The 43,047-nt window shown below is 52.0% G+C and carries 57 protein-coding genes and 2 pseudogenes; 11 read left to right on the plus strand and 48 right to left on the minus strand.

Translation table 11 applies throughout. From position 1 onward, the window contains the following. The 29 genes and pseudogenes from ACOTX5_RS21225 to ACOTX5_RS21365 form a co-directional block, all read right to left on the minus strand. Positions 1–368 (minus strand): annotated as a pseudogene (locus ACOTX5_RS21225) (phage tail protein); the annotation flags it as partial. A gap of 59 nt (positions 369–427) precedes the next feature. Next, positions 428–1,393, minus strand: coding sequence for a DUF6453 family protein (locus ACOTX5_RS21230; RefSeq protein ID WP_045911861.1), 966 nt, complete (start codon positions 1,391–1,393; stop codon positions 428–430). Between the two features lies 1 nt (position 1,394). Next, entirely contained in the window at positions 1,395–4,976 is a 3,582-nt protein-coding gene (locus ACOTX5_RS21235) for a host specificity protein J (RefSeq protein ID WP_058686851.1), read from the minus strand. 52 nt (positions 4,977–5,028) lie between these two features. Then, positions 5,029–5,658 (minus strand): tail assembly protein, encoded by a 630-nt coding sequence (locus ACOTX5_RS21240; protein WP_015570918.1) that lies wholly within the window; start codon positions 5,656–5,658, stop codon positions 5,029–5,031. Positions 5,659–5,691: 33 nt separating this feature from the next. Next, positions 5,692–6,402 carry a C40 family peptidase gene (locus ACOTX5_RS21245; RefSeq protein WP_045911863.1) on the minus strand — a complete coding sequence of 237 codons (711 nt, stop codon included), beginning with the start codon at positions 6,400–6,402 and terminating at the stop codon, positions 5,692–5,694. A 1-nt stretch (position 6,403) separates the two neighbouring features. Further along, on the minus strand, positions 6,404–7,159 hold the full coding sequence (locus ACOTX5_RS21250) for a phage minor tail protein L (RefSeq protein ID WP_032654526.1): 756 nt from the start codon (positions 7,157–7,159) through the stop codon (positions 6,404–6,406). After that, positions 7,156–7,503 carry a phage tail protein gene (locus ACOTX5_RS21255; protein ID WP_015570921.1) on the minus strand — a complete coding sequence of 116 codons (348 nt, stop codon included), beginning with the start codon at positions 7,501–7,503 and terminating at the stop codon, positions 7,156–7,158. Before ACOTX5_RS21255 ends, ACOTX5_RS21250 begins: the two co-directional genes overlap by 4 nt. A gap of 56 nt (positions 7,504–7,559) precedes the next feature. Continuing rightward, the gene (locus tag ACOTX5_RS21260) at positions 7,560–7,913 is read right to left on the minus strand and encodes a hypothetical protein (RefSeq protein WP_020690998.1); all 354 of its coding nucleotides are present in this window, start codon (positions 7,911–7,913) and stop codon (positions 7,560–7,562) included. A 74-nt stretch (positions 7,914–7,987) separates the two neighbouring features. Continuing rightward, a complete protein-coding gene (locus ACOTX5_RS21265; RefSeq protein ID WP_063438836.1) occupies positions 7,988–10,900 on the minus strand; it encodes a phage tail tape measure protein in 2,913 nt (970 codons plus the stop codon). After that, on the minus strand, positions 10,897–11,316 hold the full coding sequence (locus ACOTX5_RS21270; RefSeq protein ID WP_306438767.1) for a DUF1799 domain-containing protein: 420 nt from the start codon (positions 11,314–11,316) through the stop codon (positions 10,897–10,899). The genes ACOTX5_RS21265 and ACOTX5_RS21270 overlap by 4 nt, the downstream gene beginning before the upstream one ends. Further along, positions 11,208–11,519, minus strand: a complete 312-nt coding sequence (locus ACOTX5_RS21275) for a phage tail assembly chaperone (RefSeq protein WP_022651271.1) — start codon at positions 11,517–11,519, stop codon at positions 11,208–11,210. The genes ACOTX5_RS21270 and ACOTX5_RS21275 overlap by 109 nt, the downstream gene beginning before the upstream one ends. Before the next feature lie 61 nt (positions 11,520–11,580). Beyond that, positions 11,581–12,252 (minus strand): phage tail protein, encoded by a 672-nt coding sequence (locus tag ACOTX5_RS21280; protein ID WP_063945258.1) that lies wholly within the window; start codon positions 12,250–12,252, stop codon positions 11,581–11,583. Positions 12,253–12,309: 57 nt separating this feature from the next. After that, complete coding sequence (locus ACOTX5_RS21285) at positions 12,310–12,720, minus strand: DUF4128 domain-containing protein (protein WP_045911867.1); 411 nt, start codon at positions 12,718–12,720, stop codon at positions 12,310–12,312. After that, positions 12,717–13,301 carry a hypothetical protein gene (locus tag ACOTX5_RS21290; protein WP_045911868.1) on the minus strand — a complete coding sequence of 195 codons (585 nt, stop codon included), beginning with the start codon at positions 13,299–13,301 and terminating at the stop codon, positions 12,717–12,719. The genes ACOTX5_RS21285 and ACOTX5_RS21290 overlap by 4 nt, the downstream gene beginning before the upstream one ends. A gap of 1 nt (position 13,302) precedes the next feature. Further along, positions 13,303–13,653 (minus strand): hypothetical protein, encoded by a 351-nt coding sequence (locus ACOTX5_RS21295; RefSeq protein WP_045343118.1) that lies wholly within the window; start codon positions 13,651–13,653, stop codon positions 13,303–13,305. A 1-nt stretch (position 13,654) separates the two neighbouring features. Next, positions 13,655–14,137, minus strand: a complete 483-nt coding sequence (locus ACOTX5_RS21300) for a DnaT-like ssDNA-binding protein (protein WP_045343117.1) — start codon at positions 14,135–14,137, stop codon at positions 13,655–13,657. A gap of 36 nt (positions 14,138–14,173) precedes the next feature. Then, on the minus strand, positions 14,174–14,503 hold the full coding sequence (locus ACOTX5_RS21305; protein ID WP_158002220.1) for an Ig-like domain-containing protein: 330 nt from the start codon (positions 14,501–14,503) through the stop codon (positions 14,174–14,176). Next, the gene (locus ACOTX5_RS21310; protein WP_045911869.1) at positions 14,455–15,408 is read right to left on the minus strand and encodes a major capsid protein; all 954 of its coding nucleotides are present in this window, start codon (positions 15,406–15,408) and stop codon (positions 14,455–14,457) included. The genes ACOTX5_RS21305 and ACOTX5_RS21310 overlap by 49 nt, the downstream gene beginning before the upstream one ends. Before the next feature lie 12 nt (positions 15,409–15,420). Beyond that, positions 15,421–16,191, minus strand: a complete 771-nt coding sequence (locus ACOTX5_RS21315; RefSeq protein WP_045911870.1) for a hypothetical protein — start codon at positions 16,189–16,191, stop codon at positions 15,421–15,423. Positions 16,192–16,277: 86 nt separating this feature from the next. Continuing rightward, a complete protein-coding gene (locus ACOTX5_RS21320; protein ID WP_045331452.1) occupies positions 16,278–17,369 on the minus strand; it encodes a phage Mu F like family protein in 1,092 nt (363 codons plus the stop codon). Between the two features lies 1 nt (position 17,370). Next, complete coding sequence (locus tag ACOTX5_RS21325) at positions 17,371–18,759, minus strand: DUF4055 domain-containing protein (protein WP_045911871.1); 1,389 nt, start codon at positions 18,757–18,759, stop codon at positions 17,371–17,373. A gap of 1 nt (position 18,760) precedes the next feature. Next, entirely contained in the window at positions 18,761–20,068 is a 1,308-nt protein-coding gene (locus ACOTX5_RS21330) for a terminase large subunit domain-containing protein (protein ID WP_126489759.1), read from the minus strand. Continuing rightward, positions 20,046–21,035, minus strand: coding sequence for a terminase small subunit (locus ACOTX5_RS21335; protein ID WP_023314672.1), 990 nt, complete (start codon positions 21,033–21,035; stop codon positions 20,046–20,048). Before ACOTX5_RS21335 ends, ACOTX5_RS21330 begins: the two co-directional genes overlap by 23 nt. 219 nt (positions 21,036–21,254) lie before the next feature. After that, the gene (locus ACOTX5_RS21340; protein WP_003859853.1) at positions 21,255–21,485 is read right to left on the minus strand and encodes a hypothetical protein; all 231 of its coding nucleotides are present in this window, start codon (positions 21,483–21,485) and stop codon (positions 21,255–21,257) included. Positions 21,486–22,580: 1,095 nt separating this feature from the next. Then, positions 22,581–22,850 carry a hypothetical protein gene (locus ACOTX5_RS21345; protein ID WP_023314673.1) on the minus strand — a complete coding sequence of 90 codons (270 nt, stop codon included), beginning with the start codon at positions 22,848–22,850 and terminating at the stop codon, positions 22,581–22,583. Positions 22,851–22,857: 7 nt separating this feature from the next. Beyond that, positions 22,858–23,487, minus strand: coding sequence for a glycoside hydrolase family 19 protein (locus tag ACOTX5_RS21350; RefSeq protein ID WP_023304238.1), 630 nt, complete (start codon positions 23,485–23,487; stop codon positions 22,858–22,860). Continuing rightward, positions 23,487–23,768, minus strand: a complete 282-nt coding sequence (locus ACOTX5_RS21355) for a phage holin family protein (protein WP_022651286.1) — start codon at positions 23,766–23,768, stop codon at positions 23,487–23,489. The genes ACOTX5_RS21350 and ACOTX5_RS21355 overlap by 1 nt, the downstream gene beginning before the upstream one ends. Beyond that, positions 23,755–24,141 (minus strand): phage holin family protein, encoded by a 387-nt coding sequence (locus ACOTX5_RS21360; RefSeq protein WP_006811578.1) that lies wholly within the window; start codon positions 24,139–24,141, stop codon positions 23,755–23,757. Before ACOTX5_RS21360 ends, ACOTX5_RS21355 begins: the two co-directional genes overlap by 14 nt. Before the next feature lie 178 nt (positions 24,142–24,319). Further along, entirely contained in the window at positions 24,320–25,291 is a 972-nt protein-coding gene (locus tag ACOTX5_RS21365; protein WP_006811579.1) for a P63C domain-containing protein, read from the minus strand. Between the two features lie 506 nt (positions 25,292–25,797). Between ACOTX5_RS21365 and ACOTX5_RS21370 the strand changes: the two genes are divergently transcribed. Further along, positions 25,798–26,169 carry a hypothetical protein gene (locus ACOTX5_RS21370; RefSeq protein WP_006811580.1) on the plus strand — a complete coding sequence of 124 codons (372 nt, stop codon included), beginning with the start codon at positions 25,798–25,800 and terminating at the stop codon, positions 26,167–26,169. Between the two features lie 143 nt (positions 26,170–26,312). On the opposite strand, the gene ACOTX5_RS21375 is transcribed toward ACOTX5_RS21370, so the two are convergent. The 8 genes from ACOTX5_RS21375 to ACOTX5_RS21410 form a co-directional block, all read right to left on the minus strand. Then, positions 26,313–27,125 (minus strand): antitermination protein, encoded by an 813-nt coding sequence (locus ACOTX5_RS21375; protein WP_006811581.1) that lies wholly within the window; start codon positions 27,123–27,125, stop codon positions 26,313–26,315. Further along, entirely contained in the window at positions 27,122–27,259 is a 138-nt protein-coding gene (locus ACOTX5_RS21380; protein WP_006811582.1) for a YlcG family protein, read from the minus strand. The genes ACOTX5_RS21375 and ACOTX5_RS21380 overlap by 4 nt, the downstream gene beginning before the upstream one ends. Beyond that, positions 27,256–27,612 carry a RusA family crossover junction endodeoxyribonuclease gene (locus tag ACOTX5_RS21385; protein ID WP_006811583.1) on the minus strand — a complete coding sequence of 119 codons (357 nt, stop codon included), beginning with the start codon at positions 27,610–27,612 and terminating at the stop codon, positions 27,256–27,258. The genes ACOTX5_RS21380 and ACOTX5_RS21385 overlap by 4 nt, the downstream gene beginning before the upstream one ends. Continuing rightward, on the minus strand, positions 27,609–27,890 hold the full coding sequence (locus ACOTX5_RS21390; RefSeq protein ID WP_022651648.1) for a DUF1364 family protein: 282 nt from the start codon (positions 27,888–27,890) through the stop codon (positions 27,609–27,611). The genes ACOTX5_RS21385 and ACOTX5_RS21390 overlap by 4 nt, the downstream gene beginning before the upstream one ends. A 2-nt stretch (positions 27,891–27,892) precedes the next feature. After that, complete coding sequence (locus tag ACOTX5_RS21395) at positions 27,893–28,099, minus strand: hypothetical protein (RefSeq protein WP_023314674.1); 207 nt, start codon at positions 28,097–28,099, stop codon at positions 27,893–27,895. Further along, positions 28,099–28,698: a DUF1367 family protein gene (locus ACOTX5_RS21400; RefSeq protein WP_023314675.1), complete on the minus strand. Its 600-nt coding sequence runs from the start codon at positions 28,696–28,698 to the stop codon at positions 28,099–28,101. Before ACOTX5_RS21400 ends, ACOTX5_RS21395 begins: the two co-directional genes overlap by 1 nt. A gap of 404 nt (positions 28,699–29,102) precedes the next feature. Continuing rightward, a complete protein-coding gene (locus tag ACOTX5_RS21405; RefSeq protein WP_006811588.1) occupies positions 29,103–29,336 on the minus strand; it encodes a DinI family protein in 234 nt (77 codons plus the stop codon). A gap of 156 nt (positions 29,337–29,492) precedes the next feature. Beyond that, entirely contained in the window at positions 29,493–29,897 is a 405-nt protein-coding gene (locus ACOTX5_RS21410; protein WP_006811589.1) for a hypothetical protein, read from the minus strand. 449 nt (positions 29,898–30,346) lie between these two features. Here ACOTX5_RS21410 and ACOTX5_RS21415 point away from each other — a divergent pair, with 449 nt between their 5' ends. Beyond that, on the plus strand, positions 30,347–30,727 hold the full coding sequence (locus tag ACOTX5_RS21415; protein WP_006811590.1) for a hypothetical protein: 381 nt from the start codon (positions 30,347–30,349) through the stop codon (positions 30,725–30,727). Between the two features lie 132 nt (positions 30,728–30,859). Here ACOTX5_RS21415 and ACOTX5_RS21420 read toward each other — a convergent pair whose 3' ends face one another. The 10 genes from ACOTX5_RS21420 to ACOTX5_RS21465 form a co-directional block, all read right to left on the minus strand. Further along, on the minus strand, positions 30,860–30,985 hold the full coding sequence (locus ACOTX5_RS21420; protein ID WP_006811591.1) for a hypothetical protein: 126 nt from the start codon (positions 30,983–30,985) through the stop codon (positions 30,860–30,862). Between the two features lie 319 nt (positions 30,986–31,304). Further along, positions 31,305–31,724 carry a hypothetical protein gene (locus ACOTX5_RS21425; protein ID WP_023304246.1) on the minus strand — a complete coding sequence of 140 codons (420 nt, stop codon included), beginning with the start codon at positions 31,722–31,724 and terminating at the stop codon, positions 31,305–31,307. Beyond that, positions 31,721–31,981 carry a DUF977 family protein gene (locus tag ACOTX5_RS21430; protein ID WP_006811594.1) on the minus strand — a complete coding sequence of 87 codons (261 nt, stop codon included), beginning with the start codon at positions 31,979–31,981 and terminating at the stop codon, positions 31,721–31,723. The genes ACOTX5_RS21425 and ACOTX5_RS21430 overlap by 4 nt, the downstream gene beginning before the upstream one ends. Before the next feature lie 3 nt (positions 31,982–31,984). Then, the gene (locus tag ACOTX5_RS21435) at positions 31,985–32,671 is read right to left on the minus strand and encodes a DUF1627 domain-containing protein (RefSeq protein ID WP_006811595.1); all 687 of its coding nucleotides are present in this window, start codon (positions 32,669–32,671) and stop codon (positions 31,985–31,987) included. Positions 32,672–32,687: 16 nt separating this feature from the next. Further along, positions 32,688–33,440 (minus strand): ATP-binding protein, encoded by a 753-nt coding sequence (locus tag ACOTX5_RS21440; protein ID WP_006811596.1) that lies wholly within the window; start codon positions 33,438–33,440, stop codon positions 32,688–32,690. A 2-nt stretch (positions 33,441–33,442) separates the two neighbouring features. Then, positions 33,443–34,351 (minus strand): hypothetical protein, encoded by a 909-nt coding sequence (locus tag ACOTX5_RS21445; RefSeq protein ID WP_080469333.1) that lies wholly within the window; start codon positions 34,349–34,351, stop codon positions 33,443–33,445. Between the two features lie 16 nt (positions 34,352–34,367). Then, the gene (locus ACOTX5_RS21450) at positions 34,368–34,562 is read right to left on the minus strand and encodes a ClpX C4-type zinc finger protein (RefSeq protein WP_071850054.1); all 195 of its coding nucleotides are present in this window, start codon (positions 34,560–34,562) and stop codon (positions 34,368–34,370) included. Between the two features lie 72 nt (positions 34,563–34,634). Then, positions 34,635–34,883 (minus strand): hypothetical protein, encoded by a 249-nt coding sequence (locus ACOTX5_RS21455; RefSeq protein WP_006811598.1) that lies wholly within the window; start codon positions 34,881–34,883, stop codon positions 34,635–34,637. Between the two features lie 15 nt (positions 34,884–34,898). After that, positions 34,899–35,441, minus strand: a complete 543-nt coding sequence (locus tag ACOTX5_RS21460) for a toxin YdaT domain-containing protein (protein WP_006811599.1) — start codon at positions 35,439–35,441, stop codon at positions 34,899–34,901. Between the two features lie 2 nt (positions 35,442–35,443). Then, positions 35,444–35,674, minus strand: coding sequence for a helix-turn-helix domain-containing protein (locus tag ACOTX5_RS21465; RefSeq protein ID WP_006811600.1), 231 nt, complete (start codon positions 35,672–35,674; stop codon positions 35,444–35,446). Positions 35,675–35,785: 111 nt separating this feature from the next. On the opposite strand from ACOTX5_RS21465, the gene ACOTX5_RS21470 reads away from it, so the two are divergent. From ACOTX5_RS21470 to xis, 9 genes are all read left to right on the plus strand, one after another. Continuing rightward, the gene (locus ACOTX5_RS21470; RefSeq protein ID WP_006811601.1) at positions 35,786–36,187 is read left to right on the plus strand and encodes a helix-turn-helix domain-containing protein; all 402 of its coding nucleotides are present in this window, start codon (positions 35,786–35,788) and stop codon (positions 36,185–36,187) included. Between the two features lie 196 nt (positions 36,188–36,383). After that, positions 36,384–36,590, plus strand: coding sequence for a phage encoded cell division inhibitor protein (locus ACOTX5_RS21475; RefSeq protein ID WP_032674134.1), 207 nt, complete (start codon positions 36,384–36,386; stop codon positions 36,588–36,590). Between the two features lie 11 nt (positions 36,591–36,601). Further along, a complete protein-coding gene (locus ACOTX5_RS21480; RefSeq protein ID WP_006811603.1) occupies positions 36,602–36,763 on the plus strand; it encodes a YdaE family protein in 162 nt (53 codons plus the stop codon). 139 nt (positions 36,764–36,902) lie between these two features. Beyond that, positions 36,903–37,106 carry a RecE family exodeoxyribonuclease gene (locus tag ACOTX5_RS21485; RefSeq protein ID WP_234101259.1) on the plus strand — a complete coding sequence of 68 codons (204 nt, stop codon included), beginning with the start codon at positions 36,903–36,905 and terminating at the stop codon, positions 37,104–37,106. A 9-nt stretch (positions 37,107–37,115) separates the two neighbouring features. Beyond that, on the plus strand, positions 37,116–40,322 hold the full coding sequence (locus ACOTX5_RS21490; RefSeq protein ID WP_234101261.1) for a PD-(D/E)XK nuclease-like domain-containing protein: 3,207 nt from the start codon (positions 37,116–37,118) through the stop codon (positions 40,320–40,322). Between the two features lie 9 nt (positions 40,323–40,331). Continuing rightward, entirely contained in the window at positions 40,332–41,417 is a 1,086-nt protein-coding gene (locus ACOTX5_RS21495; protein WP_022651666.1) for a RecT family recombinase, read from the plus strand. 34 nt (positions 41,418–41,451) lie between these two features. Next, a complete protein-coding gene (locus ACOTX5_RS21500) occupies positions 41,452–42,063 on the plus strand; it encodes a hypothetical protein (protein ID WP_032635810.1) in 612 nt (203 codons plus the stop codon). Then, positions 42,050–42,292 carry a DUF4060 family protein gene (locus ACOTX5_RS21505; RefSeq protein WP_017692869.1) on the plus strand — a complete coding sequence of 81 codons (243 nt, stop codon included), beginning with the start codon at positions 42,050–42,052 and terminating at the stop codon, positions 42,290–42,292. Before ACOTX5_RS21500 ends, ACOTX5_RS21505 begins: the two co-directional genes overlap by 14 nt. Before the next feature lie 76 nt (positions 42,293–42,368). Beyond that, on the plus strand, positions 42,369–42,623 hold the full coding sequence (xis, locus tag ACOTX5_RS21510) for an excisionase Xis (protein WP_229692509.1): 255 nt from the start codon (positions 42,369–42,371) through the stop codon (positions 42,621–42,623). On the opposite strand, the pseudogene ACOTX5_RS21515 reads toward xis, so the two are convergent. Beyond that, positions 42,601–42,927, minus strand: a pseudogene (locus ACOTX5_RS21515) (integrase); the annotation flags it as partial. The gene xis and the pseudogene ACOTX5_RS21515 sit on opposite strands and share 23 nt — an antisense overlap. Between the last annotated feature and the right edge of the window lie 120 nt (positions 42,928–43,047).

Consider the following 43,047-nt stretch of genomic DNA (forward strand, 5'->3'; position numbering starts at 1 on the left):
ACACGAGTGCCGTTGATGGTAACGGTGATGTTCTGGTTTGCTGAGGTGGTGGCGAACGTCTCCCACGCGCCGATGTTCTCGTCATACTCGTTGATGAGCTGAGACATGCTCTGCGCCAGGCCATCGACCGAGAGACTATCAGTAACAAGAATGCCGTACTTCTGGCCGCTGAGCGCCGGAGACGCTGCGGGTGTAACCGTCAGTGACGTCGCACTGTTGATGGCCGTGATCTGAAACATCTGTACCGGGTTAGAAAGAACAAACAACGTCTGGCCAACCCGAATCTGGCTGGCGGGTGCCGTCCAGTTCGTGCCGGTGCCGGTGGCTGTATTTCCGTTAATGGCGATGGTGCCAGTGTTATAAAGCATATTTTCTCCAGGCAATAAAAAACCCCGCCGGAGCGGGGTTGATTAAAAAGACAGTTTATTCAGACGTACATATCAGGAAGAACGGGAAGGTTCAGTGGCGTTACCGTGTCATTACCAAAAATTGCATACCGCTCGCGCCCAAGAAATTTCCCACCCTGAACTGAAGCACTGCCGTTCTGTATTTTTATTCCGAACATTCGATACACGTACATGCCATTTACTTCGTGAGCCATCAGCCCGAATCTGCCCAGCGGAACATAGCCGCTGCCGATGCTCACGGCATTTTTCGAAGGCGTCCAGAGCTGGTTGAGGTAGACGAAAGGCCGCTTTGTCGTTGAAAACGTGCAGGCCCCGGCTGAATTGAAGATGTTGAGCCCGGTGCCCGGCTGCGGCGCCACGCCACTGGCGAAGATGACAATATCTATCGTGCCGGTCGTCGGAGCATCATCGTTGGTGGATGGAGGGCTGAAGAACCTGACCGTGTTGCCATCGAAATCGACTGTGTTACCGCTATTGCAGCGCCCAAAGACGATATATTTGGACTTGTCATACCCCGCTATCGTGGGAATTGCCCAGCCGCCAGTGGGAACATTGACGGTACCCTTCAAGATACACTGTCCTGACTGCGTAGCATTGGTTATTGAAGTGAAGTCAGTGCTGTTGCTGATGAGCAGGCCCACACCACTACGCTGGCCTGACGGAAATATCTGCCAGAGGCTACCGGGGAACGTGTACGTACTTTCACGCTCACTGATGCTTACATCCTTCATCGTGGAGTTCTGCGTCACGCGTCCACCGGATATGGTGACCGAGTTCATTTTATGAAGCAGCCCTGAATCAAGATAAGCCGTCGCGTGAGGGATAAACAGTACCTGCGCACCGGAAACATAACCGGCAACATCAGCGTACTTGGCTTTCTGGTAGCCACTGTCAAAGTTGGCCCCAAACGACGGGCATCGCAGGCCCGCAGTTATCTCCATGCGCTTTCCGCCGTCATTCAGTTCTATCAGTAGTCCTGTCGGCATTTTATGTCCACGTCCCCAGTACGATGCGGCCGCCACCCGGAATATTAATGGTTACGCCATTACCATTAATCACCGTTGTGTTGCCGGAGCCATTGAAAGAAAAATTACCGTTTGTGGCGTAAATCGAGCCGCGAACGGTCACGTTGTTGAACGTCGCGTAGCCTGACTTGTTGATGTGCCAGCCGACGTTCCCGGTGCCGTCCCAGGTTGTCGACTGGATGTAGCTGCCGATTTTGGTATTGTCGATAGTCCCTTCACCGATCACAGTATTCCGGATAAAGGTTTGTCCATTCTGGATAACGAACGGAAGTGTGACCTGTGCTCCGGCCTGGTGAGTGACGGCGAAGCGGTCAGCCAGGAAGATAACCTGCGACTGCATGCCGGACGGCGTATTCTCCACGCCGATCCCCATCCCTGCGGCATAGTACTGGCCGTTGCTGGATAACCCGACCTTGATGCCGTACATCGCCTTCAGATCCCCGTTAACGTTCGCAATGGCCTGAGCGTTAGTGGTAATGGCTGAGGTATGTCCGTTGATGGTCGCTGTGATGCCGTTTATCTGCGTGGCCGTGGCCTGCTGGTAATCGGAGAACGTCTGGTTCAGGCTGTTGATGGATGCCTTATTGCCGTTCACGTCAGTCTGCAAACTCAGCAGCGAACGCGCCGTTGCCTCCCTCTCGTTGACGATCACCTCATCAATGCGGTCCAGCTGCGCGCTGTTACCGGCGACCGATGCCGACAGTGTTTTGCGCGCGGCCACCTGCGCCAGGTTGCCCTGAATAATCGCGATGGCGGAGTTCTTCACTCCCCCCGCCATGCCGTCCACAGACACGCTGATGTTATCGATGCGCTGGCCCAGCGCCGTATCAGCCGTTGCGACGGTCTGCTCAAGCTCTGAAAGAGAGGATGACACATCTCCGACCGTGCTCGACAGGTTAGTAACGCTGGTCTGAACCTTACCGATTTCCTGGGCGTTTTTTGCTATTTCCTGCGCCTGTTGCGCCAGTTCGTCGTTGGCCTGTTTGATGTCGTCAGCCATGCCAGCAATTTTTTCATTGCTGTCCACCGCGTTCTCGATCAGGTCTTTGAACGTATCGGAGCCTTTCATGTCCTCCAGGATTGCATCTGTGATATCGGATACATCGATGCTGGCCTGCCCGCGCACAAAGTCTGTATACCCTGACTCGTTTCCGCTGCGGTCCACCAGCTGCGCGCGGTACCAGAAAATTTGCCCTGCCTTAAGGCCCATCTGCTGATACTTGCGCTGCGGATAGGGTACGTCTGCCAGCAGCATCGCATCGTCTTCCGTCCCTGTCAGGCTGTACTGAATTTCCGTCTTCAGCGTGTCGTCGGTGTTCGCCGGGAATCCCCAGCTCAGCTCGATACCGAAAACCACATTATCAGAAGCGATGAAGCCGACCGGTTTCGGGGGATTGCCCACTTTACCGGTCAGCGTTTTCTCTTCTGAATAGCCCCACCCGGAAGAAATTTCTGCGGCATTGATGGCGCGCACCCGTACCAGATAACGCCCGGCATAAATCCCAGGAACGTCGAATGACGTGGTGGAGCTGCGCGGCACGTTAACCCAGTTCCCTTCGTTGCGGCGCCATTGCGCTTCATAGGCGATAGCGTTCTGCGCCTGGTCCCAGCTCACGCGCATGGTTTCGACGCTAATGTTCTGCTGCACCATGGAAAACGAGCTGATCACGATGTTCGCAGGCGGCGACTGGTTGCCCGGCGGGATCACGCTCACCGGCCGCTGGTCAATGATGGCTCCGGTATCAATGCGATCAAATTTATCCGGATCGTGATTTGCACCGACGATTGTGAACGTGCCGTCATTATTATCAGTTACCGTAATAACGCGATACTGCTGTGCGTAGAGCTCATCAGACTCAATGACCCATACGGCCTCAGCCACAGGCGTTTCACTGTAAGCGGTCGTAACGGTCACTTTATTGCCCGTTATCGACTGAATGGTGCGTGACTGTGAAACACCCGATGGAAGATTGACAATCATCCTGTCGGCTGGCGAAGCATCCGGCGCCCTGTCCAGCGTTAGCACGCGACCATTCACCGCAGAGATACGGCCGCCCAGGTCGCGCCCGGAGAGATTTCGGTCCGCTACGGCGATTACATAGCCAGGCTGTGGAATGTTGCCATCTTCCCCTACATTGAAAGTAACAACGCGATCTTTGTTGTTGGTCAGGATCCCCCATCGCCCTTTTCGGTTCGCCTCCGATTGCCGGGTACAACCAATAGCTGTTATCTCAAGTTGATTAAAACCATAACGCGAAACCAGCGCCTGTTCAAAAACAGGTTCCATCGCATCAGAATAGGCGTTATCGGGATCAGACCAGGATACGAGCGCATTGGTATAACGGTTCTTTGTGGTGCTGCTGGAATAGGTAAACCGGCCATCGATAACGTTCGCATGCGTGTATGTAAAATCAACATCCCTCGGCATGTCCGCCAGCGCCACAATCTGGTCGTCGCCCCAGTAGGTCATCCCGCGGAAGATAGCAGCAAAATCACGCAGGACCGTATAAGCGTCGTTGCGTTCCTGAATGTAGACGTTGCAGGTATAACGTGGTTCGGTGCCACTTCCGCCTTTGCCATCCGGCACCATCTGATCGCAATACTGTGCAACCTGGTAAAGTGTCCATTTGTCTATGTTCGCTGTTGTGAGACGATCCCCAAGCCCGAAACGGTCGCTAACCACCAGGTCGTAGAATATCCACGCGGGGTTATCAGTCCAGGCCCATTTGAATGTCCCAAGCCACGTACCGCTATAAGTTCTTGTTTCCGGCTCGTAAGTATCCGGTACGCGGATGACACGTCCACGTGGTTCACAGGCGATTTGTGGAATAGAGCCATTGAACTGGCTGGAATCAAACTCGATGTACAATAGAGCTGTGTTTGGATAGCGCAGTTTGGCATCGATGACCTCTGTATAACTTTGAAGCGTCATCGTGTCGCCGATTTTGGCACTATTTGCGTCAGCGGTAATCTTGCGCAGTCTGATGGTCCAGGTGCTGCCAGCTTTCGGTAAATCGATACGATGGCTGCGTTCATAACCTGATGTGGTTTTCCCGGTCACATTAGTATCAAGGACCTGTTGCCAGCTACCACCGTCCATCTGAAGCTCCACCACATAGTTGATGGAGTACCCTACTAAATCCCCGTTATCCTGCTGTTTGAAAAGAGATGGCCACTTCAGGCGCAGGCGAACCGCCGAAAGCTGCGTATTGGTGAAGGTATGCGTCCAGGATGTTTCGCTGGATATTTCGGTACCGACGCTGATTTCATTTTCTGTGCCAGGTATCCCCTGAATGTAATCCTGAGCCTGTGTCCCTGGGCGAAACTCCCACACGACACCGCTGAAGTTCTCGGAACCATCAGCGTTTTGTAAAGGTGTGCCGTCAAGATAGATATCCCTCGCAGTCAGCCCACCAGCAAACTCCCCTTCACCGAGAACCATCAGGATTTTCGCTTTCGCAACGGACTGGAGATCATCGGGCTGCTCGACAGGGGTGCGAGAACTCGAGCTGCCGCCTTTACGTCCGGTAATTGTTTTAACCATATCGCGCCCATAAAAAAAGCCACCCGAAGGTGGCCTGATTGACAAATATTTGTTATTGCTGGTCTTCTACGTAAATCCCGGCAGAAGCAACAGCGCCGCCGATTCGCCGCTTACCATAGAGAATGGGGACAGGGTTTCCCTGCGAGGTTGTGTTCGTCACTCCACCAAATGCATAGCTGGCGCGGTTATCTGCTGATTGCTTGCTGGCTAGCCCGGTAGTCTGTGGAGAAAGCATCTGGACTACGCCGCCGATCGCCATTGATGCCCCAATCCCCGCCACAGCTCCCCATCCACCAGCAAAAGCAGTCCCACCAATCCCGATCGCGGCCCCTCCCGTGACGAACGCAGCAACAGCGACAAGGGCAACCCCGAGGATTGTCTGAAAAACCCCGGCTCGCTTACTGCCGATGATCACCGGCGCGATGCGGATTTCCTCTGTGCTCCTGTCCATACTGAGTTCATCGTTTACGAGGTTTCGTTTCCCGCTGAATACCGCATAAGTTAAACCCCGTTGTTTGCTGGTGTTAAGGAAACGCTCAAAACCCGGCACGATAACGCTCAGGGCGCGGATGGCCTCTTTTGGTGAAGCTACTGATAAACGATATTCACGCCCGAAGGTGGCACCTAGCACGCCGTACAATCGAATTGTGCGGACAGGCTCAACATTGAGTAATGCAGCCATTTTTTCCCCAAAAAAAACTGTCACAGGCGGTTATCAGAAACAGTCTTTAAACCGCAATATTTTCATTGTGCGCTCACGCCAGTAACCGCCATAAGGTACGCGCTGGCTCAGATGCCCATAAAGGTGATGCAGTAGCATGTTGCCTTCCAGCAGAATCCCCGCATGATTCCACTTATCAGCCTGAACCTGCATGATCACCATATCGCCAGGTTTCGGCGGCCCGTCGAATTCACGGAATCCGCACTCGTACCAGCAATCCTGATAGAAGTTGTCCGGATAGTCGTTTTCCCACCAGGGATAATCAACCCGGTAATCGTGGAGTTCGATACCATGCTTTTGCCGGAAATAGCTCATTACCAGCCCCCAGCAGTCAAAGTGACCAAGCACAAACGGACGCTCCAGCAGTGGCAGCTCTCCGCGCGGCTGAATGGTGCGTAAATCCCCCTCGGGCCAGCTCACGATATGCCAGGGTAAAAGCGTTGCGTCGCATTGCGCTTTATCCAGTTCGCTCGGCTGCGTAGTGGCGTCAGGGTGGCTGTGAACGATGGCGATCACCGTACCCCAGTCTTCAGCAGCTGCGTAATCTTCCGGGCAGAGGACAAAATTGTCCTCCGGCGCCGCGGCAAGATTCCGGCACGGGAAATAACGTTCAACACGACTTTTCTGCGCCACCACACCACAGCACTCACGAGGATATTCAGCGGCTGCATGCGCCATAATCGCATCAATGGTTTTCTGACGCATATCAGCTCCTGATTAAAGACGTTCCCGGGAAACCACCAAACGGCAGTTCTTCATTCTCTCCGAAGCGAAGTTTGCACGCCGTGAGCGTGCCGTTACAGACATCAAGCGAGGGATCATCGACAGAATTATTATTGTTATCGAAGTATCTGGTTCCGGCATAATCGCAACCGTCACCGGTTCGGTACTTATTGCGCATGCACCAGGTACACAGGGAATGAAGCTGGCGCGTGGGGATCATCTTACCCTGCAACGACATCGGGCTATCGAGTACGAATTCGATACTTTCGCCCGGAATTTCGCTGCTTTTACCATCAATGAAAAAAACTCGTTTTCTGACCTGTTGCGGATCAGCTGTTGCGTTACCTGCTGGGAAGTTCTTCGCATCGAGATAATGCGAATAAGTGTCATGGATAGTGACTTTCGCCTGTAGCATATCGTCATAAGCAAGGCACAGCGCTGTAATCTTGCTATCGATATCTGCAACCGTGAGTGTTGGCTGGGCACTGTTGCCGTCTGTGGAGGCTTCAAGCCCTTCTATTTGATACGGCCAGGCGGCATATTCCTCCCCCTGCCACCAGATACTTTTCGCCTTCAGCTTTGATTCATCGCCACCAGCGGCAGCGATTTCTTCTTCTGTGTGCGGGAGGTTGTATGCGTGAAATCGCAGTACATCATCCACGCCGAACGTAGAGCCATCAACTTCGATAAGCCGGACTTTATTACCGGGCTCAAGGCTTTGATAGTCTGCTGTGATCATGGTGCGTACGCCTGTTTGAATGTTGCGGAAATGGTCAGAACGTTGCTGGATAAGGGCTGTGACTTGATTGATTCGGCCTCAATCCGGTAGAGCCCAGTTTCGCCAACTGGCGATGTCCAGATGAATGACTTTATAACGTGAGAACGAAAGAATTTAAGGGCCTGGAGCATGTCCGTTTTTTTGCCCGTTAGGGTTACAGGCCATGACTGCTTTTCAGGGTTGATGCCTTCCCCTGCAATCTGCTCATAGCCATCGCCAAAGGTTGCAGAGCGGGTTTTATGGCTAAACGTTCCTTCCATTCCCGCCTGTATCTGCGTTCGCCAGGTGAACGTTTCCAGTGCCATGTTTGCTCCATAAAAAAAGCCACCCGAAGGTGGCTTGTGATAATATGAGAAGGAAATTAGCGGGTTTCACAACCAAGCTGAGACTTGTCGATAATCTGCGTGCCTTCAACACGGTAACCATATGTGCCGAACAGAAATGCGTGGTTTAATTGATAAATAACAACATCGCTTAGGCCTACGGAACACTTGTCTTTTTCAATAGCCCGATCCATTGCAGTTTTAACGCTTGGAATGCCCAGCGGGAAAATAACAATTGGAGCTTTGTCTTCACCAGTCACACGTTGACCTTTTTCAAACTTAGCTGCGTTCAGGTTGTAATTTTTAGTACTACCAACGGTCATATCAGCAACGCGAACAGTACAGCCAGACAACATTAAAGCCCCAAGAGCTAAAGCCACTACCTTCTTCATTTTAAGTTTCCTTTGATTGCAATCGGAAACATCTTAACATGATGAATAATGTGATAAAACAAACACCATGTCTCTTATCTTGATTTTGTTGCATTCCAGATGAGCCCACCAGGCTGAAGTTGTTTCGCAATACCTGCCCGAACAGATTGATCAATAGTCTGCTTGTAAGCGCGAGAAACAGCATCGTTATTTGCAGAAGTCTGCTGCTGTGAATTTTGGTTTTGAACAACTACGGACGTTTGAATACTTACCCCACCGGCCGATGATGACTGAAACCCATACATCGGAGCGTGGCCAACATAACCGCCATTTGCATAACCCTGTGCGCTTCGCATAAGTGAATAGAGGTTTCCAACCCCCAGCGCACTTGTTGCCTCTTTGGTGAAGACGAATTCGCCACCATGCACCACGCCTTTTGGCTGATACTTTCCTCCATCCCCTGTGTAGCCGCCAGTATCGAATTCCGGAACTGCGCCGCCACTAGAAAATCCGAAAAATGAACCAAATGATGTCCCCCCAAACGCAGACTTCATTCCGTTAACCAGCACCAACTGTGTCAGCATCTGGGCTGTTCCTTTCAAAAAGGTTGTCAGGAAATCTGAGAAGTTAGCTTTTCCAGTGGTAAAAAAGTCTGTAAGAGTGCTGGCCATACCGGTGAATGCATTGCTGGTAATTGTCTGCACTTGTGAGTAAACATTGGTTGCGGAGTCCTCAAATTCAGCCCAGCCCTTTTTCGCGCCGGTCAACCAGTCGCCACGCAACCTGTCCTCTGCGGCATAGTAATTATTCGCCGCTTTGAGCTGCTTCTGATAACCAACGTCCTCCAGAGAACCGCCGGCGTTCACCCAACCTGCGGCAAGCTGACTTTTCGCGAGTTCACGCTGAGCTAACCGATCGCTCATTCCAGCTCCACCGACCAAAGCAGCCTGCTTCTCTGTCATCTGCGTGACGTATTTCTGCGAGGTATCCATTCGCTTGTTCAGCTGTTCCTGTTCGGTAATCTGATCACCTAACAGGGCTTTCTGCCGTGCCAACTGAAGCACCTGGTCTTTACTCGCCAGCAGGGATCGTTCCTGCTTTGTCAGGGAACGTGAACGCGAGGCTTCTTCCAGCACCTGAAATTTCGCCTCAGTGGTCCACAGATCTTTGCGCTGCTGGCTGATAGTGTCGTTCAGCCCTTTATGCTGTTGAAGAGCACGCAACTGCGCCTGAAGCGCCAGCAATTCGGTCTGAGCAGCGTCAGTACTGCGGTCGCCAGCAGATACAGTGCCCTGCTTTCCTGTTTTCGTTTTTTTGCCAAACGAAGCGACTGCTTCCCGATCCTTCTGAGTGGTCGCGGCGCTTATCTTGCGGGATGTATCGAGGTACTTGCCTGCGCTAATGTCAGCCGCGTCCCAGTCCTTTTTCAGCTGAGACACGCTGTTACCATAAGCGCCGGCCATTTGTTCGTTATAGTCCTGCCATCCCTGCAAAGTATCAGTTTTCGCCCAGTCAGGAACGAGATTAATCGCAGCCGCGATAGAAGAAGAAATAATCTGGTTCAGCTTCTGGAAAACTATCGCGACGCTGTAATAAATTGCGTTAAATTCCTTTAGCGTGTTTGATGCCAGTTCAGCTACCCACTGACCGATTCTCTGCATAGCCTCAGATGCCCATCCCTTGATATCAAGCCACAGGCGGCCAAATGGTGTCAGCGAGTCGTAAGCCTGCTCTCCGCGCTCTGCCATCGTGTCGGCAAACAAATCCATAGCTTGAGTAACGGCAGCGGTCTGGTCTTTCTGCTTAACTAACTCGTCAATGTGCTTAAGCTGTGAAACGGTGAGAAAGTTGAATTGCTCATTAAGGTTCTGAAGAGCCTTAACCGGATCCTTTTCAATATCCTTATAAGCCTTGGTAATGTCCTGAGTCGAAACAATGCCAGTTTCAACTGCCAGCGCCGTCGCTTTGGTAGCTTTCTCAAGCTGTTGCTGAGACATTGAGCCGATACCAACTAACTCTGTCATCAGACTCTGGACAGTGCCCACCGTAGCCCCGGTTGAAGCAGAGATTGACTGGGAGGATGCCATAATCTGTAGCGCTGACGTACCGGCAATGTTTCCGGTGCGGATGATAGCTTTATTGATTTCGTCATAGGCAGTGAAGTAATCAGATCCTGCCTTCGCGGCAAGGAGAACTGCACCGGCCAGACCACCAATCGCTACACGCGCCGGGGTGACCATGGATAACATCGCTTTTAGCGCGTTCCCCACCCCACCAAAGGAATCACGCAGCTTCCCCCCCTGCTGGATAGCAACCATATAAACCGGCATACCGGAGGCCAGTGAGGTCACAATATCCGTCATTTGCATTGGCAGGTAACGCATGGCATTACGGTACTGCCCCGCACTGATAGCTCCAGATTTCCAGGACTCTTCCTGCTCTTTTAGTCGGGCAATCATTGGCGCAGCGCGGTCCGACACGCCAAGCTGGGCCGCCTTCAGTTCGAGTAACTCTGCACGGGTTTTTCCGATAGCTGCAACCTGGTCCTCAAGTGAGTCGATAAAAGTTTTGCCTGCGGCAGTTGCCCGTTGCGCTGCCTGTGCCTGCTCAATGCGAGCTCGGCCCTCTGCTGTTTCAGATTCCATGACCTGCGCCAGTTTCGCGCGGGTCGTCTCAAGCACGCTGTTGTAACGAGTAAAATCCTCGTCACCCACCAGACCTTTGCTCCGGAATTTAGACAGGCTTTCCTGAATGGTATCCAGCTCGTCCAGCGCCTTGTTAACAGGGCTGATTTTATTCAGCAGGTTTTGCAGTTCCTGCCGTTGCTGTTTCAGGCTTTCGCTGTTTTTTTTCTGGTTGTCGATCCCGGTGCGGAACGTACTGTTCAGGTCATCCGCTTTACCTGCTGCGGCGGACGCAGTCTCCTGAAAGCGATCCAGTGCCTGGTTACCACGCTCCAGCTCAGTGGTATTTACACGCAGGGAAATCGTGGCGATGTCGTTACTCATTCCGCCCTCTCTTTATGCATAACTTTTAGTGCGGCGCACTCCATGATTCGGATGTCCGAAAGCGCGGTTGCCTCGTCGTCGACGTTGTGCAGGCGCATCACCCAGGGCAGCACGTTGTAATCAAGACCTGATGCGCCTCCCATGCCCGTGCGCCACTGCGTGCTGACAGCCTGAAACACCAGGAATGAAGGCCATACATCTGGCCAGACGTCGATGTATTGATCGTCATAGTCATCCGGCGTAAGCCCATAGGGTGCCAGGTCTGCCGCTGTGGGTTCAGGCGTATAGAATGCAGAGGCAACCGCTATCAGTTTTTTTCGCGCTGCCCCATCAACTCTCGGTAGTAGGTTTCCGGGATTGCCTTCATTGCCGCCGGATAGTTTTCCAGCAGCACCGACAGGTTTTCCGCGTTGAATGCATCGGGAAGTGCCCAGCCAGCAATGATTTCCATCAGAAAATCAGTGGCGGTTTTGCCTTCCATTTTCTCCAGATCCGCCAGTTCTTTGAGTGGCTTGTGATTGAATGTGAATGTCAGCACGCCATCCTCATCGCCAGCGCGCGGGATCGAGACGTTGGCCTTAAAAGTTGGTTTGGGCTGAAGGGTGAATTTAGTCGCCATCGTTGCCTCTTAGTGAAAGAAAGCCTCCATGGAGGAGGCTTAGACTATCGTTATGCCTGGCTTATGCCGCGGCGCCTGTGATTTTGTAGAACGTCATTGCTGGCGATTGCAGGTTCAGCACGACGCTTACCGTTTCGACTTCGTTCACCGCCGTGGTCGGCGTGTCGTCAAAAGATGCCGTGGCCGCCCAGTAACGATTCTCCTTCGCCTTCGAAACGTACATATAAGCCGCCACAGTCTCTTCGTCTTCATCCAGCTGGCGCAGCAACGGATATACCGGGAGACTTGAATCGTGAGCGATCGAGTAAGTCTGAGAGACGGCAGATTTATAGGTATTCAGGTTGCGCTGACGGTCATCGCTGAGGAACTGAATCTGCGTGGTGTTCTGATCACCACCGGATTTCGATACCTCAGTGATTTGTGGCAGTTCGGTCCATTCTTCAATTTTGCGAATAGAGCCGGAACCGCCGCCAGCCGCGTATTTGTTTTTGTTGGTGGTATTGATGTTGCGAAGAGTGACAGCATTCTCCGCAATCGCGTCGATTTTCGCGATAACGTTATCAATACCCGACCAGTTGCAGTTCACGTGAACGATATCACCGACCGCGATATCGTCCGCGGAGCTGACGGTGATCACCGCGTGCTCAGCATTCGTCGCGCCGGTGAAAGTAATGGCTGGGCCGTAGCCCGAGGCCAGATAAACATGAGCGCCGTTAGGCAGTGCGAAGCCCATAATGGTTACTCCTGTGAAATTAGAAAACCGGCACAATGGCCGATGATTTTGACGGGGTCAGTTAATGATGTCGGCCCGGTAGTTCAGGCTGATGGGAATGGTGTAGGAAACAGCTGTCGGGATACCGCGAAAAATTGCTGGCGTGCTGGTGATCCAGCAGGTGAAGTCACTTCCTGCAATTTCCTGCCCCTCAGGGAACAATTCCACTAATCTGCCCGCCAGAGAAACGACTGAGGTACGGCCTAAGCCGGCTGGCGCCACGACATTGATCTGGTACACGCCTGAATAAGTCCGGCAGCGCAATCCGAGATCGATTGTCCGCGGCGTAACGGGCATATCGTGTACGGCCAGGTATATGTCGTTAGCAGGAGGTGTAAACGGCACGTTCTCCCATGCAACTGAAATGCCCTCGGCATCGGCCCAGGTACCCAGTCTGGCGGCCAGTGCAGATGCAATATCAGGAATCACCAGGACACCTCCTTGATAGCTTCCTCAAAGAAGCGTTGAAACTCAGCAGCGGTTATACGGACCATTCCGCCCGGTGCCTGTGTGGAATGCCCCATTTCAAGCGGGTATGCATACGGGACGTTGTTGCAGAAATAAATGGCCTTCATCCCGACTTTGAACAGTGACAGCGTGTAGTTCCCGGCTGCTTTTGTCAGGTCGCCGGTCTTGTCTATTCGTCCCGTTTCATCAGTTGTCGGAGCATCAAACGATACCTGCCAGTTACCGCGAAAGCGTCCGCCCGTATACCCCGGCGGTGCTTTGATATCCATCCCATCCACCACCCGGGCTTTTTTCTTCAGTCGCCCGGTTTTGGTCAGGTTGTCGGGATTTGCCCGCTGCGCCTCGTTATGGTCGTAAACAGCGCGATTATAGGAAACGGCTGTCTGGTTAACTTCCCACAACTCCGGGTTGCCCACTGGGGACATCACCACCAGCTGGTTAAGAATTTTGATTCCGACGGCGCGCACCACTGCTTCCTGATTCGTTTTCGCCTTATTGACGAATGCTGTGATTTCAGCGAGGAATGCCGTGTTCTCTCCCATGCTATGCCCTCAACTGCGCTTTGTAGCAGAGTACCAGCGAGGCAGGTTTTGCCGGGTTGGGTTTGATAACCCGGTGGGCTGTGCCATCAATATCGACTACGTCGCCGATTTTAATTTCCTGCTCCGCCGTAAAAACGATCTGCACGTCGCCGTTAACGATGACCGTTCCATCTATTTCGCCGGGTGCGTATTCCGTTTTAACGCCGATCGCAGTGAACTGAACATCATCCGTTTTATGCTCGACTCCACCGATAACCGTTACTGAACCCTTGCGGGTGACGTTGTATAACGCTCCGTTCTGCCTGAGCATGCGCGTTGTTCTGGCCTGCATACGTAGGTAATCAATCGCCATATCAGACCCTCTCTGCAAATGCATTGATGGCGAAACCTCGACCACCAGCAAGGTCGCCTAACAGCGCCATGACAGCAGGATAGGACGGCGTGAAAACTTCACCATCTGCGACCGCATAGGTCATGGTGACAGCACCTTCCACACGTTCAGTTTTCACAGCGGCTTCGCGCACGCTGGAGAGTAAATCTCCGTCGATTGCCTCTACCGCCAGCATGCACTGCGCGGTTAAAACCTGCCGTGGAACTTCATCCGGCGGGAAATCATGTTCATCCAGAACGACATTCACGCGTGGCCATGCCAGAGCCTGTCTCGGGTCAGCTTTTGAGCCTACCCAGTCCAGCCCCTCCAGGTAATCCATTGCCTTAATCAGCAAAGGTGTGAGCTTGCCAGGCAGTTCAATGCCGCGTATTTCCGCAAATGAGGCAAGATCCTCTTCACTGACGTAGCTGTTGGCATCAGGAGAGGTGATATCGGTATTGATCATCGAATCATCCTGTTTATGGGGCTTTCGCCCCATTCGTTATTCTCCGGCAGGCGCAGTGAAGGTGATCTCATCAGTGGTTTTCGCCACTCCTTCAACCGTGCTGGTTACCGTGAAGGTGCCAGCAACGTCTGATGTGAGTTTCACCGTTGCACCACCAGCAGAGCCGGTTTGAGAACTGGCCGTGCTAAGCGTGCCGCCTGTGGAAGTCCACGCGACGGTTTTACCGGATACACCGGAGCCATTCAGCGTGTACTTAAGAGAAACAGTTACCGCGTCTGTGCTGTCAGCAGTTGCGGAGGTTTTATCCGCTGACAGAGTTACTCCCCCACCGCGGATTCCAGTTTGATGAGAACGCCCGCAGTGGATTTGTTACTGGTGAAGTGTTTCTTCCAGTTGCCCGCGGTACCGATGGCGGTCAGGTCAGGATTATCACCTTTGGCGGTATCCCAGCTGTAGCCCAGCAGTTCAACGTTCACGGTACCTTCAGCGCGATAGCCAATCGCAAGGTTTTCCTGATCGTTGATATCGTAGGAACGGAAGCCTGGTGCCTGAGACTCGGTAACAGTCACTGCGCCGGCCACCAGCCCAAGGATCGCATCAGCGTCCATGGTGTCGGTTACCAGCACAGGTTTACCCAGCGTGCCAGGCTGCCCGCCGTAAACCACCACGCCAGCTTCTTCGTAGATTTTGTTGGCAATCGCCTCATCAACAATGTCGAAGTAGGTCGCAGAGTGCATCACGAACAGAGCCACGCGGTTAAACTTGTCGCCGTATTTACGCAGGCCACGCGTCAGGGTCTTTTTACCGTCGGTCGCAATGTCGGCGGTTACGACCATGTCGGTGTTAGCACCAATCGCCGCAGTCAGTGCTTTCAGACCATATTTCACGTAGCCTTCCAGCGTGGCATCTGCCACATCAACGCCGATCACTTCGGAGAATTCGTCGACAGAGCGGCCGCGGCGTTTGAATGCCTCTTCGGTGGTTTCATACGGGCCATATTTCCACGGTGCTTTGACGGATACGGATTCACCGGCGCCAATCTTCTTGCCGGTCACTTTATCGGTGGAGTTCGTGTCACGCGATTCGATAGAACCGCCCACTTTGTAGAAGGCTCGCTTGCGGAAATCACCTTCAATCAGTTCGTTATCCAGCAAAATCGCACCGTTGGAGGAAGCGTTGAACACTTCCAGGTTGTCCTGGCGACGCTCAAGAAACGCGGTCTGCGCCAGATCGTCATAAATAACCAGGTCGGAATTAACAGTCGTTGCCATGGTTTGAATCCCTTATTTCGGAAGTTTGAGGAAGGCCTGCTGGCCGTGTTTGCGGATGTAGTCCGCTTTGTCGCTGGCGCTCATTTCGGAACGTTTCAGGCTTCCACCACCGTTTGGCTTGTGTACACCCGCGCCCGTGCCTTCTGCGCGCGGGAACAGATGTGGAGCCGTCTCCTTGAGAGACTCCGCCCATTCAAGCGGGCTTAGTGGGGTTTTGCCGTCTTTGCCGAACAGAACATCGCCATTTGCATCAACTGCTACGGCCTCGCCTTCGTCGTTGAGCTGGAATGTGCCTTTGGCACGCAGAATAAGATCGTCAGAAGCTTCAGGCAGCGCGCCCGCTTTGGAGGCTGCTGCACGGATTGCATCCCCGAGAACCCGATCCCGGAATTTGTTGGAGAACGCTTCAGCTTTTTCCGCGCGTTCGTTTGCCGCTTTGATCTGCTTATCAACGTCAGCACGCAGGCGCTCGGTACGCTTATCCAGCACCTCGTCAATTTTTCCGGCGGCGATAAGCTTCGCCTCTTCATCGTCAGAAAAACGCTGGAGAATGCCGCGTACAGCGTCTGGGTCGATACCGTCAAAACGTGACAGGTTTTCTTTTTGCTGCTTGATGGTGCCCAGCAACTCAGAGTTTTTTGATTTCAGGCCTGTAACTTCACTGGTCACACGCTCATCAATCAGCTTCTGGATTTCGGGGGTGATTTCGATACCGCCACCACCACTGCCCTCACCGCCGCTTTCAGGTGCGTAATATTTCAGAAGCATGTTTCGAATTAACATAATTTCCCCTCGGGATTTTGTCGGGCCTCGCCCATAAAAAAGCCCCGGCGGATGCCAGGGCGTGTAGAAAGTGATAGTTGCCAGGTTCAAGGACCTGATAGCTGCTTAAGACGTTCCAGGCTGATCCACTCGCCTTTGTCAGTGAACATATCAGCCAGGTCGATTTCACCCGCGCGGAACAGACGGCCACGCTCGGCACCCAGAACCTGATCCTGCCTTTGAGCTGGCTGACGCGCGAGCCATTCAAGATACGTGGTTTTAGCAGGTACCTGCCCATCCATGCTGGCACGAGTGCCCTCGTCCATCTCATCAATATCAATGCCGAGTTCGCGCCAGGACTTGATAATCAGAGTTTCAGTAGAACGGCAACAGAAATGAATTTTCCCGGGCCCTTGCAGGTAAGGTACTTTGTGCCCGATCGGTTTATTATCCAGGGTGTAGCGCAGCAGGTCGCGAATGATGCAGTCGTGACTGGTTTTATTGTCCAGCGTAGACAGCCACTGCTTACCATTCACGATGTCGCTGTTGGCGCTGGTGAAGCTGTTGCGGGCGGTAGCAGCCAGATGATTCACGGCTGTTTTAGCGATGCTTGCGGCATTTGCCCTGCTCATCTGGAGCGCGCCGTCGCGATAGTCTTTATTGGCATGACCGCGCACGCTTCGGGCGATGGTTTCAACCGTGTCGCCAGCAAGATAGCCACGGCGTACAGCGTTTACGATCCGCGCCAGCCTGTCCGATTCCAGATTCTCCGTCCACTCACTCAGCAGGCGCCCCTGAAATGGCTGAGCCATCGCCGCGGCATAAACCATATCAGCGGTGATTCCCTGTAGCGGGTAGCGTGCCAGCACCTGTGAGGGAAGAAGGGAATCGAACAGGCTCAGCTGATAACTGACCTCATTCCTGGAAAGCGCAAGCAGTTCCCCTTCTAGCCCGGACTGCATCGAAGCGACAGCCTGATGGTTAAGTTCGCGTACGCTGCCGAGCAAGCTTTCCAGACGTGTAACCGTGAAGCTATCAGCCGGGAGCCGATCCAGTGCATCCAGCAGGCGGGCAGACAGTTCTGCGTCTGTCTCGTTGAGCAGCTTCACCATTCGGTTAGCCACGCCCGTCGCATAGCGGCTAATCCAGACGGAATGGGTAATGGCCTCATCCCGCAAACTTTCGTTGACTGTTGCCATATCAGCCCCCGGTCAATGAGGGCGCCTGATTGCGGAGCGCATCAATCACATCATCCGGGCTGTCTGCCGGGTTGATGAGGTCGAGTTTCTGAAGCGCCCGAATCATGTCAGTATCGCGCAGTGCGCCGGACTGCCATGCATTAACAATCGCGGTAACCATCCCGGATTCGGCAACCTTCGCGATAAATTCCTGGTTGATGGTGTAGCTCGTCGATTCGTCCTTAATTCCGAGGTACTTCGCACACCAGCCCAGCGCCAGCGTGTAAGCCTCGGAAACGTTTGAAACGCAGATACCCAGCACTGATGTTGATGCGCTCTGTTCACCGCTTGCCTGCGTTGCAGTCTTCGCCGTGGCGTTCTGCTCAATTAACCTGGCGCCCAACTGCACCATGTAATCGCGTTTGCTGTCCATGGCCTCTTTAGCCAGCATGTTCGGCTGCGCCTGGGCATAGCCAAACGAGCCATCTTTGGGAAGCATTAGCGGTGAACGGGAACCAATTTTTACTCCGGTCTTCTCAAGGTGATCTCGCCAGTTGGTATCAAGCCCAGTCATATACGGCTGCACCTGACCACAGAACCACACGCTGTCCTCATAGTCAGCGCTGTTTCGATAATGGCCATGGTTTATCTCCACCAGCGCGGCCAGCGGTGAATCATCGATAGTGGGATCGTTGTTCTGAGCACCGACAAAGGTGAACGGGATTTCGTCCCAGTAGTCCTTCCCTTTCGGCTTAGGGTGGTATTCACTGTCAACGCTGTAGGTTCCGCTTGCGGTGCCACCTGCCCGGCGCCATACACGGCAGATAAACTTCCCTTCTTCCAGCGCCAGCTCGCGGTACTGAATTTCGTCCTTGTAAGCGTAACCATCCGGCTCTTCTACGCATTCGCGCAGGACCACCAGTACCAGCTGATCGCGTCCGTTAATTCGCTTTGTTCGCCAGTTGATGATGTTCTCTGCCGGATAGCGGAGAATGATCGCTTCGTCTGATGCCTCTGCATAGTCAACGTAAAGCCCATCACGCGCCACCTCCAGCACGTTCTCAACCACCAGCTGCGACTGCTGATAAATGCTGGTACCCGCCCCGTCAGCATTATCCAGCAGGTATTTCAGCTTCTCCGGGCCGTTAAACGTTGGGTCTTTGCGATACGCCATGCCAAGCATGCCGATCTTCGTATTGCCGGCAATGGCGTAAAATACAGCGCGGCGCAGATAGTCCTCGTTGCGCTTACGGTTGCGCGTGGATTTATCGGTTGGATCGAGATAAGGCAAGTACTTATTGCCCGCCGCTTTTACGGCCTCAGCGCCTTTGCAAAAGTCTCTGTATTTCCGCCAGGCAGCAGAAGCCGCCCGGTGTTCTGGTCGAACCCAGGTGATGTCGTCGTTTGCCATATCAGAAAGTGGTGTCCATGGTGATTGAGTATGCCGGTTTCACGATGGGGTAATCCTTCACAATGAAGTACCCACCAGCATCATTGGGGTGATCGTTATCCGCTGATTTATCCGGTTCGCCATTAGCCGCCCAGATTTGCTGCTCGAGGCTCTCGGTGTAGACCGGGCAATTCTGGACGTTGACCAGATAGCGGCGCTCACCGTTGGCGTTGCAGAACATGGCGTTCATTGAGTTAATGCGGTCTTTAACCGGCGGGTTGGCATCATCAACGATGACACTGAAGCCGGCATCGTTAAGCTGGGCAATATCCGTCTTGCTGGCGTTCTGCGATTTGCGGGAGTCGCCTGACGCATCCGGGTAGATGTAAATCTCCCGGCTCTTCACATAACGCCCATCCTCATATCGCCAGAACTCTTCCTGGATACGCTTAATCATCGCCGGCGTGTCGTAGACTTTCACCAGTTCGCGAACCGCACGCGGTAGCCCGTTACGCTTTACGTGAACAATCGCGGCCATTTTCCCTACGTTGAAGTCCATACCGATAAACAACGGATCCCCATCCTGAATCTCGTCAGAACAGTTGTTCAGTTTACGGTTAAAGGTGTGGTAAATGGTCCCACTGTTGAGGTTGGTGAACTTCCCGCGCAGGTATGCCTGAATCAGTTCATCAGGATAAGAACTCAGCAGCGAGGAAATGTAATCCGGGGGCAGGTTCTTCGCGTTGTCGAACGTGCTGGCCTGAATCAGCCCATACAGAGCAGAAAGCTCAGGCTTTTCGCGGACCGCCTTCACGAACTGCTGGTAGACGAACTTGAAGCCCTCCGGCGTAGTCGTTACATCGATGCCGTTACGCAACCCGTCGACTTTGTAACGCATACGGGCGATGATTTTTCGCCAGGCCTGCTGCGCTTTGGCAGCCGCCATGACGTCCAGTTCATCCACCATCGCATTACCGATTTTGAAACCAACTATCGAGCCTGGCTTCTCCATTGAGCGGCAGATTGTGGTTCCGCGGTATCGTCGCCCCTCGTAGAAGTGAACCTCTTTGTTCCCCTCATTGATTATGACGTTCAGCCCCCAGTCAAAGGCCACTTCCTCAATCGTCGGGTAGAAGATGTCACGGATCTGCGGGTACGTCGGCGCGAAATAACCCTGGTTGATTTTAGGGTGCTCCCACATCCCCTTACAGATGCCGCCACAACCCACCCACGTCTTACCGGAACCGAACCCGGCAACGTAGGCTTTGAATTTGTGCTGCATCGCGAGGAAACGCGCCTGAGGAATGTTAAGTGTCGGGCTGATCCCCATCTTCCGCCCTCGCGTCCACTACGTTGATATTGATCTGAACTGGGGTCGGTTCGTCACCATCACCATCACCGGCCAGCTCTTTGCGGAGTTTCTCAACCTCCAGCTGCCGGCGGTCGATTTCGATCTGCTGGAGACGCTGAGCGAACTCGCTATCCGCCAGGCCAAGCCGTTTCATTACGGCTTCGAACATACGCTCACGGCTGATAGCGGTTATCTCGACGCCGTTCTTTCCGACCTTTACGCCGGAGTAAGCGAGTCGCGAGACTGGCGAGAGTTTACGCGTATCAGCGAAGTAAGGCTGGCCGATACCATCGCCGTTACAGCGTGGGCAGGCAGGGTTAGGCTCACGATTATGGTCATAGCCATAGCCACCAACATCAGCGGGCTCGCGACTTTTCCGCTCAAGCGCTTCGAGTCGTTTCTCTTCGAACTCCACCATATCGCGCCACTGGTACTGGTGACCGAATCCCCAGCAGTAACGACACGCGCCGCGGCGATACTGCGATAGCTGGTTTGCATCGAAGGTGGCAAGCTGCCACATCTGCGCGAGGACTTCATCGGCACCGCCAAGCGTGCGCGCAATGGAGGCTTTCTGTTGTTGTGCAATAGCCTGGGCAACTGAAGTTTTCTGAAGGAGTTGATAACCAATTTGTTCAGCGGATTTTTTGCTGTAACCCGCCCTGATAGCTGCTTGTGTGGCGTTACCATCCTTTAGGTATTCCGCAACAAATAAGCGTTGCTGAGCAGTAAGTCCATCATCATCCATCAGCTCATTTGCGCTTTGTTCTTTCTGCGCAATGCGCACTTTTTTCTGCGCAGGTTTTTGCGCAGAAGTTTTTTTGATATATCGACGGGCGGTAGCGTAGTTCAGTCCCTGCGCTTCACACCATTCCTTTGGTGATACGCCGGTTGCGGCATGTTCGGACAGGAACCGTTGCTGAAGCTCTCCCCAGTCCGGTTTTGCCATTATTCACTCCAATAAAAAAAGCCACCAGCGAGTGCCAGTGGCTTGAATGTGGTAATCAGAAATGGGTTCGAACCGTTGGGACAAACAATATTAAGCGCTCACCCGCTGGATTAAAGTAGCATCACGCTTCGTCTGGCCGATATGAACTCCTGTATCACTCTACTGACGTATAGAACCAAGCATGACCCATCCTACTGCTACGCGCCAGTCTCGCTGCTTTCAACCAATCAGAGCATCATAAGCCTCGATAATTTCTTTCCTGCTCACGTATCTGTCGGCTGCCACCAATATGGCTCCACTTTCGCCTTTCAGAAAAGTTGAAAAAAAAATCACCACATCCAAACACCTCACCTCATCATTAGCATACAGATAAAGAATCTTGCTCCGATAACTTCGAATTTTCAGCAACTTAGCAGGCTCATCATCAGCAAAAATCAATAGCTGTGCCATAAAATCTCCTTCTACACATAATTCCTTACAAGAGAAGATTGTTAGTCCCATGAACACTCAATCACATTGACGAATCTTTTGCCTGTGATTTACGTTACCTTTAATATCCCAAAAGTCTTTTTTAACTCATACACCTGAATTCAATTCTGAAAGAAGTGAAAATGGCAGCAAACAAATCACCAGGAGTTTAAGTTTATTTAATTAGTTATAGTGCAGAATGCTTAACCCTGTATATAGAGTTCGCTTCTTCGCACTTTTCTTTCAAGTATATGAACCGGGTGGATACTTCACTGTTTGAGCAGTTCGTCACAATGCAGTAACCCTCTACCCACGCCTTTTCATCCTTTTCGGCAAACAAACTTTCGAAAATGGCAACCCAAGTGCTGTTAGGCATGCGTTCCAGTTCAAAATACTTCATTGTCCCTCCCTCACGAAGGGTTCTGTACTCATCCAATCCTAAGATTTTCATACTGCATCTCACGGTCTTTTTAATGTTATGATTTCTAGCATCATATCCAGGCTTTTCCTACCCCAAAATCCATGGGACTCTGCATTTTATCATCATTAGCAACCAGCAGATGAGCTTTGTAATAGATGAAGAATGCGCATAAGAAAGCCATAGCTATTCATGTGACATGCCTGTCCTCAGTATTGGATTTAGGTTACCTTCTGGATAAAAACTTACCCATCAACATTAAAAATACAACGATTCCAACAGGCACTCCAACAATAGGTGTAGCGAACGCGCTTACTCCCACGGCGGCAACCATACCTCCCAAAGTACTAAACATGATGGGTATGATTAACATAATGATAGCCTGGGGTATTCCTGCCTTCCAGAGGAGTAACACCATAATGACAACAAAGAACACCATGAGAAAAGGCATTGTTTGCCCCCTTAATTAAACACACTCTCTATATAACGACCATTTGGAAAATTTATTTAGTTATCTTTCAATTAAGGCCTACTTGCAGTTCGCCTGCCACGCTTTGTTATGCGCCAGGATGTCGCGCTTCGTCTGCCTGTCCAGTACATCCCAGTCGTGCGCTGTGCAGTAGATGGGTTTAACCCAGTCGCAAGACGTATCGGCTACCTCAACCCTTACGGGTCCAGTTGTCCCGCAGCTCGCGATCAACATCGTCGTCAGACATATGGTTAACAGTCTGCTGTACATTGCTGGCCTCTTTCGTTGCTTCTACCCGGCGTTCGGCTGCTGCGACCGTTGCCGCTGCGTTATCTTTGGTGCGCTGCTGGTCGGCTTTCGCTTCAGCTTTGCTGGTGCCGCGAATATGGCCCAGGCCAAAAGCGCCTGCAATGGCGGAAATCACCAGTGCGGCCAGCCCGATTATCGTTTCGATACCCACTCTCACCTCACACCAAAACTGATTTCGCCAGATTAAACAGCGCACGGCGTTTATCCAGCCCGTTGCGGCCGCCATTGATTAACAGTGTCACGCGCTCAATGTCGCCGGAATGAAGAAGGCAACCGCGGGAGGCATAGAACCATGCGGCAGAGCGCGCGGCGTATTCATCCTTTTCAAGCAGCTCCGGATGAGTAACAAGGTCCAGTTTCAACGCCTGGCCACAACTGCGATAGTTGCTCAGGCCGGTAATCTGTTTCAGCCCACGACCGCGATATTTCCAGCCATCACCAGCGACCTGATTGCCAAGGTGTTCTTTTCCCCACTCACCACCGTATACCAGATTGGCGATCGCTTTCTGGTTTGCCGGTTGCGTTGCCGTTCTGCCAAGTGCGGCGGATTGCTGTTGAGTGATGCGGTGGCTGCCGAACGTCGGTACCAGGTTTTCAACCGCGTAATTCAGGTTCTCCACCAGTCGGGTAAATCTGGTGCTTTCATGCCCCATCTGGGCAATAAACATGGCCTGATCAAGCGGTGCGGTGATGCCGTATTCCTTCATGGCGGCGTCGATATGCGGAAACCAGCGCGCAGCTAATCCGGCGCTGATACCAGCCGCCTTCTGAAATTGTGATTGGTTCATTAGTGCCTCAGATGATCAACCAGACGTGCAACGTTGCCTTTGACGGCCACCAGCACGGAAAGGAATATGATATTGGCCGCAATGGTGGCCCATGATGAATGCGGGTAGATCCCACACAGGTACGCCAGCGGTACAGCGCTGTAAGTGACGGTAATCAGCCAGGCTAAACGCGAAATCCATGGCCGATGCCGCGAATCACCACGGCGGTAAAACATCAGAGTAATTACAACTCCGGCGCAGAGCAGCGCGTTGATAGTTGCTGTTGGGTCATTTAGTACCACCTGAACCTCCCCGGCGCGTTATCAGCGCCACCAGCGAGCCGATGTCCTGCTTGTTCAGGAACGTAAGGATTTGAACGGCTAACGCAGAAGCTATTACGGCACCAATAGCATCCAGAGGCTTCTCGGTGTACCCCGTCCAGGATGTGAGTTTTGCCCCCAACAACCCCGAACAAAGAATGCCGACGATATACGACACGAAGAAGTATGCCAGGCGACGTAACACACTCAGGTCAGCCGCTGTCGCTATGTAGAATACTGCGCCTGCAAATGCTCCAAAAACAACACCGTAATCAGTTCCGGTCAATAGACCGTAAACACTGGCTCCAGTCAAAGCTAAACCGGCCAGCCCTGTGCCGGAAAATGGATCGGACATAGGTCTCCCCTCATATAGCTGTGTATCCTCTCAGTAATGAGGGGAATAAAAAAAGCCCGCACGGGAGCGGGCAACGAATGCAGATATTTATTTTTTTCAATTTCAGAACGAAGATTATCGGCAGTATTGGGAAAGACTTTAGACAATAAAAACCCGGCGCGGTGGCCGGGCAGAAAGTTTATAATTCTGGCTTGATACGGCCAAAAACTTTTTCAATGCCGGCCTCATACTCCTCTTTGTTGTCGCTCATTGCTGCAACGCCAAGAAGTTTGCCGATGTGTTGTCGTAAGGCCTTGACGCCAATTTCAGAAAGGAAGAGGTGTAACTTATCTGATTGCTTTCCATTCTCATCCCTACTGGCGCGAATTTGCTCTAATATCTTCCCCTTACTCTTAGCCAGTGGGACGTAAATTTGCATATTAGTCAACTGTCCAAAGCGGATCGGCCTGCCTTTTTCCGGACGATTAAGTCCATATAACCGATACCATTCCTCATACAACTCGTCGGGAAACTCTTTCTCATATTGGCGGGCTTCCTCTCGTACAAATGCCTTAAAAGCATCGATTACCTCTTGAACTTCAGGTCGATAACCGGCCAATGCATAGGCTACGCCTTTTATACCTGATTTAGCGGAAGCATTTATTAGTTTTTGAGCTGTATCGGCAGCAGGGATTCTAGACGGTGGCAGAGCATCGGCACTTTTTGCATCTATCAGCGCCTTTCCGATATCAACGATCACATCAATATCAAACCCATGAGCGTTATTGATGTTTTTGGACTGCCCACTATATTGAAAATTAATAGGATTTTCAATTTTCGCTTTTAAACTTGGACCACCAAACTCCTTCATGTAACCAGCGCTTAGTAGTTTATCGACATCCCTTGCGAAGTTGCCGATACCTAAAAGTCGAGCAAGTCCAGCCTTAGTAACTACTGCGGTTTTCGATTCATCACTTAAGACATAACACTCAGCATCTATTCCAAATTCATCTTTGAAATTACCCATATGGGTGGCTTTGTGAATTTTATCCCTCCACCTTGCAGCAGCAGCCTTTTTGGCAATGTCAGAACGCTGCTCTTTAGTAAGAGACTTCGCCCTGGCAACCCCGCCCTTAGCTTTACCCTTTGGATCTTTCTTGTCGCCTGACATATGCAAGCACCTTTCTGTAAAACATGCTTGCATAGTCAAGAGCATATAAAAGGCCGACGGATGGTAGCCTTCAGTAAACGAATGTTGTAGTGCTTAATGGTCCACCATCGAGGATTCGAACCTTGAACCACAGAGGTAGAAGCTCCGTGCACTGACCAGTGGAAAAAAAAGACCAGCATTGGGTTGCTGGTCATGGGTCATGCAGTTGTCTCTGCGAAGCGGGTGTCTCCCCACCCAGTATTTTCAGTATCGAGAGCATTATCGAATGCCACTTTAACTATAGCATCGCGGTAAAAAATCGCTTTGCCATATTCCTATGGCTCACACTCGGAAGGTTCTGTGACCCATCGTGTAACTCATGACGCGGATATGGCAAAGGCACGCCGGATCACGACCAGAAATTTTAATTAAATAGCTTGCGAATGGTGCCGATAACCTGATCACCAAATGATGATGTGTCATCTTTAAGCGTACCAGTCAAAAATGGATAACGAGGAAAACCATTAATGCATAAAAAATTGAAGTTAGCAGGAGCATTTTTATTAGCTATTTCTTCTCTTCCTGCATACACAGCTGACAAAATTGACGGCTGGATCTTTCTGACAAATACAAACAATTTCAACTTCTATGGTAAGGAACGTTCATTGACTGAAAACAAAGGTATTCGGTCAATAATCATACAAGAAGTTCCAATTTCCAAGAACTCCAGTGCGAAAATTCTCTACTCTCATTTCACCATTCCTTCTAAAGCATGCAAAAATGAGTTTGGTGAAATAACAATGTATGAAATGAGCGGAAAAGTTGCTGGAAAATATGATTATGTTAAAGGTGGCTCAAGTGCAGCCGCTTACATAGCTGATCTTGTCTGTGGAAATTAATGAATTAGCTACAAAAACCCGCACTAAAGCGGGTTTAATTTCATTTGGTCGCAATAATCAACTGTGGAAATCATACAGGACATTTTTATGCAAAGTCAACCCTAACATGCAAAAATGCGTCGTCATTTGCTTCGATCATATTATTAAGTTGTTGCCTTCTCGAATTCGACAGCCGCTTGACATTCCCACTTGCGCAGCGTGTCCACAAGCATTTCAAAGAGTGGTTTCCAGTTACGCGACCATGATGACTGATGAAGGTCAGGGAGTCGCTTCAGAATGACGCGATATACCGTCGCCGAGGAGATAGCAGAGAAGCCAATACCAGAGCAACGTTCACACGTTTTGAAAACTGGTACGCCACGTTCCTTCGTTGCTTTACGGTCCACCACTTCACCTATGCCGCCGCAACGACAACGGGCGCTTATCGTTCCCTTGCCTTCGCAAACATCACAGACCGCCGGTACAACCTCTGTTACCTCTGTCCACAGCTCCCAGTCAGACGGACGAACGGCACGGGAGCGGCTGGCCCAGTATGGCGCTTTACCCCAAGGGTACGAAACCTTGCGGGTGACCTGCTCTTTAGTGGTCCGGCCGGTACCACAACAGCTGTGACACATCACGCTGGTAGCCGCCGAACAGGAATACTCCGCGAAAGCAAACTGCGCCAGCGTCAACATGCAGGCTCCGAGCTTATCGCCAGCGGCTTTGCGGACATTTTTAGGGGCGTTTTTAATGGCAAACTGCGCCAGCGCCTGAACTGCGAGTTGTTCATCTGTTTTGCTAATGCCGGCTTTGCCGAAGAAAGCAGCCAGGCCGAAGCGCGCACGGCTGCTGGTGGTGCCAATGGCCGCCATAACATCAGTGCCGGTGAGACGATCCGGAGAGGTTCCCTTTACATCTTCGCTGATATGCATTCCCTGAGGACTAAAATGTTTAAGTGCTGCTTCCAGTTTCATGTGCCCCTCTGCTTTGATTCAATTCTGATGTAATTACGGAAGATGCGGTAATCCACCAGCACCGATCCCCGGTAGCGGTAAATGCGAAGGCGCTGCCAGCGCGCGCGTAGTACCTCAAGCGTTTCTGGCTTCATGTGGCCTCCCCGATGATAATTTGCCCGGTTTCTCCCCAGATTTTGGTAACCCGCCCGTCCCAGACATGGCTATCCTCGTCAAACACTGCATCCAGCAAAGCTTTTTCCAAGTTGTCTTTGTCCGGCTTTTGTTGATGAGGCTGGCCGACATATTGCTCCCGCTTTGCCTTGCTCCAGCTCTTTGGCATGGGGATAACGAAAGTGACGTGATATCCGGCTTCAGGCAATTTAATGCCCAGCAGCCGGACCTGCTCTTTGTATGCCCAGTAAGCAGCCGTTGCCGGGCGTTTATGCCATCGGTCTCGCTGGGTCATTCGTGGTTTGCCAATCGGCGTAATTTCGTAAATTTTCATGCGGGCACCACCAGCCCGCGGCGGGCAACTTCAATCACTGTCAGAACAATCGCGCGGTCCATAAGCTGCCGGCGCTCTTCCCTGTTCAGCTTATTTCCGTTATCAATGCTGTCATGACAGCAAACGCAGAGCGCAGCTGTCGCACAGTCATCGGTTTTTAATCCCATGCCTTTCCCTTCGTTCCGGTGTGCCACCTGCGTTCCCCATGCTCCACAAAGAACACAACGCTCGATCTGCCCAACGGCGGCAAGCCATTTTTTGCTGCGATAAATAGCCATGCTCACCCCCATATCCGGTTTTGCCACCGGCGATTTATACGCGGTGGTTTATTGCCTTCAGGCAGCCGGGCGCTGACGGTCCAGGTGATGTAATCGGAGTTCAGGCTGCGCTCTACCTTTACGCCGCGGCGCCGGTATTCCGCCATGAGTTCTTCGGCTTGCTGGGTTGTGCAATCGGTATGATGAAACCAGGTATGCTTCATCCCCATCACCCCGCGAAGCTCATGAGCTGCGCAGCGGCGTTCTCCGCCTCGCCCTGGTCTCTGAACGCTTTTGACAATATCCAACGCCAGAGGACATCGAGCGCGGCCTTGTACAGCTGCTGGAACTCAATTTCGTCCATGTTGGCGAATGAAATACTGCGTGGGTGCTTCTGAAGTGTGCCATCCGGAAGTTTGATAGCGTCGTAATGCCCGGCCTGAATAGTCACCCAGGCGCGGTATGCATCGAAAGATTTACAGAGGCTGATCCCGTTTGTTACGCGGCGGCTCGCAACCTGCACAAGATAGTGCTCAGCGGCATCGAGCAGTGCGCTTTCGTTTCCGCCATAGGAAGCCAGGAATTTAGCGTAGCCGGTAACCAGCTTGCGCTCGTTGGAGGAGATTGCGCCGCCGGTAGGCTCCCAGTATTCGAAGCCCAGATTCAGCAGAGCGAAGAAGCGGCGATGAAACGCAGGATTGCGTACCTGTTTGAAGTCGGCCACCAGCACGGCGCCGAGCTTGATTTTTGATTGCAGCAAATCGCTGGTCTCCGGCGTAGCCGGGATCAGGATCCCTGAGGACTGCTTAATGAGTTGTAACTGCGCCATGGTGTTCACTCCGTGGCGCATCGCGGTCAGGTTGCTGGTTGTTCAGGCCAGCTCAAGAATTATGATTGCGTACGTAGTGACAAGTCAATTTTTAGAAGCCATTTCCCTTACAATTTCCATAATGGTTTCTTTGGACCAGTAACGATCATCCCTACTTAGTTTTCTGTGAGTTATGGAGCTATCTTTGGTGGAAATTATATAGCGCTCTTCCGCCCCCAACTTGAAGGACAGCAACTCCCTTCCTTTCCCATCGGTTATGGTCACTCGCAGATCTGACTGAACTACACCCTCCACGGAATCCCCCTGAGCGACATACAGACGCGATTAGAAATTGTCGGCAGCAGCATCAAAGGGATTCGCAAATTGCGGTATTCTGAAAATGCGCGCTACCCCTGAGTACACCCTTAATAGAACCAGTCGTCTGCACTTTCCCAGGTTTCCTGAAGGATACCTTCAACCGTCTTCTTCGCTTCCTTTGCCCCACCATAAACGCTTAACCCATCCGAACCAGCACGACGAACAACCAGACTGCAATCCTCGAACTGATTCCGGAGCCGTTTTAGCAGTTCTTTTTCCAGCGCTGGCATTGCTCCATCAGGAAGTTTCTTTGTGCGATCAATGGTTAACTCAACTTTCATGGTGGCCTCCTTTGCACATACTGTGTTTTTATACAGTAACCCGCAAACTCAGAATGATCAACCTGTTAAGAGCACAAAATGTTAAAAACATAAACTTTTAGACATAAAAAAACCTGCCGAATAAGGCAGGTTATTTGTTGCTTTTACATACGTTGCTTAATAGCACTGGAATATGGTGTTGAACTTTGACTCTGTATTATAGGTTCCGTAAAACCCAGCCATCTTTCCTATTCCCTTGCTATACATCATGCTCCCTGAATAGCCAATAATCATATTTTCTTTCGCAATATTCAGTATAGGACTATGGAAAACCTCACCGTTTCCAAAATTTTCAAACATAATATCGAAACGATTACCGTAATCAATAATCACAGTCCCTGATGGAGACTGGCTATCAAGTTTTGCTTCTTTATAATTCGTGATGCTGCATTTTTTTGTGGCAGCACCAGCCGGATTGTTGAGATTGGTAGCAACTGGAGATTCTACATATCTTGTTTGTTCTTTAATCACGCAACCTGATAACACTGGAAGCACCATGCCCAGAAGAAGGAATTTTTTCACGATTAGTCCTTTGATATATTTCTGACAAGATTATTCCTCAGCAGAGTGTCGAGAAAAAGCTGAAGCCTAATAATTAGGATTTTCCTCAGATAGGATAGCAATATTAACCACAATACGATATCGCTTGTCATCAGGCCGCCAACTCTCTTGGCACACAAAGATCAGGAAGATTCGCCCTCACCAGCGCCTCAGCGAATGGCGGAGGCACAGCATTGCCGCAACGGATTAATGAGAAAGAAAAAACCCGCCGAAGCGGGTTTGCTTTGCGTCACTAATGAAACTTCTCTTACAGCGAATCACGAGCGAAGCATTCTCGCGCACGTTGCGTTGCTAAGGCTACGGGGTTGAATGGCTCTCCGTGCCCATTTAAGTTGGTAAGCGGTGTTTTGTTGAACGGTTTTTGAGACGAAGATAGAATCAAACAAAACATTAAAAATGGAATATTAATTATGGATAAGAAAACCGCATCGCTGGGCTTTTCTGCTCTGTTTGTTGCGAGTGTCGCTTTTGCTGAAACTACAAGTAACTGGGTTGAGGTTACCACAGCTGATGATGGCGTTTTTTCAGCAAAAGCAGGGACATACAGGAATGTTAAAGGTGATTCATCTGCCTTGTTCATGTATCAAACAAAAAATAAAAAAGTAGAGTATTACAAAGTTAGTATTAAAGATGCCGACTGCGATAGTGGATATGGAGAGATAAAACTCTTCTATATGGATGGGAAGTTAGCTTTCAAAGGTGATTATGTTGCCGAAGGGAACAGCGTCGGCGCTGGTATTGGTGATTTTATGTGTGCCGTTAGAGGTGCTGCTAACTCACAAAAACGTTAAAGGAGGGGGCTATTGTTAAAACAATAGCTCATAATCCATATCAGAAAAATACTGATTCCGCCATTTCTGGATAAAACCCTTTACGCTCCGGCCATAGAGAATTACTTCTGTGCTCTGCTGGGGATTTAGCCATCATTCAACCTGCTGTTGCGGCGGCAACTCATCACTATTACTTACAGGTTGGCTACCCTGAAGATTGGCGGCGCGGCAGGCATTCCAGCCGCAACGAAAAGTGACATCAAAGTTGTCCTCTTCCATGAACCTACACTTGTACTCTTCGCGTGTCAGCTCACCAGGAACAGATACCTGCGCTGGCGGGGCGGAGTAAATACTCGTCCTCAATGCCCTCAACGGGTTTTGAGAAGCCGATAAAATTACCGTTATGCCAAGGTTAAGGGCCGTATGGCTCAACGGTCACACGACGCCAGCAAAGAATGGCAGTCCCCGCTTCGAGCGATTCCAGCGCTAACTTCATCACAGCAAGCGCCCGCATCTTCGTTTACGATGCCAGGCGTTGCATCGCGCTCTTCTTCAAGCTCCGAAATGGTCTTCAGGAGCTATTCTTTTAGGGTATTGCTCATGATGCTGCTCCTTTGCGAAGTTGGGCGGCGAACTCGCGGGCATCATCACCGCTGATATCTGCATGCATCTCTTTGGCGAACATCTCCACTGCTTGCGCCCGAACTTCAGCTAGGAAAGTATCGGTGGCCGGGGTTTCTCTACGTTGCATTACGACATTTATCGCCTGCTGTAAGCCCACATCAGGCCTCATGGAGCCGTGCGTGTTGAATGCGTCCAAAGCCAACAGCATTGTTTCGCTGTCAGTTGCCGGGACTTTTTTCAGCCCCGCATTCTCCGCAGCCAGCGCAGCGAGCTTGGCTTCTGACTCGGCAAGTTTCTTACGCAAACCAAGTTCACAGCTATGCGCACCGCTGCGCCCCCTCTCAAAAGAAAATCCGCAGTCACAATAAAAAACGTTGTCTTTCTCGGTAATCATGCCGCCGCCTTGTTGTGTGAAAAACGTTTCAGGTCAAAGTCGATTGTTGCCCGCAGGTCACGGAAGATACCGCAGCGCCCGTGGCGAACTAGACCACCCTGCTCCACCGCTACGCGGAGATATTTATCCGCTGTGGTCCGGTGAAGGCCGAACATCGCAACGACGTCATTCGTGGTGATGCGCCCCTGCTCCTTCACCAGTTCGATAATTCGGTTGATGATCAGGGCGCGTTCTCTGTCGGTTTTCTTTCTGGCCATCGGTTATTCCCTCCCTGTCAGCTGCTGCACGAGATTTCTGTGGCGACCAATAACACGAACCGCGTCACGCAGTTTGGTCAGTTGCTCCAGCTTGTTTCTGGTGCGGCGGATTTCGCGAGAAATGTCCCGCACCGCTGGTACCGCTTCGACTGCGTCGCACCCTTCGGTGAACGAGGGGATTTCACTCACGATCTGTTCGACTGGTTTTGCTTCTTCCGGCGCGGCAGGTGCCTCCGGTACCGGTTCTTGCTTAAGGGGTTCTGTAACAACCGCAAGGGACCAGGTAACGCCTTTGCCCTTCCCGTTCTTCACCACAACGCCCTGGCGCTCCAGCGCGCGAAGAACAGAGACCATTCCGCGGGCATTGCGATTGACGGCCGCAGCCAGCGAAACTGTCGTCATTGCCCCTTGCTCACGCAGCTGCTGTCGGACGACATCAGGATCAACGGGTTCCGGCTCCTCACCTTTCAGACGCGGCGCCGGATGAACAGGTGCCTTTGGCGTTGACTGCTGAGACTGACCTTTCACGGTACCGAGGAACCAGCCGCCGTCTCCAAAATCGCATAACCCCTGATCACGCTGCTCACGTAACATGGTGAGCGCATCGACCGGGTCGATATCAAGACGTGCAGCAACTTCGCGGTATGTCGCCCGGCCCATTTTTTCCAGTGCTTGAATTACGGTTTCCATGGTTTTTCCTCTGAAATTATTTAACAGGACGCAGATGCGACACGTTTTTTCGATAACTTTCCCAGTCGAAATTCACCCAGATACCGCCATCCATCTGAAGACGATCCATAACGCGAGCGCCCAGGGTGTTCACCAGTTCGCCGTGGTTCAGATTGGTCAGGATGCCGACCGGACGCATCGAGGAAAGTCGACGGTCAATAACTTGATTGATGATGACCTTCTCGCCACTGGAGCCGCGCTGAATACCGACCTCATCCAGCACCAGGAGATCAACGTTACACAGGTCGTTTAGCAGGGACGATTCGGACTGCCCGTCGTCGTAGCACTCGCGAACACGGAGCATCAGGTCGGGGATGGTCACTACCAGAACCGAGTGGCCTGCACCCAGCAGGTGATTGCCAATTGCCGCGGCAAGGTGGTTCTTACCGGTTCCTGGCGCTCCACTGAATACAAAGCTTGCGAAGCTGCCGCCGCCGAAGTTCTGCGCGTAGCTTTTTGCCATGCTGTATGCCTGGCGCTGCTCCGGCCCTTTCACCTCGTAATTGGCGAACGAGCAACTGCGATGCAGTGCCTGGATGCCGGCACGACCAAAAATCTTTTCTGAGCGGGCGCGCTGGTTCATCTTGTCGATTTCTCCGGACCGCTTACGACCTTCGGTTTCCTGCCACGCCTGCCACTCTTCAACGCTGGTGAATTTTGGCTGAACGCTGGCCGGGATAATTTTCTTCAGGCGCTCAAGTGCGCTTCCAGTACCAATCATATTTTTCATCGCTACCCCCTGAACCCTGGTGGGATGGATTTATCTGGACGAGAAATGGCATTCAGATCGCGCATACCTGATGGCGCCGTCACTTCCCAGGCTTCCTCATAGTGTTTCGAAGGGCCATAAAACGTTGCCGCCTGCTTCACGTACTCCGTATTCAGCTTCCCTGTAGCCCTCACGAACTCAGCGTAACGCCGGGTGCCGTCAAGCAACTCCTGAACTGTGGCACCTGTTTTAACCCTGGCCTTCCAGGCTTTGCAGGCGTCAGCCTTGCTGTTGCCGCCTGAACGCTTTGGATAAATCGCCCATGCCTGTTCGAAGTCGTCAGGGTAGGGATTTTTTTTCTGAGAGGTCACACCATCGGAGGAGTCATCACTACCTGGGGGTGTGGCGGAGCCATGCCCCAAAATGTTTTCTTCTTCCTGTTCCTGTTCCTGTTCCTGTTCCTGTTCCTGTTCCTGTTCCTGTTCCTGGTTAAGGAACGGTTCCAAAACCCTTTCAGAACCCTTTAGTTTTGCGCCTCCGAAATGAGCTATCGCATCATTCATAATCCGCGCCAGCTCTGGCTTGACGGACGACTTATCCGGCACCTGTGAAAATAAGCGCATGGCCGCTATACCCTGATTGGGATTCTCAACAGGGTTCCAGCTCATGAAGTTCCTGATCAGAACCCATTTCGTGGTAATATCACGCGTTGCGAAACCGTTCTTGGATAGTTCATCAAACCCTTTCGAAACCCTTTCGGAACTCCAGTTAAGGTCTTCTGAAACGTATCCATCAGGCAGACGGAAACACCCAATCATGTTCGTGTGTTGTCCCGTGAGCAGGTACAGCGCAAGCAGACGAGCATCATCAGAAACTCGCCGCATTCCATCGCTTATCCAAAAAGATGTATGCACCTTGCCGTAATCACGCATAAAAACCTCTGAATGCTTAAAGTGCTGTCGGTTCGTCAGTTTTTGCTGAGTGCTTAAAGATCACCTCGACGCACAAAAAAACGCAGTCCTGACAGATGCATCCACCAGGCCCAGCAATAAGTGAGCCATTGAACTCGGTGCTTTTAACTCCGCAGAATGAGCACATGTAAAAATCTCGTATTTCTTTTTTACTAGCTGTTTTTTCTGTCATAATCCCCTCGTAATTTCGCCTTGAATTACATCGAAGGTCGGTTCCGTTGGCGCGGCCCGGCCTTCACCTCTTTCAGAACAGCCCCTGCTGCTTACCGCGCTTGATGCGCTTCGACTCAAACCGGTCTGCCGGCACAGTCTGTTTTTCAGCCCATAACTTCGCGTGACGCAAAACATCATCGAAAATCCTCCCCTTACGACTTGCCTGAGACATTCGCTTGTACATATCGACGGCCTGGAATGCCCCCCCCCTGCGCGACAGCTGCGGTGAAGCCCTGCCGGATAAGTTCTTCGCGAACGTGCTTTTCAATAAATTCGACATGATTCACTGCACACCTCACATGACGCCCGGGCCCATGACTGCGAGACCACTCAGAACCTGAACAACAGCCTCGCCAGGCAGAAGCGCCAGCAGGTGTTCAATGCCCTCCCTCACCTCTTTCACCAGCTGGTGCTGCGGCGCCCTCAGAATCACCGCGCGTTTCGCTTCCCCGATCTCCTTCTCCATCGCTGCATAACGCGTCATAAAGCAGTCCTGAGGTACCAGGCGGCCACGGAACTCAAGCGGTAGAACGGCGATGATCGCGGGCGACAGCTGGCTGATGTTTTTGCGCGCATACTCCGTATCACCATCGAGCCAGCGGAAGAGTTTCTGACGCTTACGGCTCAGGTCTTCGGGAAATTCCAGCCCGGCGCCGCCCTGTCGTTCCCACTCCTCAACGATGATCCCGGCAACGACATCCTGGTTATCCAGTGACGCGGCCCAGGCACGAACGGCATCGCGGATCTGTTCGTGCTTATCTGCCGCGCCTGGCTGATTGCGATTTATCATCGCAACCGGAGTTAATCCGGTATTTTGTTGATATGAAATGGCGTGCATGTTCAGGACTCCTGTTTTGGCAGCCCGTCTGTGGGATTTGGATATGCTTCGGGATCAATTTCATGAGGGGTAACCACCCAGCCCAGGAGCTGGCATAACGGGATGATGCGTTTCTGTGGAATTCCATTTTTATAAATCCACTTCCCGACAGCCTGACCGCTGATACCAAAATGCTTACCAATAGAGGCCCGGGAAGCTGCGTTACTAATTTTTTGCTGAGTTTCTTTGTTCATGTGCTCTCCTTTTGTAGATGGATCGAAGCATACATGACGAAAGTTTATGTTTCAACAAACGAAAGATATTGTTTTAGTGCTGAGCGAAACCTTAGGTTGTAAAATGTGCGTATGAATGAGATTAACTACCCAGTGTTTGCCAAGCGAATTCAACAGGTCATGACAGAAAACGGCTGGAACAAATCCGATCTTGCCAAGAAAGTCATGCTCTCTCACACGGCTGTGCAAAATTGGGCCAAAGGGAAAAACGTTGCGAGTGGTGAAAGACTAAAACGGTTAGCCGCTGCCACGGGTAAACCCGAGCACTGGTTCTTTCTCCCCATAGAAGAAATTGACTCCTCCGAACGCTCTCAGAGGGAGCTGGACGAAACTGAATTAGTGATGCTTTCTCTCTTCAATCAGCTTCCCGAAGCTGAGAAGCTACGTCTTATCCTTCATACGAAAGGCGTCTTGAATGATTTAGAGCTGCTCAAGAACGACGTCTACGACCTGATAAACAACAACCACAAATAAATCTTTCATCACGATAAATCGAATGGCACCTGAACGGTGCCTTTTTTTTGCCTCGATACGAAATTTATACTTTCACATCACTTTACAAGCGAAACTTAATGTTGCATCATTGAATTCATCGACAACAAGCGCACCGTTGTCAGGTTAAGAAATGTTCCGCCAGCCTGGCGACAAGGGCAAACAAGAGGGAATCATCATGGTTCATCAGCACTATGGCACCCAGACGGTCAACCGCGGCGCAGTTATGCCAGGCATGCTCGTCAAACACAAAGATTCAACCTGGACCGCGTCTGCTAATGCACGAGGCCGTCTGTATCTTCACCGTGGCGTCGAACGCACCTACACCAAAGATTTGCTGGTTGAGGTCTATTTAAACGGCGTTGGAAATGGCCTTAGCCATTAACGGAGGGCGTTATGCAGGAAAAGAAATGCGCGTACTGCCGCAAGCCGATCGAGCAAGGGAAGGAAGTTAAAAACAAACTGCTCTTCATCCACGGCTCGCAGTTGAAACGCGAACAACGTGATTACTGTTCTGTGCGTTGCGCTTCGTTCGACCAGATGGCTCACGAAGCATAACGTAAAAACCCGCCGAAGCGGGCCTATACGTCCGGTGACACCGACCAAAGTTACACCGGAATTTATACCAAACCAAAAACACCCCCAATGGGCGCTATTTCTGGCCCGGGGATCTTACATCCAAAAATGAGGATCTGACATGGAATTTTTCCATCTGCTCAAAGCCAGTCAGAAATCTGGCAAGAAAGATGCGGTTATTTGGTTCACTGCGAAAAGTGCAGCCCGCGCCAATCTCCAACTCGATGTTGCACTGGAAGAAGCAGGCATTGAAGAAACTGGCCGCGGTAAAGACTACGCCAAACCGATCCGCACCGATTTCCCCGTATATAACGACCTTCCGTAAGAAGGCACTGTGGATTACACCTGGTGCGAGCGCTACGCACTCCAGGACGATGGACGCACCTGGCTGCCAAAGGCTGTTGCTGAGTCGACTAGCCCTGTGGACAACACTTCCGCTCCGGAAACGACCGTTAAAGTCGAAACTATCGACGAGAGTGTTACGCTTGAAAACCGTACTCCAGCAGTCCGTTTTGCCTTCCACCTGACCTGCGACAAATATCAGACGCATATCAGTAAAGAGCAGCAGCTGGCTGCCAGCGAAATGTCGCTGGATGAAGGCAACACCTATCTCCAGAATCTGCTCCTGGCGAAGAATGACACCCCTGAAGTTGCCGAACTCAGCCTGAGCGCTGAATGGAAACTGGTCCAGGCGATTAAGCAGGTATTCGCGCCAGATGAAGAGCACGAAGTAAAGCTACTTGCTGCTTTCATGGCCGACTGGTTGAGAGTTGATGCCGGTGACCGTAATGAGGTAGTGAGAGAGTGGAAGAACGGAAAGCTTACTCTGCTCAAATCAGAAAGAACCAGCGACGCCGGGGTTGAAACTGATCAGCATATCGCTATTGATGACGGTATCCAGATCGGCGAGCACGACGATGAAAACACCCGTTATCCAGTGTGCAGAATGCCCTTCCGCAAACAACTTCTTTCACAGTTCACCACCGACGAAATGCGCCACCACGTAACCCGCGAGGAGTACGAAGCTATCAGCACGCTCGAGATGGACACTGACAACAGCTACGTTCAGAACCTGCTGCTGGCGGCAGAAAACTGCGAAGAGGTTAAGGGTTACGATACCAAAGACCTTTGGCGCTATACCGACGCCATTCGCAAGGTGTTCAGCCAGGAGAAGCGTCACGAACTCGCTTTGGTTCTTCGTTTCACCAAAATATGGACTGAAACTGATTACATTGACCGTGGCATCCTGGCGCGCGAATGGGCTGCCGGAAACCGCATCAGCAGCGTGCAGCGTACTGATTCCGGCACTAACGCTGATGGCGGCCATGTTACTGACCGCGGCGAAGGCGCACACCATACGCTGGACTCTCTCGATCTCGAGATCGCCTGCGCCCTGCTGCCGATGGACTTCAACCCACACGAAATACCAGGCAGCGTTCTGCGCCGCGCGAAGGAAATTGTCGCTAAAAAAGAGGAGCCGTGGAAATCATGGAGCAGCATTCTGCGCAACCAGCCCGGCGTTCTGGCGGTTAACCGGACGGCAATTTTTAACCTGGTGCGTATCGCTCCTGAGAACATCCACAAGACGCCTGCTGCTCACTTGGAATTTGTTAATCGAACGATGACAACAAATTTCAATTCGACAACAGAGTTAATGCCGCTGCCTTCTGCCGCTCCAGGTATTTCACGTGAAAACGTGGGCAAGCAGCTGGCAGCCGAACGTGGTGAGTTTGTCGAGGGTATTAGCGACCCAACAGATCCGAAATGGGAAATGACCCAGCGTGTGGCCACCACTACTCACGAAGAGAATTTACAACGGATTCGTGAAGAAGGTGCGCGCCGCCGCGCCGAGGAAGCGAAAGGACAACCGAAAATCACAAGTATGGGCAACGGCATATTTTCCATTGATGCCCTGCTCAACCAAAACGCCTCAAATGAAGCCGAAAAAACGGAAAACGCAGCGGAGACCACCAGCGATGTGCAGATGGAAACGACTCAGCCAGAGAAAGTCGAAAATACTGATCCGGTACAACCAGGCGAAGGCGCTGATGCAGTTGATACGCAAGCAGTTACCGTAGCTCCGGTAGAGATACTGGCCGCTGCCGCGCCAAGCCTGGCGAATCAGGAACAGGCCGGTGATCACCAAAAAACAGATTCTGCCATCAAGGAAGAGCCAGAACCTGCTCAAAGCGAACCAGAATCGGCACAACACGAACCAGAAGTGCATCAGGAAGAACCATCTGTTGAATATCCTGCTTATTTCGAGCCAGGCCGCTATGAAGGTCTTCCGAACGAGGTTTACCACGCCGCCAACGGCATCAGCTCAACCCAGGTAAAAGACGCCCGCGTCAGCCTGATGTACTTCAATGCGCGCCACGTTGAAAAAACCATCGTCAAAGAGCGCTCCGCTGTTCTGGACATGGGCAACTTAGTGCATGCGCTGGCGTTGCAGCCTGAACAGCTGGATGCGGAGTTCAGCATTGAACCGGTTATCCCAGAAGGCGCATTCACCACCACGGCGACACTGCGCACCTTTATCGATGAGTACAACAACGGCCTGCCTGTACTGCTGAGCGCAGACGATATCAAAAGATTTCTTGAAGAGCATAACGCCACGCTGCCCGCTCAGGTGCCGCTGGGCGCTAGCCTGGAAGAAACAGCGCAGAACTATATGACGCTGCCAGCTAACTTCCAGCGTATCGATGCAGACCAGAAGCAGACGGCAACGGCAATGAAAGCCTGCATCAAAGAGTACAACGCCACCCTGCCGACGCCGGTTAAAACTAGCGGCAGCCGTGACGCGCTGCTCGAGCAGTTAGCGATCATCAACCCTGACATGGTGGCGCAGGAAGCGCAGAAGCCACAGCCGCTGAAAGTATCTGGCACTAAGGCCGATCTGATTCAGGCCGTGAAGACAGTCAAACCAGATGCCGTGTTTGCCGACGAGCTGCTGGATGCCTGGCGCGATAACCCGGAGGGGAAAGTGCTGGTTACCCGCCAGCAGCTGGGCACCGCACTGAATATTCAAAAAGCGCTTCTGGCTCACCCGACCGCCAGCATGCTGCTGACCCACCCGAGCCGTGCCGTCGAGGTGAGTTACTTCGGCTTTGACGAGGAGACGGGCCTGGAAGTTCGTGTGCGCCCGGACCTCGAGATCGACCTGGACGGTGTGCGTATCGGCGCAGACCTGAAAACTATCAGCATGTGGAACGTAAAGCAGGAAAGCCTGCGCGCCAGACTGCACCGGGAAATCATTGACCGCGACTATCACCTGAGCGCAGCCATGTACTGCGAAACCGCGGCGCTGGACCAGTTCTTCTGGATTTTCGTCAACAAAGACGAGAACTACCACTGGATCGCCATCATCGAGGCATCCGCTGAACTGCTGGAGCTGGGCATGCTCGAGTACCGCAAAGCGATGCGCGCTATCGCAACCGGATTCGACACAGGTGAATGGCCAGCACCAATCACTGCCGACTACACCGACGAACTGAACGACTTCGACCTGCGCCGCCTCGAAGCGCTGCGTACTCAGGCATAAGGGGGATATATGCAAAATACCAACGTTACCGTTGCTGATCAGAACACCGTTATTAATTCCAACGTGGCACTGTTCGATTCCCAATACCTTAACGCCATCAGCACTTTTGCGCAGATTATGGCTCAGGGCACCGCGACAGTTCCTAAGCATCTTCAGGGCAATCAGGCCGATTGCATGGCCGTAGCGATGCAGGCAGCACAATGGCAGATGAATCCCTTTGCTGTAGCACAGAAGACGCACCTGATTAATGGTGTGCTCGGGTACGAAGCGCAGTTGGTCAATGCCGTCATTTCGCGTAGCGGCGTGCTTGCCAGCCGCTTTGAATATGAGTGGTACGGGCCATGGGAAAAAGTTGTTGGAAAATTCCATATTCGTAAAGGCGAAAAAGGCGAGTACCGGGTCCCTGGCTGGACCCTGGCTGACGAAGCCGGGATCGGCATTATTATCCGCGCAACCCTGAAGGGTGAAGATCAGCCGAGAGAACTCGATTTACTGCTGGCTCAGGCTCGCACCCGTAACTCAACGCTCTGGGCTGACGACCCGCGCCAGCAGCTTGCATATCTCGCAGTGAAGCGCTGGGCCCGCCTGTTCTGCCCGGATGTGATTCTGGGCGTTTATACCCCGGACGAGCTGGATGATCGGCGTGAAGAACGGGAGGTAAACCCTGCCCCTGTGCAGCACATAAGTTTGACTGAAATTACTGATGACAACTTATCTACCACACAGAACGCGCAGCAGTCCTCAGTAAATATCGACACTTTGGCTGATGAATACCGTAAACGGATTGATTCTGCTGAAACTCTGGACGATGCCACTACCGTCGGAAACGACATCAATGCTTCTAAATCCGTACTGGGTGCAGCATTGCACACCGAACTGAAAAACAAAGCTACGCGCCGGTACCACTTTGTGAATGCGAAAAACAAAGTTGATACAGCTATCAAAGCACTTCCAAAACCGGGAGTGGAAGGTGCGGGAGAACGCTTCGAGGAAGTTGAAAAGATGCTCTTGGCGGCTAAACGGCACTTGGGTGATGAATTGCACGATAAGTACCGCATCACCCTCGATGATATGAAACCGGAATATGTGGCCTAAGGGAGGCGGGAGGGTTCGCCCTCCCGGTAACGATATGACGAAAATTATCGAACGCGGAATGATTTTTAACGGTGAGATGGTGCGGGCGATCCTCGATGGACGGAAGACGCAGACGCGGCGGATCATCAAGCCGCAGCCAGAGGGAACATTAAGCGGAAGTTTATCCGGTATGTGGTTAAGCAGGCCTCTTAACGGACTGTTGTTGCCGAAAATTGAAGATATCGCAATCCATTGCCCGTTCGGTGTCGTCGGTGATCGCATCTGGGTGCGGGAGACGTGGGCAGAGGCTGGAGCAAGCGCGCCGGATCTGAAACTTTATCGCGCGAATTACCCTGCGCATGTTCCAACTCATTACGAGAACGTGCCGCCGGCAGAGGATGTCCGCTGGACACCCAGCATCCACATGCCGCGCTGGGCCAGCCGTATTCTGCTGGAGATCACCGATGTACGGGTCGAGCAGCTGAACGATATCAGTGAGGAAGACGCACGTTCGGAGGGAATTTCTGGCTCCTCGGCACGTGACGTTAAAGAGGCTTACGCAGCGTTATGGCGGTCTATCTACGGTTCTGACAGCTGGCGCGCTAACCCATGGGTCTATGTGATCAAGTTTAAGCGTATCGAAGGAGATGGCCATGCGACTGATTAACCGAGGTAACCAGCAATCCCCGTTAGCGCGTCAGGCATGCGACATCGCGCTGGCAGCCCACCAGCAAAGATACGGCGACTATGGGCGCAGCAAGATGAAAGAGACGTATACGGTGAAGGTTGAAGGCGTGAAGGTCTGGGTGGAGGTGGTGAACCGCAAGGCGAGCTATGTGGCCACGGCAATGACAGGCATGCGCCGCTTGCGTGCCCTTCCCGGCCAGGCGTCCTGATAAAGAATTATCAAACGGCCCCGGTTGGGGCCCTTGGAGAACGAAGATGAGCAAAGCAACGAATAAATTTGAGCTGATGAGCACTAAAGACATCTGCGGGCAGCTGTGTATTTCCTCACGTACGCTCGAACGCTACAGGAAAAGAGCCCCAAACGAGAACCCTTTCCCTGAGCCAGATTGCGCTTACATGGGTGGACCCAATAAATGGCTCAGAACCAAAGTCACCGCCTGGCAGATTAAAGAGATGTCACGATCAACCCGTAAGCCGATGTCTCACCTGAACCTAACCCGTGATGATAAAGGCCGTCTCACCCGACCTGACGCGGCGTGAACTCCAGAATGTCGGGCTCGACGATGCTCATAAGTCGGGCCCACCACTTACCATATGCCACTCTCATTTCCTCAACATAGGTGTGCTTGTCGTACACTGACCACACACCAGGCAGTTTGTGGCCAAGCATTATTTCGGCGATATGCGGCTCGGTTAGCTCTGAGAAATTCGTTCGCGCAGTCCTGCGCAGATCATGAATAGTAAAGTGTGGGACCTGCTCGTTATAGGCCTTGAGCATGAACTTAACCAGGTTACTGCTGATGCTCATATGGAAGCCTTCACTCATCGGCTTGTCTTCATATTTTGGCTATTTGCAAACTAAGGTTGGAATTCCATCATTCTAGCCTTAGATCTTTGATCAAGTGAAGTTGCTCACTTGGTTGGATTTTACCGTTTCCTGACGGCTTTTCAGAAGCGAGGGCTG

This window comes from Enterobacter cloacae complex sp. IR5441, assembly GCF_049238215.1.
In the GTDB taxonomy this organism is placed as follows: domain Bacteria; phylum Pseudomonadota; class Gammaproteobacteria; order Enterobacterales; family Enterobacteriaceae; genus Enterobacter; species Enterobacter hormaechei_C.

Excerpts from the sequence above, each read along its gene's own strand:
- ACOTX5_RS21385 (WP_006811583.1), bottom strand. The coding sequence starts at position 27,612 with ATGAAAATTTACGAAATTACGCCGATTGGCAAACCACGAATGACCCAG.
- ACOTX5_RS21405 (WP_006811588.1), bottom strand. The coding sequence starts at position 29,336 with ATGAAAGTTGAGTTAACCATTGATCGCACAAAGAAACTTCCTGATGGA.
- ACOTX5_RS21245 (WP_045911863.1), bottom strand. The coding sequence starts at position 6,402 with ATGCGTCAGAAAACCATTGATGCGATTATGGCGCATGCAGCCGCTGAA.
- ACOTX5_RS21420 (WP_006811591.1), bottom strand. The coding sequence starts at position 30,985 with ATGGAAGAGGACAACTTTGATGTCACTTTTCGTTGCGGCTGGAATGCC.
- ACOTX5_RS21265 (WP_063438836.1), bottom strand. The coding sequence starts at position 10,900 with ATGAGTAACGACATCGCCACGATTTCCCTGCGTGTAAATACCACTGAG.
- ACOTX5_RS21290 (WP_045911868.1), bottom strand. The coding sequence starts at position 13,301 with ATGGGAGAGAACACGGCATTCCTCGCTGAAATCACAGCATTCGTCAAT.
- xis (WP_229692509.1), top strand. The coding sequence starts at position 42,369 with ATGAGCACTAAAGACATCTGCGGGCAGCTGTGTATTTCCTCACGTACG.
- ACOTX5_RS21400 (WP_023314675.1), bottom strand. The coding sequence starts at position 28,698 with ATGGCGCAGTTACAACTCATTAAGCAGTCCTCAGGGATCCTGATCCCG.
- ACOTX5_RS21340 (WP_003859853.1), bottom strand. The coding sequence starts at position 21,485 with ATGGCACAGCTATTGATTTTTGCTGATGATGAGCCTGCTAAGTTGCTG.
- ACOTX5_RS21250 (WP_032654526.1), bottom strand. The coding sequence starts at position 7,159 with ATGATCACAGCAGACTATCAAAGCCTTGAGCCCGGTAATAAAGTCCGG.
- ACOTX5_RS21425 (WP_023304246.1), bottom strand. The coding sequence starts at position 31,724 with ATGATTACCGAGAAAGACAACGTTTTTTATTGTGACTGCGGATTTTCT.
- ACOTX5_RS21255 (WP_015570921.1), bottom strand. The coding sequence starts at position 7,503 with ATGGCACTGGAAACGTTCACCTGGCGAACGCAGATACAGGCGGGAATG.
- ACOTX5_RS21380 (WP_006811582.1), bottom strand. The coding sequence starts at position 27,259 with ATGAAGCCAGAAACGCTTGAGGTACTACGCGCGCGCTGGCAGCGCCTT.
- ACOTX5_RS21370 (WP_006811580.1), top strand. The coding sequence starts at position 25,798 with ATGCATAAAAAATTGAAGTTAGCAGGAGCATTTTTATTAGCTATTTCT.
- ACOTX5_RS21430 (WP_006811594.1), bottom strand. The coding sequence starts at position 31,981 with ATGGCCAGAAAGAAAACCGACAGAGAACGCGCCCTGATCATCAACCGA.
- ACOTX5_RS21240 (WP_015570918.1), bottom strand. The coding sequence starts at position 5,658 with ATGGCTGCATTACTCAATGTTGAGCCTGTCCGCACAATTCGATTGTAC.
- ACOTX5_RS21295 (WP_045343118.1), bottom strand. The coding sequence starts at position 13,653 with ATGGCGATTGATTACCTACGTATGCAGGCCAGAACAACGCGCATGCTC.
- ACOTX5_RS21280 (WP_063945258.1), bottom strand. The coding sequence starts at position 12,252 with ATGGGCTTCGCACTGCCTAACGGCGCTCATGTTTATCTGGCCTCGGGC.
- ACOTX5_RS21415 (WP_006811590.1), top strand. The coding sequence starts at position 30,347 with ATGGATAAGAAAACCGCATCGCTGGGCTTTTCTGCTCTGTTTGTTGCG.
- ACOTX5_RS21485 (WP_234101259.1), top strand. The coding sequence starts at position 36,903 with ATGGAATTTTTCCATCTGCTCAAAGCCAGTCAGAAATCTGGCAAGAAA.
- ACOTX5_RS21455 (WP_006811598.1), bottom strand. The coding sequence starts at position 34,883 with ATGTCGAATTTATTGAAAAGCACGTTCGCGAAGAACTTATCCGGCAGG.
- ACOTX5_RS21320 (WP_045331452.1), bottom strand. The coding sequence starts at position 17,369 with ATGGCAACAGTCAACGAAAGTTTGCGGGATGAGGCCATTACCCATTCC.
- ACOTX5_RS21470 (WP_006811601.1), top strand. The coding sequence starts at position 35,786 with ATGAATGAGATTAACTACCCAGTGTTTGCCAAGCGAATTCAACAGGTC.
- ACOTX5_RS21315 (WP_045911870.1), bottom strand. The coding sequence starts at position 16,191 with ATGTTAATTCGAAACATGCTTCTGAAATATTACGCACCTGAAAGCGGC.
- ACOTX5_RS21365 (WP_006811579.1), bottom strand. The coding sequence starts at position 25,291 with ATGTCAGGCGACAAGAAAGATCCAAAGGGTAAAGCTAAGGGCGGGGTT.
- ACOTX5_RS21445 (WP_080469333.1), bottom strand. The coding sequence starts at position 34,351 with ATGCGTGATTACGGCAAGGTGCATACATCTTTTTGGATAAGCGATGGA.
- ACOTX5_RS21375 (WP_006811581.1), bottom strand. The coding sequence starts at position 27,125 with ATGAAACTGGAAGCAGCACTTAAACATTTTAGTCCTCAGGGAATGCAT.
- ACOTX5_RS21230 (WP_045911861.1), bottom strand. The coding sequence starts at position 1,393 with ATGCCGACAGGACTACTGATAGAACTGAATGACGGCGGAAAGCGCATG.
- ACOTX5_RS21360 (WP_006811578.1), bottom strand. The coding sequence starts at position 24,141 with ATGTCCGATCCATTTTCCGGCACAGGGCTGGCCGGTTTAGCTTTGACT.
- ACOTX5_RS21235 (WP_058686851.1), bottom strand. The coding sequence starts at position 4,976 with ATGGTTAAAACAATTACCGGACGTAAAGGCGGCAGCTCGAGTTCTCGC.
- ACOTX5_RS21435 (WP_006811595.1), bottom strand. The coding sequence starts at position 32,671 with ATGGAAACCGTAATTCAAGCACTGGAAAAAATGGGCCGGGCGACATAC.
- ACOTX5_RS21395 (WP_023314674.1), bottom strand. The coding sequence starts at position 28,099 with ATGGGGATGAAGCATACCTGGTTTCATCATACCGATTGCACAACCCAG.
- ACOTX5_RS21300 (WP_045343117.1), bottom strand. The coding sequence starts at position 14,137 with ATGATCAATACCGATATCACCTCTCCTGATGCCAACAGCTACGTCAGT.
- ACOTX5_RS21465 (WP_006811600.1), bottom strand. The coding sequence starts at position 35,674 with ATGAACAAAGAAACTCAGCAAAAAATTAGTAACGCAGCTTCCCGGGCC.
- ACOTX5_RS21505 (WP_017692869.1), top strand. The coding sequence starts at position 42,050 with ATGCGACTGATTAACCGAGGTAACCAGCAATCCCCGTTAGCGCGTCAG.
- ACOTX5_RS21480 (WP_006811603.1), top strand. The coding sequence starts at position 36,602 with ATGCAGGAAAAGAAATGCGCGTACTGCCGCAAGCCGATCGAGCAAGGG.
- ACOTX5_RS21440 (WP_006811596.1), bottom strand. The coding sequence starts at position 33,440 with ATGAAAAATATGATTGGTACTGGAAGCGCACTTGAGCGCCTGAAGAAA.
- ACOTX5_RS21325 (WP_045911871.1), bottom strand. The coding sequence starts at position 18,759 with ATGGCAAACGACGACATCACCTGGGTTCGACCAGAACACCGGGCGGCT.
- ACOTX5_RS21475 (WP_032674134.1), top strand. The coding sequence starts at position 36,384 with ATGGTTCATCAGCACTATGGCACCCAGACGGTCAACCGCGGCGCAGTT.
- ACOTX5_RS21350 (WP_023304238.1), bottom strand. The coding sequence starts at position 23,487 with ATGAACCAATCACAATTTCAGAAGGCGGCTGGTATCAGCGCCGGATTA.
- ACOTX5_RS21260 (WP_020690998.1), bottom strand. The coding sequence starts at position 7,913 with ATGAAGAAGGTAGTGGCTTTAGCTCTTGGGGCTTTAATGTTGTCTGGC.
- ACOTX5_RS21330 (WP_126489759.1), bottom strand. The coding sequence starts at position 20,068 with ATGGGGATCAGCCCGACACTTAACATTCCTCAGGCGCGTTTCCTCGCG.
- ACOTX5_RS21460 (WP_006811599.1), bottom strand. The coding sequence starts at position 35,441 with ATGCACGCCATTTCATATCAACAAAATACCGGATTAACTCCGGTTGCG.
- ACOTX5_RS21335 (WP_023314672.1), bottom strand. The coding sequence starts at position 21,035 with ATGGCAAAACCGGACTGGGGAGAGCTTCAGCAACGGTTCCTGTCCGAA.
- ACOTX5_RS21495 (WP_022651666.1), top strand. The coding sequence starts at position 40,332 with ATGCAAAATACCAACGTTACCGTTGCTGATCAGAACACCGTTATTAAT.
- ACOTX5_RS21390 (WP_022651648.1), bottom strand. The coding sequence starts at position 27,890 with ATGGCTATTTATCGCAGCAAAAAATGGCTTGCCGCCGTTGGGCAGATC.
- ACOTX5_RS21275 (WP_022651271.1), bottom strand. The coding sequence starts at position 11,519 with ATGGCGACTAAATTCACCCTTCAGCCCAAACCAACTTTTAAGGCCAAC.
- ACOTX5_RS21500 (WP_032635810.1), top strand. The coding sequence starts at position 41,452 with ATGACGAAAATTATCGAACGCGGAATGATTTTTAACGGTGAGATGGTG.
- ACOTX5_RS21310 (WP_045911869.1), bottom strand. The coding sequence starts at position 15,408 with ATGGCAACGACTGTTAATTCCGACCTGGTTATTTATGACGATCTGGCG.
- ACOTX5_RS21450 (WP_071850054.1), bottom strand. The coding sequence starts at position 34,562 with ATGACAGAAAAAACAGCTAGTAAAAAAGAAATACGAGATTTTTACATG.